Here is a 53,960-nt window from a genome sequence, read left to right on the forward strand (position 1 = left end):
ACATCTACGTGGTGGGCGACAGCCAGGTGCTGGGTCAGGGCACGCCGGCCGAACTGCGTGACTCGGACAATCCGCGGGTGCGTCAATTCATGCAGGGAACGCCAGACGGCCCGGTTCCCTTCCATTTCCAAGCGCCGAATTACCACGACGATCTACTGGGAGGGCGCTGATGCGCAGGACATCTTCACTCGAGCGCGTTCGCCTGTTCGGGCGGGCGGGTATCGATGTGGTCGCCGCGCTGGGGCGTTCGACGATCTTTCTGCTGCGCGCGCTGTTCGGCCGCGGCACGTCGGGCAATGGCCTGCAGCTGCTGATCAAGCAGCTTTATTCGGTGGGCGTGCTGTCCCTGGCGATCATCGTGGTATCCGGCGTGTTCATCGGCATGGTGCTGTCGCTGCAGGGCTTCAGCATTCTCGCCAAATACGGCTCCGAACAGGCGGTGGGGCAGATGGTCGCCCTGACGTTGCTGCGTGAGCTGGGGCCAGTGGTGACTGCGTTGTTGTTCGCCGGGCGTGCCGGCTCGGCGCTGACCGCCGAAATCGGCAACATGAAATCCACCGAGCAGCTGTCGAGCCTGGCGATGATCGGTGTCGATCCGCTCAAGCACATCGTCGCGCCCCGTCTGTGGGCCGGTTTCATTTCCATGCCGCTGCTGGCGATGATCTTCAGCGTGGTCGGCATCTGGGGCGGCGCGATGGTCGCCGTCGATTGGCTGGGCGTCTACGAAGGCTCGTTCTGGGCCAACATGCAAAACAGTGTTTCGTTTCGCGAAGACGTGCTCAACGGTGTGGTCAAGAGCCTGGTCTTCGCCTTCGTGGTGACCTGGATCGCCGTGTTCCAGGGCTATGACTGCGAACCCACTTCCGAAGGCATCAGCCGAGCGACTACCCGCACGGTGGTGTATGCCTCGCTGGCCGTACTGGGGCTGGACTTCATTCTGACCGCTTTGATGTTTGGAGATTTCTGATGCAAAACCGCACGATGGAAATCGGTGTCGGCCTGTTCCTGCTCGCCGGCCTGCTGGCCCTGTTGCTGCTGGCGCTGCGCGTCAGCGGTCTGGCGCCGGGTGGCAGTGCCGATACCTACAGGGTGTACGCCCATTTCGACAACATTGCCGGCCTTACCGTGCGTGCCAAGGTGACCATGGCGGGCGTGAATATCGGCCGCGTCACCGCGATCGACCTGGACCGCGACAGCTACACCGGTCGCGTAACGATGGAACTCGATGGCGCTGTCGACAATCTTCCGGTGGACTCCACCGCGTCGATCCTGACCGCTGGTCTGCTCGGCGAAAAGTACGTGGGTATCAGCGTTGGCGGTGACGAAGAACTGCTGGCCGATGGCGGAACCATCCACGACACCCAATCTTCCCTGGTGCTGGAAGACCTGATTGGCAAGTTCTTGCTCAATTCGGTGAACAGAGACCAGGAAAGCCAATGAGGTACCCGATGATGATCAAGACCCTGCGCAATAGCCTTGTCGCTCTGCTGGCCGCTCTGCCCTTGCTGGCCGTGGCCGCCCCCGCTGCCCATGAAGTGGTGCAGAAAACCACCGATACCCTGCTGGCTGATCTGAAGGCCAACAAGGATGAGTACCGCAGGAACCCCGAGGCCTTCTACAACTCGCTCAACGAGATTCTCGGCCCCGTGGTGGACGTCGACGGCGTTTCGCGCAGCGTGATGACCGTGCGTTATTCCCGCGAAGCCACGCCGCAGCAGATGGCGCGCTTCCAGGAGAACTTCAAGCGCAGCCTGATGCAGTTCTATGGCAACGCACTGCTGGAATACAACAACCAGGACATCCGCGTGATTCCGGCTTCCGGCAAGCAGGATGCGCAGCGCACCTCGGTGAACATGGAAATCCGCGACGGCAAGGGCACCGTGTACCCGCTCTCCTACACCATGGTCGCCATGGACGGGACCTGGAAGCTGCGTAACGTGGTGATCAACGGCATCAACGTCGGCAAACTGTTCCGCGACCAGTTCGCCCAGGCGATGCAGAACAACCGCAACGACCTGGACAAGGTCATCGACAGCTGGGCCGATACCGTCGCCAGGGCGCGCCAGGCCCGGGGGACGTCGTGAGTCCGGCGGCCATCGTCGAACAGGCGCCGGGTGTGCTCGCACTCTCCGGCGTGCTCGATTACCAGAGCGGTCCGGCCTTGCGTGAGCAGGGCGGGCGGCTGATTCGCGCCACCCAGGCAGAAGCCTGCGTGATCGACTGCTCGGCCGTCGAGAAGTCCAGCAGCGTCGGCCTGTCGCTGCTGCTGTGCTATATGCGCGATGCGCGCGCGGTCGGCAAGCCGCTGAGCATACGCGGGCTGCCGCAGGACATGGGCGGAATCGCCAAGGTGTGCGAGCTGCAGCATGTGCTGCCGGTACCGGCCTGACCGCTCGGCTGCACGCCGGGCTGGCGGCTGAACTGGGAAATCGCCGCTGGCGATTTTTTGGTATGATGCCGGCCCCATGTCTGCCGGTCGCCGCCGATGGACGCTTGCCAAGCGCGTCCCGCTGCCCGGGCATGGGCTGCTTTCATAGGCGTCGCCAGGCGACGTTCACGCACATTGAATACGTTGATCGAGGTTGAGCATGCAGGCCCTTGAGGTAAAAAGTTTCTTGGAGACCAAACTGCCGGATGTTCAGGTAGAGGTCGACGGCGAAGGCTGCAACTTCCAGCTCAACCTGATCAGCGACGAATTGGCCGCCCTCAGCCCGGTCAAACGCCAGCAACAAATCTACGCTCACCTCAATCCCTGGATCGCCGATGGCAGCATCCACGCCGTGAGCATGAAATTCTTCAGCCGTGCCGACTGGGCCGCGCGCTCCTGAGACGACGAATTAGCTATGGATAAATTGAGCATTACGGGCGGCGTGCGTCTCGACGGCGAAATCCGCATTTCCGGTGCGAAGAACTCCGCACTGCCGATCCTTGCCGCCACCCTGCTGGGCGACGCGCCGGTGACTATCTGCAACCTGCCGCACCTGCACGACATCACCACGATGATCGAGCTGTTCGGCCGCATGGGTATCGAGCCGATCATCGACGAGAAGCTCAGCGTCGAGGTCGACGCGCGCACCATGAAGACCCTGGTCGCGCCCTATGAGCTGGTGAAGACCATGCGCGCCTCGATCCTGGTGCTCGGCCCCATGGTCGCCCGTTTCGGGGAAGCCGAAGTGGCGCTGCCGGGCGGTTGCGCCATCGGTTCGCGTCCGGTCGACTTGCACATCCGTGGCCTAGAGGCCATGGGCGCGATCATCGATGTCGAAGGCGGCTACATCAAGGCCAAGGCGCCGGAAGGCGGTTTGCGCGGTGCGCATTTCTTCTTCGACATGGTCAGCGTGACCGGCACCGAAAACATCCTGATGGCCGCTACCCTGGCCAAGGGGCGCACGGTTCTGGAAAACGCCGCTCGCGAACCGGAGGTGGTGGACCTGGCCAACTGCCTGATCGCCATGGGCGCGAAGATTCAGGGCGCTGGCACCGATACCATCACCATCGACGGCGTCGAGCGCCTGCACGGTGCGCGTTTCAACGTGATGCCCGACCGTATCGAGACCGGCACCTACCTGGTTGCCGCGGCGGCCACCGGGGGCCGCGTCAAGGTCAAGGACGCCGACCCGAGCACCCTGGAAGCGGTGCTGGCCAAACTGCAGGAAGCGGGTGCCGAGATCACCACCGGCCCCGACTGGATCGAGCTGGACATGAAAGGCAAGCGCCCGAAGGCGGTAAGCCTGCGTACCGCGCCGTACCCGGCTTTCCCCACCGACATGCAAGCGCAGTTCATCGCCCTCAATGCCATCGCCGAAGGCACCGGTACGGTGATCGAGACGATCTTCGAAAACCGCTTCATGCATGTATACGAAATGAGCCGCATGGGCGCGCAGATCCAGGTCGAGGGCAACACTGCCATCGTCACTGGCGCGGCGCAGCTCAATGGCGCCCCGGTGATGGCCACCGACCTGCGCGCCTCGGCGAGCCTGGTGATCGCCGCGCTGGTTGCCCAGGGCGACACCCTGATCGATCGCATCTACCACATCGACCGTGGTTACGAATGCATCGAGGAAAAACTGCAATTGCTGGGGGCGAAGATTCGCCGCGTGCCGGGCTGACCAGATGCTGACCATTGCCCTGTCCAAAGGCCGTATTCTCGACGACACCCTGCCGCTGCTCGCGGCGGCAGGCATCGTGCCAACCGAGAATCCGGACAAGAGCCGCAAGCTGATCATCCCCACCACCCAGGACGATGTGCGCCTGCTGATCGTACGCGCCACCGATGTGCCGACCTATGTCGAACACGGCGCCGCCGACCTTGGCGTGGCCGGCAAGGACGTGCTGCTCGAGTACGGCGGCCAGGGACTCTACGAGCCCCTGGATCTGCGTATCGCCCGCTGCAAGCTGATGACCGCCGGTGCGGTGGGTGCGCCCGAGCCGAAAGGCCGGCTGCGCGTGGCCACCAAGTTCGTCAATGTCGCCAAGCGCTACTACGCCGAGCAGGGCCGTCAGGTCGATATCATCAAGCTGTACGGCTCCATGGAGCTGGCACCGCTGGTGGGCCTGGCCGACAAGATCATCGACGTGGTCGACACCGGCAACACCCTCAAGGCCAATGGCCTGGAAGCCCAGGAACTGATCGCCCACATCAGCTCGCGGCTGATCGTCAACAAGGCGTCCATGAAGATGCAGCACGGCCGTCTGCAGGCACTGATCGACACTTTGCGTGAAGCGGTCGAGAGCCACCATCCGCATTGATCCTCTCCTGCTAATCGCCGCGCAACGCCTATCCGTGCTATAGCCAAATTCTCAGGTGCCCGCACGGTGGCTTGCTACTCTAGCGGCGCCTGAGAATACCGCCATCCAGATGAGGCTTCAGCTATGACCGCTCCAGTTGCCATTCGCCGACTCAACGCTGCCGACGCGGATTTCGCCCAGCATCTGGATCATCTGCTGAGCTGGGAAAGCGTCTCCGACGACGGCGTCAATCAGCGCGTGCTGGATATCATCAAGGCGGTGCGCGAGCGCGGTGATGCGGCCCTGGTCGAGTTCACCCAGCGTTTCGACGCGCTGGACGTGGCCTCCATGGCCGACCTGATCCTGCCGCGCGAGCGCCTGGAACTGGCGCTCACCCGTATCACCGCCGAGCAGCGCCAGGCGCTGGAAACCGCCGCCGCCCGGGTGCGCAGCTACCACGAAAAGCAGAAGCAGGACTCCTGGAGCTACACCGAAGCCGACGGCACCGTGCTGGGCCAGAAGGTCACGCCGCTCGACCGCGCCGGCCTGTACGTGCCCGGCGGCAAGGCTTCGTACCCCTCTTCGGTGTTGATGAACGCCATTCCGGCCAAGGTCGCCGGCGTACCCGAAGTGGTCATGGTGGTGCCCACGCCGCGTGGCGAGATCAACGAGATCGTCCTGGCTGCCGCCGCCATTGCCGGTGTCGACCGGGTATTCACCATCGGTGGCGCCCAGGCCGTCGCGGCGCTGGCCTACGGTACCGAGAGCGTACCGCCGGTGGACAAGATCGTCGGGCCGGGCAATATCTATGTGGCCACCGCCAAGCGCCACGTGTTCGGCAAGGTCGGCATCGACATGATCGCCGGGCCATCGGAGATCCTTGTGGTGTGCGACGGCCAGACCGATCCGGACTGGATCGCCATGGACCTGTTCTCCCAGGCCGAGCACGACGAGGACGCCCAGTCGATCCTCGTCAGTCCGGACGCTGCGTTCCTCGACAAGGTGGCCGAGAGCATCGCCAGGCTGCTGCCGAGCCTGGAGCGCGAGGCCATTGCCCGTACCTCCATCGAAGGCCGCGGTGCGCTGATTCAGGTGGCGGACATGGCCCAGGCCATCGACGTGGCCAACCGCATCGCCCCCGAGCACCTGGAGCTGTCGGTCGAGAACCCCGAGCAGTACCTGGCGCAGATCCGCCATGCCGGTGCGATCTTCATGGGCCGGTACACCGCCGAGGCGCTGGGCGATTACTGCGCGGGGCCCAACCATGTGCTGCCGACCTCGGGCACCGCGCGCTTCTCGTCGCCGCTGGGCGTCTACGACTTCCAGAAGCGCTCGTCGATCATCCACTGCTCGGCCGACGGTGCCTCCGAGCTGGGCAAGGTCGCCTCGGTGCTCGCCCGCGGCGAATCGCTGACTGCCCATGCGCGCAGCGCCGAATACCGCATCAAGAACTGATAGCTGATCGTAGGGTGGACGAGGCTTTTCTCGTCCACCCTTTCTTCTGAACAATTTCTAGGAGAGAAGGGCGGATGAGCAAATTCTGGAGCCCCTTCGTCAAGGACCTGGTGCCCTACGTGCCGGGCGAACAGCCGAAGCTGACCAAGCTGGTCAAGCTCAATACCAACGAGAACCCCTACGGTCCCTCGCCGAAGGCCATTGCCGCCATGCAGGCGGAGCTGAACGACGACCTGCGTCTGTACCCGGATCCCAATGGCGATCGCCTCAAGCAGGCCGTCGCCGCCCACTACGGCGTGCCGGCCAGCCAGGTGTTCGTCGGCAACGGCTCGGACGAAGTCCTGGCCCATGCCTTCCACGGCCTGTTCCAGCATGGCAAGCCGCTGCTGTTCCCCGATATCAGCTACAGCTTCTACCCGGTCTACTGCGGGCTGTACGGCATCCAGGCCGAGCCGATCGCCCTGGACGAGCAGTTCCAGATCCGCATCGAGGACTATGCGCGGCCCAACGGCGGAATCATTTTCCCCAACCCGAACGCGCCGACCGGCTGCCTGCTGGCGCTGGAGGCCGTGGAGCGGCTGCTGCAGGCCAACCCGGACAGCGTGGTGCTGGTGGACGAGGCCTATATCGATTTCGGCGGCGAATCGGCGATCAGCCTGGTGTGCAAGTACCCCAACCTGCTGGTTACCCAGACCCTGTCCAAGTCGCGCTCGCTGGCGGGCCTGCGCGTCGGCCTGGCGGTGGGTCATGAAGACCTGATCGAGGCGCTGGAACGGATCAAGAACAGCTTCAACTCCTACCCGCTGGATCGTATCGCCATCGCCGGCGCGGCGGCCGCGTTCGAGGATCGTGCCTATTTCGAGCAGACCTGCGCCGCGGTGATCAACAGCCGCGAGAAGGTCGTTGCCGGCTTGCAGGCGCTGGGCTTCGAGGTACTGCCGTCAGCCGCCAACTTCATCTTCGCTCGCCATCCGCAGCGTGACGCGGCCGGCATCGCCGCCGCGCTGCGTGAGCAAGGGGTGATCGTGCGCCACTTCAAGCAAGCGCGCATCGCCCAGTTCCTGCGTATCAGCATCGGCTCGCCGGAGCAGAACCAGGCCCTGCTCGACGCACTCGCCGCGCTCTGATCGATAACCGCCAAGAAAAAGCCAGGGCCTAGGCCCTGGCTTTTTCGTCTCCGCGGCAACTGAGGGTATCAGTTGCTGGTGGCCACCGGCGGGCGGATGCCGATCTCGGCCTTGAGCTCCATCGGCTTGCCGTTGCGCATCACTTCGATGCGGATGGTCTCACCTGGCTTGGCGCGGGCGACCTGGTTCATCGAGCGGCGGGCGTCACCTGCCGGTTCGCCGTCGATCTTGAGGATCAGGTCGTTGGGTTGCAGGCCGGCCTTCTGTGCCGGGCCGTTGCGGTAGATGCCGGCGACGATGATGCCCTGGCGGCCTTCCAGGCCGAAGGACTCGGCCAGTTCCGGGGTCAGCGGTTGTACTTCGAGGCCCAGCCAGCCACGGATCACCTTGCCGTGCTCGATGATCGCCTGCATCACCTCCGTCGCCAGCTTCACCGGGATGGCGAAGCCGATGCCCTGGGAGCCGCCGGATTTGGAAAAGATCGCCGTGTTGATACCAACCAGGTTGCCGTAGGCATCGACTAGCGCACCGCCGGAGTTGCCCGGGTTGATCGCCGCGTCGGTCTGGATGAAGTCTTCGTAGGTGTTGAGGCCCAGCTGGTTGCGGCCGGTGGCACTGATGATGCCCATGGTCACGGTCTGGCCGACCCCGAACGGGTTGCCGATGGCCAGGGTGACGTCGCCGATGCGGATGTTGTCGGAGCGCCCGAGGGTCATCGCCGGCAGATCCTTGAGGTCGATCTTCAGCACCGCCAGGTCGGTTTCCGGGTCGCTGCCGATCACCCGGGCCAGGGTCTCGCGGCCATCCTTGAGGGCCACCACGATCTGGTCGGCATTGGCGGTCACGTGGTTGTTGGTCAGCAGGTAGCCTTCCGGGCTCATGATCACCGCCGAGCCGAGGCTGGACTCCATGCGCCGCTGGCCGGGCAGGTTCTCGCCGTAGAACTTGCGAAATTGCGGGTCATCGAGCAGCGGGTGATTGGACTTGCCCACGTACTTGGTGGTGTACAGGTTGGCCACCGCCGGCGAGGCGACGCTGACGGCCGTGGCATAGGAGGCCGGGCCCTCCTGGGAGCGCGCATAGATCGGCGCCTGGCGCAGCTGCACGTCATGCATGGGTAGACCGACCAGCTGCGGGTACTGCTGCATGATCAGCAGCGACACCAGAACGCCAACCAGTAGTGGCCAGCCGAAGAAACGCAGGGCCTTGAGCATCGATCCAATCCTGAGGGTTGCGAGGCCCCTATCGGGCCCTTAAGGTGCGCCATTATAGAGAACCGTGCCAAGAAAGCAGCGGTTCGCCACCCTTCGTGAGGAATTCTGTATGGCCATTGCCCTGACCACTCTCGTGGAGGACGTCGAGCGCTACCTGGGCGCCTCGCGCATCAGCGATTACTGCCCCAACGGCCTGCAGGTCGAGGGGCGGCCGCAGGTGCAGCGCATCGTCAGTGGCGTAACCGCCAGCCTGGCGATGATCGAGGCGGCCGTCGAGGCCCGCGCGGACGTCCTGCTGGTGCACCACGGCTACTTCTGGAAGGGCGAGAACCCCTGCCTGACCGGCATGAAGCAGCGTCGTCTGAAGACCCTGCTGGCCAACGACATCAGCCTGCTGGCCTACCACCTGCCGCTGGACCTGCACCCGGAAGTGGGCAACAACGTGCAGCTGGCGCGCCAGCTCGATATCACCGTCGAGGGGCCCCTGGAGCCGGACAACCCGCGTACCGTCGGGCTGATCGGTTCCCTCGCACAGCCACTGAGCGCCCGTGACTTCGCCCGCCGCGTGCATGAAGTGCTGGGCCGCGAGCCGTTGCTGGTGGAGGAAGACAGACCGGTCAGCCGCGTCGGCTGGTGCACGGGGGGCGGACAGGGCTATATCGACCAGGCCATCGCCGCCGGTGTCGACCTGTACCTGACGGGGGAGGCCTCCGAGCAGACCTACCACAGCGCACGGGAAAACGGCGTCAGCTTTATCGCCGCCGGCCACCATGCCACAGAGCGTTATGGCGTGCAGGCATTGGGCGAATACCTGAGCCGACGCTTTGCCATCGAGCATCTGTTCATCGATTGCCCGAATCCGATTTGAGCGCAAAGCGCCCGAATTGCCAGGAATAAAGCTAGATCGTTTCGATCTAAGTGCTGCCCTGATTAGAAGCAGGCGCTGTGCTAGAGTGCGCGTTCGTCCAAGGCCCGTTCTGGCCTGAATAAAATACCGTGACCCCGTGAGTAGCCATGCTCGACAAACTGACGCACTTGAAACAGCTCGAGGCGGAAAGTATCCACATCATTCGTGAAGTGGCCGCCGAATTCGATAACCCGGTGATGCTCTATTCCATCGGCAAGGATTCTGCCGTGATGCTGCATCTCGCGCGCAAGGCGTTCTTTCCCGGCAAGCTGCCGTTTCCGGTGATGCACGTCGACACGCGCTGGAAATTCCAGGAGATGTACCGCTTTCGCGACAAGATGGTCAGCGAGATGGGCCTGGAGCTGATCACCCATATCAACCCCGATGGTGTGGCGCAGGACATGAACCCCTTCACCTACGGCAGTGCCAAGCACACCGACGTGATGAAGACCGAGGGCCTCAAGCAGGCGCTGGACAAGTATGGTTTCGATGCCGCCTTCGGTGGCGCGCGCCGCGACGAGGAGAAGTCCCGTGCCAAGGAGCGCGTCTACTCGTTCCGCGACAGCAAGCACCGCTGGGACCCGAAGAATCAGCGCCCCGAGCTGTGGAACGTGTACAACGGCAACGTCAAGAAGGGCGAGTCGATCCGCGTGTTCCCGCTCTCCAACTGGACCGAGCTGGATATCTGGCAGTACATCTATCTGGAGCAGATTCCGATCGTACCGCTGTACTTCGCCGCCGAGCGCGAAGTGATCGAGAAGAACGGCACGCTGATCATGATCGATGACGAGCGCATCCTCGAACACCTCAGCGACGAGGAAAAGGCGCGCATCCAGAAGAAGAAGGTGCGCTTCCGCACCCTCGGTTGCTACCCGCTGACCGGCGCGGTGGAGTCCGAGGCGGAAAGCCTGACCGACATCATCCAGGAAATGCTCCTGACCCGGACTTCCGAACGCCAGGGCCGCGTGATCGATCACGACGCCGCCGGCTCGATGGAAGAAAAGAAACGTCAGGGATACTTCTAAGCCACAAGCTGCAAGCGACAAGCTTCAAGTGGAATGGAGCAAGGCGCCATGGATTTCGAGAAACTGGAGGTCTGGCGAAGGTCGAAGTCTCTGGCCGTGCAGATCTTTCGAGGGCTTCAGGATTGCCGGGATTATGGTTTTCGCGATCAGCTAGGGCGTTCGGCGCTGTCCATTCCCAGCAATATCGCCGAGGGAATGGAGCGAGGCAGCAGCAAGGAAAAGTGCCACTACCTGCGCATTGCCAAGGGCTCTTGCGGGGAGTTGCGCACCCAGCTACTGATCGGCAGTGAAATAGGCTACATCTCCGATGCGCTTGCGGCACAGTGGATACAGGAAACCCGAGAGCTTTCCCGAATGCTCAGCGGGTTAATCAACAGAATTTCAGGTTAGCCGCCGCTTTGGCTTGCCGCTTGAAGCTTGCAGCTTGGAGCTAAGAAAGATGTCTCACCAATCCGATTTGATCAGCCAGGACATTCACGCCTACCTGGCTCAGCACGAGCGCAAGGAACTGCTGCGCTTCCTTACCTGCGGCAACGTCGATGACGGCAAGAGCACCCTGATCGGGCGCCTGCTGCACGACTCCAAGATGATCTACGAAGACCATCTGGAAGCCATCACCCGCGATTCGAAGAAGAGCGGCACCACCGGTGAGGAGGTCGATCTGGCATTGCTGGTCGACGGCCTGCAGGCCGAGCGCGAGCAGGGCATCACCATCGATGTCGCCTACCGCTATTTCTCCACCGCCAAGCGCAAGTTCATCATCGCCGACACCCCCGGCCATGAGCAGTACACGCGCAACATGGCCACCGGCGCCTCGACCTGCGACCTGGCGATCATCCTGATCGACGCCCGCTATGGCGTGCAGACTCAGACCAGGCGGCACAGCTTCATCGCCTCCCTGCTGGGCATCAAGCACATCGTCGTGGCCATCAACAAGATGGACCTCAAGGACTTCGACCAGGGCGTGTTCGAGCAGATCAAGGCCGACTACCTGGCCTTCGCCGAGAAGATCGACCTGCGCCCGAGCACCCTGGAGTTCGTGCCTATGTCGGCGCTCAAGGGCGACAACGTGGTCAACAGGTCCGAGCGCTCGCCCTGGTACAGCGGCCAGTCGCTGATGGAAATTCTCGAGAGCGTGGAAGTGGCGGGCGACCGCAACTTCGACGACCTGCGCTTCCCGGTACAGTACGTCAACCGTCCGAACCTCAACTTCCGCGGTTTCGCCGGCACCCTGGCCAGCGGCATCGTACGCAAGGGCGACGAAGTCATCGCGCTGCCGTCGGGCAAGGGCAGCAAGGTCAAATCCATCGTCACCTACGAAGGTGAGCTGGAGCAGGCCGGCCCAGGCCAGGCCATCACCCTGACCCTGGAAGACGAGATCGACGTGTCGCGCGGCGACATGCTGGTGCACGCCGACAACCGTCCGCAGGTGGTCGACAGCTTCGACGCCATGCTGGTGTGGATGGCCGAAGAACCGATGCTGCCGGGCAAGAAGTACGACATCAAACGCGCCACCAGCTATGTTCCCGGCTCGATCGCCAGCATCACCCACCGGGTCGATGTGAACACCCTGGAACAGGGCGCGGCCAGCAGCCTGCAGCTCAACGAGATCGGCAAGGTCAAGGTGGCCCTGGATGCGCCCATCGCCCTGGACGGCTACGAGCACAACCGCACCACCGGCGCGTTCATCGTCATCGACCGGCTGACCAATGGCACCGTAGGCGCCGGCATGATCATCGCCGATGCGCTGGGTAGCGGTGCCGGGCATCACAGCGAAAGCGGCCATGTGTCCACCGCAGAACGCGCCACGCGTTTCGGCCAGCAGCCGGCCACCGTGCTGTTCAGCGGCTTGTCCGGCGCCGGCAAGAGCACCCTGGCTTATGCCGTGGAGCGCAAGCTGTTCGACATGGGCCGTGCGGTTTACGTGCTCGATGGCCAGAACCTGCGCCATGACCTGAACAAGGGCTTGCCGCAGGATCGTGCCGGGCGTACCGAGAACTGGCGCCGTGCCGCACACGTGGCGCGTCAGTTCAACGAGGCGGGCCTGCTGACTTTGGCGGCTTTCGTGGCGCCCGATACTGAGGGTCGCGAGCAGGCCAAGGCGCTGATCGGTGCCGAGCGGCTGATCACCGTCTACGTGCAGGCTTCGCCGCAGGTATGTGCCGAGCGTGACCCGCAAGGGCTGTACGCGGCTGCTGGCGACAACATCCCGGGCGAGTCCTTCCCGTACGATGTGCCGCTGGATGCCGACTTGGTCATCGATACCCAGAGCGTGTCGGTGGAAGAAGGCGTCAAGCAGGTGCTGGCCGTCCTACGCACTCGCGGGGCCATCTAAAAACCTGCTTGTGACCAGCTGCGCTTCGGCGCTACTGCGTTGAAAACAGGCTCGGAAAGCCGCTTGCGGCTAACGCACTTCAGTGCGGCTCCAAAGGAGCGAGCGAAGCGAGTAATGTGAGTGGGCTACAGCACAGTCGTCGGCGACCCCGGCGGCTTCCTCGCCTGCTTTTGCCTTGTATCGCTCTAGCTCGCAAGGTCGTAAGCAGGTTTTGGTGAATATAAAAATGCCCGCTCTCCTGGGAGGCGGGCATTTTTTATTTCAGGCTGGCGGCAATCAGATGCCGTTGCCACGGGCGCGTTCGCGCTCGTTGATCTCCGTCTGCTCGCAGGTCAGGAAGCCTTTGCTTTCCACGCGGTCAGCGGAGTTGAAGGCGACGTAGTAGGGCTGCTCCTTGCCATCCTTGTTGAGGATGTAGTTGTTGCAGGTACCCGGGGCGATGGTGCGGTTGATTTGCGACGAGGGTGGGCCGCCCAGCTCCAGCACGGTGGACTTGCTCATGTCCTTCTCGACCTGCTTGACCAGCGGCTCGTTACGGAAGGTGATGTGGTCGACCGGATTCTCGGGCTTGCCGGCACAGCCGGTCAGAACGGCCAGTACACAGGCAGCGCCCAGGCTTTGCTTGAACATGGTTAATTTCCCTTGTGATGAACCAGACCATTTTTCTGAGCCTGGGGCGGGGAATTAAGTTCGGCTTAAATCACAGGCGCGTCTGCAGGTCCTCGGTGATGGGCCTGCTGGCCGAGAGCCTTATTGCTCGCTGGCGGACTGCTGCTGGCTGCTGTCGACGGCTTCGCCGAGGATGGGCGCCGGGTGCCGGCTGGGCAGTGCCAGCGCTTGTGCACTGAGCAGGCTCAGCAGCACGGTGATGGTCAGGGCTTTCATGGTGGTGTACCTCGTTTCGCATTCGGTGTTTCACGGAACCATGCTAGGGGCGAGGCAGTCAGGGAAGAAGTCGAACGGCTCGATAGTGGCCATCGACCGTCATGATGCGTGTTGCGCGTGACCACCGACTTGGAAGATAACGCCCCAATGGAGACTGAAATGGGTCATCGTGCAGTTCCCCGTTATCCACTGGTGCTGGTGCCTGGCATGCTGGGTTTCGTCAGCCTGTTCGGTTTCGAATACTGGTATGGCATCACCACCGCGCTTCGTAACCAGGGCGTGGACGTGTACCCGGCGCGCCTGTCGCCGGTACACGCCACCGAACTGCGCGGCGAGCAGTTGGTGCTGCAGATTGCCGATGCGCGTCGGCGCAGCGGGGCGGAAAAGGTGCACCTGATCGGCCATAGCCAGGGTGCGCTGGTATGTCGTTATGCCGCCGCGCACCGACCGGAATGGGTCGCTTCGGTCACTTCCGTGGCGGGTCCCAATCAGGGCTCGGAACTGGCCGATCACCTGGAGCGCAAGTACGCCGCGAATGGCTTGGGCAGCCTACTGCTGCGCATGGGCACCCATATGCTGGCGCGGCTGTTTACCCTGCTGGACAGCGGCGCGCGCGGTGCGACTATGCCGATCAATGCCGTCGCCGCCCACCGCTCGCTGACCACCGAGGGCGTGGGCATCTTCAACCACCAGTACCCGCAGGGCTTGCCCTCGACCTGGGGTGAAGACGGGCCGGAGGAGGTCAATGGCGTGCGCTATTACTCCTGGTCCGGCACCCTGCAGCCGGGCATCACCGATCAGGGCGGCAACCGCCGTGACCCGTCTAACTGGTTCTGTCGGCGCTTCGCCCGCAGCTTCGTGCGTGAGGCGGGTCAGTGCGATGGTATGGTCGGGCGGGTCAGTTCGCATCTGGGCAAGGTGATCCGTGACGACTACCCGCTGGATCACCTGGATATCGTCAATCAGCATTTTGGCCGGGTCGGCGAGGGCATCGATCCGGTCGCCCTGTATATCGAGCACCTGCGCCGGTTGCACAAAGCCGGCCTGTAACTCCGCTGCAAGTCGGTAGCCTGGGTTGGGCGACGCGATACCCAGGTTGATGGTGTTACTCGGCCTGTGCTGCCTTCAGCGCTTCGTACGCCGGCGCCGCGTAGATACCGATCTCGACCGCCAACTCCAACACCCGTGGCAGCTCGCTGGTGTACACCAGCACGGCCTGCAGCTCGTCATCCAGTGGTTCGCTGAAGTCGACCAGCGTGTAGCCCTGGGTGTCCCTGGACAGGCTGCCAAGCTGCACCTGGATGCGATTCAGCGCCTTGAGCGGCTCGACCTTCTTCAACTGCTTGGCAGTCAGCACGAAGCTCACCTCGGGGCCGAACGACTCGGTGATCTGGGCGAACAGCTCTTCATAGCTGTCGGCCTGGAACAGCACGGTGTCCGGCAGGTTGCCGACCACCATCCATTCGCCCAGGGGAATGGGGAAGCTGTCGTCGTAATTGATGTCCGGGTTGGCGGCCAGAAAGGCGGCGGGGTCGGCATAGGCCTGGGCCGCTTCGTCGGCGATACGGGCAATTTCATCCTGCGGCAGGCAGCCCGAGCTGATTTTGCCGATGAGTTCTTCGAGCTGGGCGCGCATGGCGGGTTCCTGATGGTGAGGGTGGGGGCGCAAGGCTGCCTGTTGGCGGCGCTCAGCGCAACTGGCTTTCCGCCAGGTTGCGGGCACGCGGGATAAGGTCTGCATCCCAGCGCAGGGCACTCCAGCGCAACAGCTCTTCGGCGCTGGCGTCGGCCAGCTCGCTCGGTGCGGGCTGCCCCAGGGCGCGCAGGGCGCGGATCAGCAACGCCGTGGCCTGGTCACCGGGCAGTGGCGGCGAGCGATAGGATTTGCCCAGCTTGTGGCCGTCGGGCTGGATGATCAGCGGCACATGCAGGTAACGCGGCTGCGAGAAACCGAGCAGCTCCTGCAGGTAGAGCTGGCGCGGTGTGGAGTCGAGCAGATCGGCGCCGCGTACCACGTTGTTGATGCCCTGCCAGGCATCGTCCAGCACCACGGCGAGCTGGTAGGCGTACAGGCCATCGCGGCGCCGGATCACGAAGTCGCCGACCTCGCGGCCCAGGTGCTGGCTGTATTGGACCTGCACCCGATCGCTGAAACGGTAGGTCAGTTCGGGCACGCGCAGGCGGATGGCGGCGTCGTGGCGGGCGTGCCCGGCATTGCGGCAATGGCCCGGGTAAACGCCGCCACAGCCTTCCAGCTGTTTGCGCGAGCAGGTGCAGGCGTAGGCCAGGCCCTGGTCGAACAGGCGCTGCACCAGCGCTTCGTATTCGCCATGACGGTCACTCTGGCGCACCAGCTCGCCGTCCCAGTGCAGGCCATAGCGTTCCAGAGTCTGCAGGATGGCGGCCTGGGCGCCGGGGACCTCCCGGGGCGGGTCGAGATCTTCCATGCGCAGCAGCCAGCGACCGCCAACGGAACGGGCATCGAGGTAGGAGGCGAGGGCAGCCACCAGCGAGCCGAAGTGCAGGTAGCCACTGGGCGTGGGGGCAAAGCGACCGATATAGGCGGAGTTCTGCATGGCGGGCGTTGCTACGGGTGAAACGAAACGGGGCGCCTGAGCGCCCCGTCTGTGGATCGCCTCAGGAGCCGACCTGTTTTTCCTTGATTTCCGCCAGGGTCTTGCAATCGATGCACAGGGTGGCGGTGGGGCGCGCTTCCAGGCGACGGATGCCGATCTCGACACCGCAGGAGTCGCACCAGCCGTATTCTTCGTCTTCGATCAGCTGCAGCGTCTCGTCGATCTTCTTGATCAGCTTGCGCTCGCGATCACGGGCACGCAGTTCCAGGCTGAACTCTTCTTCCTGGCTGGCACGGTCGGCTGGATCGGGGAAGTTGGCCGCTTCGTCCTGCATGTGATGCACGGTACGGTCGACTTCCTGCATCAGTTCCAGCTTCCATTTGTTCAGGATACTGGTGAAGTGGGCGCGCATCGCCTCGCTCATGTACTCCTCGCCCTTGGTTTCCTTGTAGGGTTCGAAGCCACGAATCAATTGGCCGTTTGTTGCTTTTGCTTTGGTGGGCATGGATGACCGCCTCTCACTCTCTCTAATCCACTGCGCAGGGAATGTGTCCGTTGCCGTTTACAATAACGGCCCTGCGACTGCAAGCCGGCGAACTTACCAGATCGCCTCAAGCCGCGCCACTCCCGGATGTCGCGGTTGTGCGTCGGCTTTCGAGCCGGCCGCGCCAGGGCTTCCTGGTGGGCCCAAGGAACCACCCCATGCCTGGCGCCGGGTGCCTGCAATCGCAATGTAAACACGTATTTCAGTGGTGCGTTGGCACGGTATGACAGGGCGCCGCTGATACAATTCCACCTTTATCGCTTTCCGGGGCAGACCCATGGCACAGCCTTACAGCGCCCGCAGCCGCGCGATCGAACCCTTTCACGTCATGGCCCTGCTGGCCCGCGCCAACCAGCTGCAGGCCGAGGGCCATGACGTCATTCACCTGGAGATCGGCGAGCCCGACTTCACCACCGCCGCGCCCATCGTGGCCGCCGGCCAGGCCGCGCTGGCAGCCGGCCATACCCGCTACACCGCGGCGCGTGGCTTGCCGGCCCTGCGCGAGGCAATTGCCGGCTTCTACGCGCAGCGCTACCGGCTGAGCATAGACCCCCAGCGCATTCTCATCACTCCAGGTGGCTCCGGTGCGCTGCTGCTGGCGGCCAGCCTGCTGGTCGACCCTGGCAAGCACTGGCTGCTGGCCGACCCGGGCTACCCCTGCAATCGCCACTTTCTGCGTCTAGTCGAAGGTGCGGCGCAGCTGGTTCCGGTCGGCCCCAGGCAGCGTTACCAGCTCACCCCCGACAGCGTGGCCGAGCATTGGAATGGCGACAGCGTCGGCGCCTTGCTCGCCTCGCCGGCCAACCCGACCGGCACGCTGTTGAGTGCTGCCGAGCTGGCTGCCCTGTCCCAGGCGCTCAAAGCCCGTGGCGGGCATATGGTGGTCGACGAGATCTACCATGGCCTGACCTACGGCGTGGACGCCAGCAGCGTGCTGGAGGTGGATGACGAGGCCTTCGTGCTCAACAGCTTCTCCAAGTACTTCGGCATGACCGGCTGGCGCCTGGGCTGGCTGGTGGCGCCCGAGGCGGCGGTGGCGGACCTGGAGAAACTGGCGCAGAACCTCTACATCAGTGCGCCGAGCATGGCCCAGCATGCGGCACTGGCCTGCTTTCAGCCGGAGTCGATGGCCATTTTCGAGGAGCGCCGCGCCGCCTTTGCCGAGCGCCGCGACTTTCTGCTGCCGGCATTGCGCGAGCTCGGTTTTGGCATTGCCGTCGAGCCCGAAGGTGCCTTCTATCTGTATGCCGATGTAAGCGCCTTTGGTGGCGATGCCTATGCCTTCTGCCAGCACTTCCTGGAAACCGAGCATGTGGCCTTCACCCCAGGGCTGGACTTCGGTCGCCATCAGGCTGGCCACCACGTGCGCTTTGCCTACACCCAGAGCCTGCCGCGTCTCGAAGAAGCCGTCACGCGCATCGCCCGTGGCCTGAAAAGCTGGCAAGCCCATGCAGTTTGAGCCGCCCCTCGAAGAAGCCCGCCTGCTACGCCGCTACAAGCGCTTTCTCGCCGATATCGAAACGCCGGGTGGCGAGTTGCTGACCATCCATTGCCCGAACACCGGCTCGATGCTCAATTGCATGAGCGAGGGTTGCCGGGTCTGGTTCAGCCGCTCCACTGATCCCAAGCGCAAGCTGCCCGGCACCTGGGAGGTCGGGGAGACGCCCCATGGCCGCCTGGCCTGCATCAATACGGCGCGGGCCAACGGTCTGGTCGAAGAAGCGCTATGTGCCGGGCGGATCGCCGAGCTGGCAGGCTTTAGCGCCTTGCGCCGCGAAGTACCCTATGGGGTGGAGCGCAGCCGGGTGGACTTCTGTCTGGAGTACCCGGATGGCGTGGCCTTCGTCGAAGTGAAGAGCGTGACCCTGGGCTTTGCCGACAGCGCCGTGGCAGCCTTTCCCGACGCCCGCACCGAGCGCGGCGCCAAGCACCTGCGCGAGCTGGCGGCCCTGGCGCGTAGCGGCATTCGCGCCGTGCAGCTGTATTGCGTGAACCTGTCGGGTGTCGAGGCCGTGCGGCCTGCCAAGGAGATCGACCCGGCCTACGCGGCGGCTCTGACTGAAGCGGTGAGCGCGGGCGTCGAGGTGCTGGCCTATGGGGTGGCTATATCGCCCCAGGGGATCGAGGTAGTACGGCGTCTTGAGGTGCTGCAGACTTGAGAACGCTCCCGGGTGTCGCTGCGCTCGACCCGGGCTACGGGGTGGCGTCGCTCTTGTAGCCTGGCGTTGAGCGCAGCGATACCCAGGTTATTGCGTTACAGATCGACATCGACCCAGATCCCCTCGCCATCCTCGCGGCAGTCGAGTGCCCGCAGCGTGTCTCCTTCGCAGGGCCCCGCCACGCACTCGCCGGACTCGATCAGAAACAGCGCGCCATGCCGGGCGCACTGGATCAGGCTGGCGCTGGGGTCGAGAAACTGGTCGGCCTGCCATTCCAGCGGCACCCCGCGGTGGGGACAGCGGTTGCGGTACATGAACACTTCGCCGCCCTTGCGCACGGCGAACAGCTGCATGTCTTCGATACAAAAGCCCCGGCTCTGCGCTTCCGGCAGCTCATCGGAGGCGCATAGACGGATCATCGAACTCTCCAGGCCTGAGCGGGGGATTATCCCCCATCGGCCTGGTGATGGAAGGGGCGCGTCCGTTCAGATTTCCCAGACCACATTGAAGGCCGCGTGGCGACCCGGCTGGGCATAGCGGCCAAGACTCGGGCTGTTCTCGGTGAGGCTGCGGACATCGCCCCATTGCCAGTATTGCTTGTCCGTCAGGTTGAACAGGCCGGCATTGACCGAGACGCCGGAGCCGATATTCCAGTAGGCGCTGAGATCCAGCGTGCCGTAGCCCGAGGGCTCGAACTGGTTGGCGATCTGCGTTTGATCGACGCGGCGCTTGGCGGCTGCCAGGGTCCAGCTCAGCTCGCCGCCAAACTGCCCGCTTGGCGCATCGTAACCAAGGCCCAGCACGGCCTTGAGCGGGTCGATGCTGTTGATCGGTTGGCCGGTCGCTTCGTCCTTGCCGCGGGCATAGGCGATGGCGCTGCGCAGGTGGCTGCCAGCCGGCAGGCCAAGGCTGTCCAGCAACAGTTCGCCACGGGCTTCCACGCCGCGAATGGTGACCCGATCGAGGTTCTGGTACTGGAAGGTCATGCGCCCGGCACCGGTGGGATCATTCGCCAGGGTCACCTGCTCGATGAAGTCGTCGTAGCGGTTGTAGAACAGAGCGATACCAAAGGTGCCGGTTCGGTACTGGCCGCGCAGGCCGACTTCATAACTGTCGCTGGTCTCGGGCTTGAGGCCGGGGTTGGCGATGGTCTGGTAATTACGAGCGAAGTTGATGAACTCACCAAAGATATCCACCGGGTTCGGCGCCCGGAAGCCCGCGGCATATTGGCCATACAGGCTATGGGCCACGTCGATCCGGTAGGTGATGCCGAGCTTGGGCGACAGCGCCTCGTCGCGGTAATCGGCCGGGTTGCGGTTGATCGGCTGGCTGTTCAGATAGTGCTGCGTGACCGCCGGCTTCATCTCGTAGTGGTCGTAGCGCAGGCCGGGCAGCAGCGTCCAGCGGCCGATGTCGATGCTGTCCTGCACGAAGAACGCGTATTCGGTCGAGGTCGGATCCGGGAAGTCGCTGAGCGGGAAGGCTTCATCGCCAGGGATTGCCGGCACGGGCAGGCCGCTGCTGGCGAACACTTCGCGGCCCTTGCGCAGGTCGCTGCTTTCCAGGCGCTTGACGTCGAGGCCGTAGATCAGCAGGTGGCTGGCCGGGCCGGTATCGAAGGCCTTGTCGAGCTTGGCATTGAACGCCCACAGATCTTCCCGATAGGTCGAGTCACGGCTGCGCTCACGCAAGGCGCCGCCGCTGAAACGCTGCTGGTAGGTGCGCTGGCGAATCTGGCTTTCCTGATAGCTCAGCTGCCAATCGGCGCCGTCGGCGATGGCGTTGTCCAGAGCGAAGCTGTGCTGCAGGCTGAGGCGCTGGCGATCGGTGTTATCGGTGGCCTCGGAGGTGCGCACGGCGGCCGTGGTGCTGTATTCGCTGAGCACGCGAGTATCGGCATCGTCCCTGTAGCGCTCGTAGGTCAGTTGCAACCGGTCGTTGTCGAGGTAGTTCCAGCCGAGCTTGGCGAGCAGGTTGTCGGCGCTGTAGTCCTGAGGGTTGGCTTCTTCCCGCGCCGCGCCGATGCCGCCGCGGCCACCAAAGGTGTCGAGCGCCTGACCATCACGCCGCCCCATGTGCAGCAGGCCGTCGACCTGACCCCGGCGGGCGGCAAAGGTGGCACTGCGCGACCTGCTGTCGTCGCCGCCGTCGTAACCGGTCTTGAACCGGGCGTAGGCGTCATCGCCGCCATCCAGATAGTCGGCGGCATCCTTGGTCAGGAAACTGACCGCCCCACCAATGGCATCGCTGCCATACAGCGAACTGGCCGGACCGCGGATGATCTCCACGCGCTTGAGGCTGTCCGGGTCGACGTAGTTGCGCCGCGCGTCGAGGAAGGGCCCGAAGGCGAACGCGTCCGGCACGGGCACGCCGTCCACCTGGGTGAGGATGCGATTGCCGCCGATGCCACGGATGGTGAAGCCCGCCAGGCCGAAGCGGCTGCCCGTTCCGCTGACCGATACCCCCGGCTCGTAGCGCACCAGATCGCCGATGTTCTTCACGTTCTGGCGGTCGATGTCCTGCTCGGTCAGCACCGTCACCGTGCTGGGGACGACATCCACAGGCTGTTCCGTGCGGGTGGCGCTGATCGTGGTGCGTTCCAGCTGTAAAGGCTGGGCGCTGGCGAGGGTCGGGCCAAGCAGCAAGATGCTCAGGCAGGCGCGAAGCGGGTAGGGCGGGCGACTCGACATGGGGTTCTCCTTGATCATGTCGGAATACGGGTTGGCGTAGCGTTCGATTAGATATTAATGATTCTTATTTGTAGAAGAGATTATCTGTCAATTAAGATTCGCCAGCTCTTGGCGCTCCCCGTACAAGGCGTTTACCCTCTTCAATTCACGGCGCCCCGTCTGTCGATGGGCCCACAAGGAGTTGGTGTGATGAGTGATCTACCCCTAGCCAGCGATGGCCTGTATGCCGCCTGGCAGAACCTGCGTGCCGAGCAGCCGCACCTGCGGGCCCGGGACGCTGCGGCACAGTTGGGCGTCAGCGAGGGTGAGCTGACGGCCAGTCGCCTGGGTGTGGATGCAGTGCGCCTGCGTCCTGACTGGGCGGCTCTACTGCCGGCCCTCGGCGAGCTTGGCCCGGTGATGGCGCTGACCCGCAACGAGTCCTGCGTGCACGAGCGCAAGGGCGTCTACCGCGAGGTGACGATTGCCGGTAATGGTCAGATGGGCCTGGTGGTGTCGCCGGATATCGACCTGCGGCTGTTCCTCGGCGGCTGGGCCAGTGCGTTCGTCGTGGCCGAACAGACGCCGCGCGGCGTGCTGCGCAGCGTTCAGGTGTTCGATCATCAGGGCGCCGCGGTGCACAAGGTCTACCTCACCGACCACAGCGAGCAGGCCGCCTGGGAGCCGCTGGTCGCGCGCTTTCGCGATGCGCAGCAAAGCCCCGAACTGGCCCTCAAGCCCATGCCGGAGCCAGCAGCCGTCACGCCGGACGAAGCCATCGACGGCGAATCCCTGCGCGCCGGCTGGGCCGCGCTGAAGGACACCCATCATTTCTTCGCCCTGCTGAAAAACCACGGCGCAACCCGCACCCAGGCGTTGCGCCTGGCCGGGCGCGAGTGGGCCGAGCCGCTGGCGCCCGATGCCTTGCCAGGGCTGTTCGAGCGCGCCGCGGCGGCCGAGGTGCCGATCATGGTGTTCGTCGGCAACCGCCACTGCATCCAGATCCACACCGGACCGGTCAGCAACCTGAAGTGGATGGACACCTGGTTCAACGTGCTGGATCCGCAGTTCAACCTGCACCTCAAGGCCAATGACGTTCACACCCTGTGGCGGGTGCGCAAGCCGAGCACCGATGGGGTGATCACCAGCTGGGAAGCGTTCGACGCCAAGGGTGAGCTGATCCTGCAGCTGTTCGGTGCGCGCAAGCCCGGCGTGCCCGAGCGTGATGACTGGCGGCGCCTGGCCGAGCAAACCCCGGCCCTGCCAGCCTGACGCTACACTGCCCGCCCTGGCCGCTTGCGCATTTCGGGCGGCCCGATACGAACCTTGCTTCCGGAGCTGCTCCATGACCCGCCCCATCGCTGCATTCGCCCTGTTCGCCAGCCTGCTGTCGCCGCTGGCGGCGAGCGCCGACAACCTGCCGCAACGCTGGGTCAGCGCCGGGGGCTCATTGAGCGAATGGGTGGTCGAACTCGGCGGCGAAGGCAAGCTGGTCGGCGTCGACACCACTAGCCAGCATCCGGCCTCGCTGCAGAAACTGCCCAGTGTCGGTTACCAGCGCCAGCTGGCCGCCGAAGGCATTCTGGCCCTGCGCCCCGAGGTGCTGCTCGGCACCGAGGAGATGGGCCCGCCACCGGTGCTGGCCCAACTCGCGGCGGCTGGAGTGAAGGTCGAGGCGCTGCCGGCCGATGCCGATTTGCAGGTGCTGCACGGCAACCTCAAGCGCATCGGTGCCTTGCTCGGCGACGAAGCCCGTGCCGAGCGCGTGTTCGCGGCCTATCAGGCGCGCCTGAAGGAGCAGGCCGGCTGGGTGGCGCAGGCCCAGGCCGAAACCCGGGCGCCGACCGTTCTGCTGTTGCTCGGCCATGCCGGCAGCAGCCCCATGGCGGGCGGCAAGGATACTGCCGCTGCCTGGCTGATCGAGCGGGCGGGTGGCCAGAACCTGACCACTCACGAGGGCTACAAGGCGTTGTCCACCGAGGCGCTGCTGGCGCTGGATCCTGACGTGGTGATCTTCGCCGACCGCCGCCTCGGCGGTGATGAGGCCAGGCAGGCGCTGTTGCAGCAGAACCCGGCCCTGGCCTCGACCAGGGCCGGTAAGGAAGGGCGCCTGGTGGCCATCGATCCGACCCTGCTGGTCGGCGGCCTCGGCCCGCGTATTCCGGCTGGGCTTGCCGAGCTTTCCGCCGCCTTCTACCCGGGCCGCACGCCGCTCGAACCCGCTACGCCATGAAAGCCGTCATCAGCCCGCGCTCACTGTTTACCGCACTGGGCCTGCTGCTGGCGCTCGCCTTGTGGCTGTCGCTGGCGCTCGGCCCCGTCAGCCTGCCGCTGGGGGACACCTTGCAAGCCGCCCTGCGCCTGGCGGGTGTGCCGTTGCCGGCCGATGGGCTGCAGCAGGCGGAGCTGATCCTTGGGCAGATTCGTATGCCGCGCACCCTGCTGGGCCTTGCCGTCGGCGCGGTGCTGGCCTTGTGCGGCGTGGCGATGCAGGGGCTGTTTCGCAACCCGCTGGCCGACCCCGGGCTGATCGGCGTGGCCAGTGGCGCGGCGCTTGGCGCGGCCATCGCCATCGTCGGCGGGGCGGCCCTGGGCGGGCTGCCGGAGCTGTTCGCGCCTTATCTGCTGTCGCTGTGCGCCTTTCTCGGCGGCCTGGTGGTCACCGCGCTGGTCTATCGCCTGGGGCGTCGTCACGGACAGACCAGCGTGACCACCATGCTGCTCGCCGGCATCGCCCTCAACGCGTTGGCGTTCGCCTGCATCGGCCTGTTCACCTACCTGGCCGACGATGCCACCCTGCGCACCCTGACCTTCTGGAACCTCGGCAGCCTCAATGGCGCCAGCTATGCACGGCTATGGCCGTTGCTGCTGGTGACGCTCGGCGTGGCGCTGTGGCTGCCGCGCCGCGCCCAGGCGTTGAATGCATTGCTGCTCGGTGAATCCGAGGCACGCCACCTGGGCGTGGCTGTCGAGCGCCTCAAGCGCGAGCTGGTGTTCTGCACTGCACTGGGCGTCGGCGCCGCCGTTGCAGCCGCCGGGATGATCGGCTTTATCGGCCTGGTCGTGCCCCATCTGGTGCGTCTGCTGGTCGGGCCCGACCACCGCGTGTTGCTGCCGGCGTCGGCGCTGGCCGGCGCCAGCCTGTTGCTGTTGGCTGACCTGTTCGCCCGGCTGATTCTGTCGCCGGCCGAGCTGCCCATCGGCATCGTTACCGCCTTGATCGGCGCACCGTTCTTTCTCTACCTGCTGCTGCGGGGGCGCACCTGATGCTATCTGCACGCAAGCTGTCGATCCTGCGTGGCGACAAAAGGGTGCTGGTCGATATCGATCTCGACCTGCAGCCTGGCGAAGTGCTCGGCGTGCTCGGTCCCAATGGCGCCGGCAAGAGCACCCTGCTTGGCGCCCTTTGCGGCGAACTGAGCCCGGCTACGGGCGAGGTCACCCTGGACGGTCGCCCGTTGTCGGGCTTGCCGGGCACGGCGCGTGCGCGGCGGCTGGCGGTGTTGCCGCAGAGTTCATCGCTGAGCTTCGGCTTTGCCGTCGGCGATGTGGTGATGATGGGCCGCATGCCCCACGACACCGGCCGCGAGCGTGACGCGCAGATCGTCCGCGAGGCGCTGCAGGCCGCCGATGCCGAACACCTGGCCGAGCGCAGCTACCTGGAGCTGTCCGGTGGCGAGCGCCAGCGCGTGCACCTGGCGCGGGTGCTGGCGCAGTTGTGGCCGGGCGGAGCCGAACGGACGCTGTTGCTCGACGAGCCCACTTCCATGCTCGACCCGCTGCACCAGCACACCACCCTGCAGGCCGTGCGCCGCTTCGCCGAACAGGGCGCCGCAGTGATGGTCATTCTCCATGACCTGAATCTGGCGGCGCGCTACTGCGACCGCCTGCTGTTGCTCGACGAGGGTCGCGCCCACGCCGTCGGCCTGCCTGCCGAGGTGCTGCGTGCCGAACCGCTGCAGGCGGTGTTCGGTCTCGAGGTGCTGGTGCAGCAGCACCCCGAGCGTGGGCATCCGCTGATCGTCGCCCGCTGAAGGAAACCCCATGCGTACGCTGCTGTTATCCCTGCTGTTGTTGCTCACCGCCTGCCAGAGCCGGGCTGTCCTGGCGCCCGTGCCCGAGTGGCAGAGCCCGCAGGGGCGTGGGCATGCCGACCTGGGGCAGATCCTCGACCTGCGCAGCGGCGCGCACCTGACGCCCGAGCAGCTTGTCGCACGGCTGGCCGGGGCGCCGCGGGTGCTGGTTGGCGAGCAGCATGACAACCCCGATCACCACGCCCTGCAGCTCTGGCTGCTGCGTGCCCTGGAGGCGCGGCGGCCTCAAGGCAGCCTGTTGCTGGAAATGCTCGCCGCCAGCCAGCAGCCCCAGGTCGACGACGTGAAGCAGCAGTTGCGCGAAGGCCTGCAGATCGCCGATCTGCCCAAGGCGCTGGAATGGAGTAACGGATGGCCATGGGCGCTCTATGGCCCCCTTGTGCACCACGCTCTGGCTCAGGATTACTCCCTGCGTGCAGCGAACCTGGACCGCGCCGAGATCATGGCCATCTACCGTCAGCAGCCGATGCTGCAGGGCAAGGCCTCGACCGCGGCGGCCGTGCAGGAGCCGCTGTTGGCGCAGATTCGCGAGTCCCACTGCGACAAGCTGCCGATCAGCCAGCTACCGGCAATGCTGGCGGTGCAGCAGCAACGGGATCGGCGCATGGCCGAGCAACTGTCGAGAGCGCCGCAGCCGGCGATATTGTTCGCTGGTGCCTTTCACGTGCGCCGCGATCTGGGTGTGCCGCTGCACCTGAGCGACCTGGGTGAGCCGGCTGGCGCCCAGGTGCTGATTTTCTCGGAGGTCGGCAAAGCGCTGACGGCCGAGCAGGCGGACTATGTGTGGTACACCGCCGCGCTGCCGCCCGAGGATCATTGCGCGCAGTTTCGTTAGGGCGGCGTCCGAACGTTAAGCGAGAGCAGCCTGGGTTCCTTGTGGGAGCGGGGGGCGCCTAGTCCAGGCCCGCGATAAGCAGTCGCGCGCATGGCGCGCTCCCACCGAGTCGCTTTTATCGACGAAGGCTGTTTAAAACCCTTCCAGCACGATCTTGCCCTTGGCCTTGCCGCTTTCCAGCAGCCCATGGGCGCGGCGCAGGTTGTCGGCGTTGATGGTGCCGAAGTGCTCGCCCAGGGTGGTTTTCAGGGTGCCGGCGTCGACCAGATCGGCAACGCGGTTGAGCAGGCGGTGCTGCTCGATCATGTCGGCGGTTTCGAACAGCGAGCGGGTGAACATCAGTTCCCAGTGCAGGGAGATGCTCTTGCGCTTGAGCTTCATCACGTCCAGCGGCTGCAGCGGGTCATCGATCAGGGCCAGGCGGCCTTGCGGGGCCAGGGCTTCGACGATGGCGTCGTAGTGCTGGTCGGTCTGGGTCAGGCTGGCCACGTGGGTGACCTGGGGGATGCCGATACGCACCAGCTCTTCGTTCAGCGGCTTGCTGTGGTCGATCACGTGATGGGCGCCCAGTTCGCGAACCCAGGCCTGGGTTTGCGGGCGTGAAGCGGTGCCGATCACGGTCAGCCCGGTGAGCTGGCGGGCCAGTTGCACGAGGATCGAACCCACACCTCCGGCGGCGCCGATGATCAGCAGGCTCTGGCCCTGGTCGGCGGTGCCGTCGGCGACCTGCAGGCGCTCGAACAGCAGCTCCCAGGCGGTGATGGCGGTCAGTGGCAGGGCGGCGGCTTCGGCGAACGGCAGGCTGGCAGGCTTGCGACCGACGATGCGCTCGTCGACCACATGCAGCTCGCTATTGGCGCCGGCGCGGTTGATGGCGCCGGCATAGGCCACCTGGTCGCCGACCTTGAATAGCGTCACCTCACTGCCGACCGCCTTGACCACGCCAGTGGCATCCCAACCCAATACCTTGGGCTGGCCGCCTTCCGGCGCCACGTTGCGGCGAATCTTGGTGTCCACCGGGTTGACGGAGATGGCCTTCACCTCCACCAGCAGGTCCCGCGGGCCGGGTGTGGGCGCGTCGAGCTGCAGATCCTGCAGCGCTTGCGGATTATCGATGGGCAATGACTGGTGGTAGGCGACGGCTTTCATGGGTTTCCTCGCAATCAGGCGATACGGTTCAGGGGTTGCAGGGCGACACCTTGCAGCGCTTCGCCGCAGGTGGCCTTGAAGTGGCGGTAATGGTCGGTGGCCTGATGAAAGGCGAGGGCGGCGCTGTCCTGCCACTGTTCGATCATCACGAATACATGGGCATCGTCCTGATGGCGGTGCAGGTCGTACTGCAGGCAGCCGGCTTCGGCGCGGCTGGCGTCGACCAGCTGACGCAGCCCGGCTTCGACGATGTCGGTCTGGCCGTTTCGGGCGGTGATGGTGGCAACCAATGTCAGGATCATGGTGGGGCTCCGCGAAAAAGGTAGAGCCATGCTCGTTTATTTGCGTGACAAGAAAAACAGCGTGCAAGTAGAGTCTCTTTCAATTTTTTTTTGAAAGTGAGCCGTCGTGTTACGTCTGGATGACCTGCAGATGTTCGTGCGTACTGCCGAAGTTGGCAGCCTTTCGGCGGCCGCGCGCCTGCTCGATACCTCGCCTGCGGTGGCCAGTGCGGCGCTGAAACGCCTGGAGTTCGCGCTGCAGGTACGCCTGTTCGCCCGTTCGACCCGCAGCCTGCGCCTGACCGCCGAGGGCGAGGCTTTTCTGCTGCATGCCCGGCAGGCGCTGCAGAGTCTCGAAGCGGGGCGTCAGCAGCTTGCCGGCAGCAAATCGGCGATCAGCGGGCCGCTGCAGCTCGCGGTGCCGTCGGACTTCGGTCGCAATACGCTGCTGCCCTGGCTCGATACCTTCATGCAGACGCACCCCCAGGTGCAGCTGCGCCTGCTGCTCGGCGACCGGGTCACCGACCTGTTTCGCGAGCCCGTCGACATCGCCCTGCGCTATGGCGAGCCGGAGGACTCGAGCCTGGTGGCGCTGCCGGTGGCGGTGGGCAACCGGCGCGTGCTGTGCGCCGCACCGGCCTATCTGCAGCGCCATGGCGAGCCGCGGCAGATCAGCGACCTGCGCCAGCACAACTGCCTGATCTACATGCTGGGCGGCCGCGCCTACGAGCGCTGGCGCTTTCACGAGGACGACCGCGCCCATGGCCTGCAGGTCGCCGGTGATCGGCTCAGCGACGATGCCGATGTGGTGCGCCGCTGGGCGGTGGCGGGCGCGGGCGTGGTCTACAAGTCCTGGCTGGACGTGGCCGGCGACGTGCGCGCCGGGCGCCTGCAGGTGCTGCTGCCGGAGGTGCTTGGCGAGCCGACGCCACTCAACCTGATCTGCACCCACCGCGAGCAGTTGAGCAAGCCGGTGCACCTGCTGCGCGAGTTCGTGCAGGCGCGCTGTGCCGAGTTGCTGGCGCAGGCGCCGTGGCACCGTTAAGCTGCTGCGGCAATCCACCACAGCCCGATTACTGCCACTGCCCCTAAAATCGCCAGCCATGAACCTGTCCCGCTCTGATCGCTCGTTGCTCGCCTGGGTGCTGTATTTCAGCGTCCTGTTCAGCGCGCTCGCATGTGCAGTCAGCCATGGGCAGATGACCGGCCTGCAGCTCAGCGGCATGGACGGTGGCTATTGCGGCCTGGATGCCAGCGCAGGCGGTGGCGCTGCCATGGACATGGGCGGTGCGGACGCAAACATGCCGATGCCGCTCATGGGCAGCGGTTGTTCGCTGTGCTCCACCTTCCTGGCGCTGGCCCTGGCGGCGTTCTTCGGCCTGCTCGGCCTGCTGCCCCGGCGACGCCTGGCCCCCCCACGCCCCTGCGTCGAGCCCGGCGGGGCGGTGCGTTACCTCTGGCCCTCGGCCAACCCGCGTGCCTCACCCCCGATCGCCTGATTCGCTTCCTTGTCGTTGTCTGCAGCGCGCCTGGCGTTGCTGGCAATTCGCTTATGCACAGGATCGGGCTTCCCATGAAAAACGCGACACCCACGTTCTATAACCTCGCCTGGCGCTGGCACTTCTATGCCGGCCTGTTCGTCATTCCCTTCATGATCATGCTGTCACTGACCGGCATCATCTACCTGTTCAAGCCGCAGCTCGACCAACTGATGTATGCCGACCTGCTGCAGGTCGAGGCGAGCCCCCAGCAACTGACCGCCGACGAGATGCTCGGCCGGGTTCGGGCGGTTTATCCCCAGGGCAGCATCGGCAAGTACCTGCCGCCGGTGGACGCCAACAGCAGCGCCCAGTTCGTGGTGAAGGTCGGCGAGCGCACCCGCAATGTGTTCGTCGACCCTTACCAGGGCGCCATTCTCGGTACCCAGGATGCCCATGACAACCTGCAGGCCCTGGTCCGGGCGGTGCACGCCGATCTGTTGATCGGCACGCCGGGGGACCGGCTGATCGAACTGGCCGCCGGCTGGGGCGTGGTGCTGGTGGTGTCCGGGCTGTACCTGTGGTGGCCGCGCGGCCGCGGCGCTGGGGCTGGCGTGCTGTGGCCGCGGCTGTCGGCCCGTGGCCGGTCGCTGTGGCGCGACCTGCATGCGGTCACCGGTTTCTGGGGCGCCTTGCTGCTGCTGTTCATGCTGCTCACCGGCATGACCTGGACGGGCTTCTGGGGCAAGCAGTTCGCCGGCGCCTGGAACCAGTTTCCGGCAGCCATGTGGGATCAGGTGCCGACCTCCGATCGCCAGGCCGGCGAGCTCAACCAGAGCCACAAGCAGACCGTACCCTGGGCGCTGGAGAACACCCCGCTACCCGAGTCCGACCCCCATGCGGCGCACAACGGCGGGGCAGCGCCGGTGTCCACCGCCAACCCCACCGTGGGCCTGCAGCAGGTAGTGGATATCGCCAGCGAGCGTGGCGTGCACCCGGGCTACAGCATCAGCTTCCCGACCACGCCGACCGGCGTTTACACCATCTCGGTGTTCGCCGACGACCCGCGCAACGACGCCACCCTGCATGTCGACCAGTACAGCGGCGCGGTGCTGGCGGACGTGCGCTGGGCCGACTACGGCCTGGCGGCGCGCGCCGTCGAGAGCGGCGTGATGCTGCACCAGGGCAAGCTCTACGGCCTGCCGCATCAGCTGTTTATCTTCGCCGTGTGCCTGATGATTCTGCTCAGCTCGGTCAGCGGCCTGATCATGTGGTGGAAGCGCCGGCCCAGTGGTGGCCTGGGCGTGCCGCCGCTGCGCCATGACCTGCCGCGCTGGAAGGTCGGCGTGGCGATCATGATCGGTCTGGGCGTGCTGTTCCCCCTGGTCGGCGCCTCGCTGCTGGCGATCTGGGCGCTGGATTTTCTGCTCCTGTCACGCCTCGGCGCCCGCCGCCTGGTCTGACGTAAGCGGCCGCACCCGAGGCGGCCGAGACAACCGAATTCGATTGAAGGAGATGCACCATGACACTGAAGAAACTGGCGCTGACCGCGGCACTGCTGGCCACCAGTCTGCTGGCCAATGCCCACGAGTACGAGGTCGGTCAACTGCATATCGACCATCCCTGGTCGCGGGAAATGCCGCCGGTGGCGCCGACTGCCGCCGCCTACTTCGTGGTGCACAACAAGGGCGATGCCGATGACCGCCTGCTCAGCGTCGAAACGACGGTGGCCGGCAAGGCGGAGATCCACGAGCATGCCCACGTAGGCGGCATGATGAAGATGCAGCAGGTGCAAAACGTGCTGATTCCCGCTGGCGGCGAAGTGAAGTTCGCGCCCATGGGCTACCACGTGATGCTGTTCGACCTGAAGCAGCAGGCCCAGGCGGGCGACCGCTTCCCCATGACCCTGACCTTCGAAAAGGCTGGGCCCGTGACGGTAGACGTGGCGGTGCAGAAGGATGAGCCGGCGGCGGAAGGCGGGCATGACCACAAGGGTCATTGATGAAAGCGTGCAACCCGTAGCCTGCGGTTGAGCGAAGCGATACCCAGGAATCACCCACCCCGGGTATCGCTCCACTCAACGCCAGGCTACTGGCGGTTCACACCAGCCTGGCATCCAGGCTGTTCTGCGCCAGGCGCTTGGCCTGCTCTTCGTTCATGCCCAGGCCTTCGTGCAGGGCCATGAAGTTTTCGGTGACGTAGCCGCCGAAGTAGGCCGGGTCGTCGGAGTTGACCGTGACCTTCACGCCGCGCTCGAGCATGTCGAGAATGTTGTGCTGGCCCATGTGCTCGAATACGCAGAGTTTGGTGTTCGACAGCGGGCAGACGGTGAGCGGAATCTGTTCGTCGATGATGCGCTGCATCAGGCGCTCGTCTTCGCTGGCGCGCACGCCATGGTCGATACGTACGATCTTAAGCAGGTCGAGGGCTTCCCATATGTACTCGGGTGGGCCTTCCTCACCGGCATGGGCCACCGCATGCAGGCCTTCGCTGCGGGCCTTGGCGAACACCCGCTCGAACAGGCGCGGCGGAAAGCCCTTCTCCGAGCTGTCCAGCCCGACGCCGATAAAGGCATCGCGAAACGGCATGGCCTGTTCCAGGGTCTGGAAGGCCTGCTCTTCGGGCAGGTGGCGCAGGAAGGCGAGGATCAGGCCATGGCTGATGCCCAGCTGCTTCTCGCCCTCGACCAGTGCCCCCTTGATGCCGCGCATCACCACTTCGAAGGGAATGCCGCGGTCGGTGTGGGTCTGGGGGTCGAAGAACGGCTCGACGTGTATCACGTTCTGCGCCTTGCACTTGAGCAGGTAGGCCCAGGTCAGGTCGTAGAAATCCTGCTCGGTGCGCAGTACGTCGGCGCCGCGGTAATACAGGTCGAGGAATTCCTGCAGATTGTTGAAGGCATAAGCCGCGCGTAGCGCCTCGACATCGTTCCAGGGCAGGGCGATGCGGTTGCGCTCGGCCAGGGCGAACAGCAGTTCGGGCTCCAGGGAGCCTTCGAGGTGCAGGTGCAGTTCGGCCTTGGGCAGGGCATTGAGCCAGTCGTACATGGGTAAATCTCGTTCAGTCAAAGCGTGGTCGCGAAGTTTACCTGCATGGCGCGAGGCGTGCGGCATCGCCTTGCCGAGCGGTACTCGGGTTGAATCATTTACAGGATGTTGCAGTCGGAGCAGGATCGATCCAACCGCCTTGAAAGGAATCGCCCATGTTCAACGCCATCAAGCAGGAATACTGGCTGCTGCTGGCCGTGCTTGCCGCCCTGGTCGCCCTGCCCATGGAGCATGCCTTGCTCGGCCATGGCCAGGGCATCGCCCTGGCCGGCGCCCTGGCGCTGATCGCCGCCATCGTCTGCGCCTCGCTGCGTGTCGCCCACCATGCCGAGCAACTGGCCGAACGGGTCGGTGATCCCTATGGCACCATGATCCTTACCCTGTCAGCGGTGCTGGTCGAGGTGGTGATACTGGCGATCATGATGAGCAACCAGGCGTCGCCGACCCTGGTGCGCGACACCATCTATTCGGCGGTGATGCTCGATATCAATGGCATCCTCGGCTTGGCCGCGCTGATGGGCGGCCTCAAGCACGGCGAGCAGTCCTACAACGACGACTCGGCGCGCAGCTACAGCGTGATGATCCTCACCGCCATGGGCATTTCCATGGTGGTGCCCGAGTTCATTCCCGAGGCGGACTGGAAGGCGTATTCGATGTTCACCATCGGCGCCATGCTGGTGCTCTATGCAGTGTTCCTGCGCATGCAGGTCGGCCCGCACAGCTATTTCTTCAGCTACAGCTACCCGGAGAAGAAGCAGCGCGGCGGTGAAGGGCATGGCACCGACACGTCACAGGTCAACGTGGCCTGGTCGATCGGCGTGCTGGTGTTCGGGGTGATCGTCATCGGCGTGTTGGCCGAGGTGATGTCCCAGGCGCTGGATGTCGGCCTGGAAGGGAGCGGTGCGCCACCGGTCCTGACCGCCATCGTGGTGGCCGGCATTTCCGCGGCGCCGGAGATCCTTACCGCGCTAAGGGCGGCGCTGGCCAACCGCATGCAGTCGGTGGTCAATATCGCCCTGGGCGCGTCGTTGTCGACGGTGATCCTGACCGTGCCGGTGATGGAGGCCATGGCGCTGTATAGCGGCCAGCCGTTCCAGATGGCCATGACCCCGGTGCAGACGGTGATGGTGTTCATCACCCTGATCGTCTGCGCCATCAACCTCAATGACGGTGAGACCAACGCCATCGAGGGCATGACCCACTTCGTGCTGTTCGCCACCTTTATCATGTTGGCGATGTTGGGGCTCTAGGATTGGCATCTTTGCCTTGGTATTGATGGGCGCCTACGCGGGGTTTCGAGGCCAACCTCATATCCAGTGGGAGCGCGCCATGCGCGCGAAAGATTCGCGGGCGTGGCCCGCTCCCATATACTGCTACGCGGATTCGTAGGATGGGGCGGGCCATAGGCGCCAGCCCATCAACCCAGAGCTCTTACCAATCGATCTTCTGGCCCTGATAGTCGACGAAGTGATGGCCGCCCTGGCCGGCGAAGCGTTCGACCTGAGCGATCAGGCCGCGGCAGCTGTCGGCCACTTCGACCATGGCATTTTCGCCGCCCATGTCGGTCTTCACCCAACCCGGGTGCAGCGACAGCACGGTCGGGCGCGGTTCCGGCAGTTCCCAGACGAAGCTGTTGGTGAGCGAGTTGAGCGCCGCCTTGCTGGCCTTGTACAACGCCAGGTTGTTGCCTTCCGGGTTGGCCACGCTGCCCAGCCCCGAACTCATGAACGCCAGCACGCCGGTCCGTGGGCGCAGCTGACCGACCAGGCGTTCGGCCAGGCGGATCGGCGCGGTGACGTTGGTCATGAACAGCTGACCGAGCTCCTCCTGGGAGGCCTGCGCAGCCGACTGATGGCTGGGGCCAATGATGCCGGCGTTGACGAACAGCAGGTCGAAGGTCTGGCCCTGCAGCCGCTGTGCCAGCGCATCCAACGCGGCGCTGTCGTCGATATCCAGTGATTCGATCTGCACGCCGTTCAAGGCCTGCAGCTCGCTGGCGCGGGCCGGGGTGCGCACCGTGGCGGTCACCTGCCAGCCATCGCCATGCAGCTGGCGCACCAGGCCCAGGCCAATGCCCCGTGACGCACCGATGATCAAGGCAGTTCTGTTCGAAGGCATGGCGAAACTCCACTAGTGGCAAGGCCATCAGCTTAGCAAGGCAGTGCAACTGTTACCTCGCATTACTACATATTCGCTGACAAATCATGGATTTAGCATCCTGGGCCATAAAGGTTTGTGAAAGGTTTCTGGTCTAGAGTCCGCGCCTCGTGTCCGTGTCCGCACCGACTTGAACAAGAAAAAGAGGAGAACCCGGTTTGTTGACCTTGATTGGCTTGTTGACCATTTTCTGTCTGGTGGTGCTGTTGCTCAGTGGGCGCATGTCACCTGTATTGCCACTGATCGTGGTGCCCTTGTTGGGTGCGCTGTGTGCGGGTTTCGGCACGGAAGAGATCTCCGGATTCTTCACCGATGGCGTTGGCAAGGTGATGGCCATCGCCACCATGTTCATTTTTGCCATCACCTTCTTCGGCGTGCTGCAGGACACCGGGCTGTTCCGCCCGATCATCGGCTTTCTGGTCAAGCTGACCCGCGGCAACGTCATTGCCGTCGCGGTGGCCACGGCGATCATCGGCATGCTCGCCCACCTCGATGGCGCCGGTGCCACCACCTTCTTGCTGACCATTCCCGCCCTGTTGCCGCTGTACAAGAAGCTGCGCATGAGCCCCTACCTGATGTTGATGTTGCTGGCTACCGGTGCCGGCATCCTCAACATGGTGCCGTGGGCGGGGCCGCTGGGCCGTTCGGCAGCCGTCACTGGCCTGGACGTCACCGAGCTGTGGCGGCCACTGCTGGTCATCCAGGGTACCGGCGTGGTCCTGCTGGTGGCGCTGGCAGCGTTTCTCGGCTGGCGCGAGCAGCGGCGTATCGCGGCGACCGATGGCACCCTGATGGACGATGGCTCCGTGGGCCGCGTCGGCGCTCCCGGCGAGATCAGCGACGAAGAGCGCGCACTCGAGCGTCCGGGCCGTATGTGGATCAACTTCAGCCTGTTCGTACTGGTATTGGCGGCCCTGTTCACTGGCGTGCTGCCGGCCGGTTACGTGTTCATGATCGGCCTGAGCCTGGCGCTGCTGATCAACTACCCCAACGGCAAACTGCAGATGCAGCGCATCGCCGCGCATTCCTCCGCTGCGCTGGGGATGGGCATGATCATTCTCGCGGCTGGTTCGATGCTGGGCATTCTGTCCGGCACCGGCATGCTGACCTCGATCGCCCAGGACCTGATCAAGGTGCTGCCGGCCGGCATGGTCGGCCAGTTGCACATCATCCTCGGCGTGTTCGGTTTCCCCATGGAATTTTTGCTCAACACCGACGCCTATTACTTCGGGCTCCTGCCGGTGGTGATGGAGGTCGTAGAGAACCATGGTGTCGCTGCACCGAGCGTGGTTTACGCGCTGATGATCGGCAATATCATCGGCACCTTTATCAGCCCCTTCTCGCCGGCGCTATGGCTGGCGCTGGGCCTTGCCCGTTTGGAGATGGGCAAGCACATCCGCTACTCGTTCTGGTGGATGTGGGGCTTCTCGCTGGCGCTGTTCGCCACGGCGTGGGCGCTCGGCCTGTTCTGATCGCCATGGGCCGGGGTGACTCGGCCCTTCGCTCGGGCGTACTCAGCGCCCGAGACGGTGCAACTCGTCGGACTCGACGATGCGCAGCCCTTCGCCTTCCTCCAGTGCCAGGCGCCACAGCGCACGTGCCAGGGCCGTTACATCGATGGCGCGGTGCTTGCCCGGTAGCCAGCGCAGGAAGGGTGCGGCCAGCCGTTCACCGAGGCGAAACTCGTTGCGCGGGCCGAGCAGCAGGGAAGGGCGGGCAATGGTCAGTTGCGGCCAGCCCTGGGCCTTGAGCGCTTCCTCGGTCTGCCCCTTGGTGCGGTTGTAGAAGACCGAAGAATTCGCGTCGGCACCGATGGCGCTGACCACCAGCAGGTGCCGCGCCCCCAGCTCCCGGGCACGGGCGGCGAAGGCCAGTACCAGGTCGTGGTCGACGGCGCGAAAGGCGTCCTGGGAGCCGGCCTGCTTGATGGTGCTGCCCAGGCAGCAGAACGCGGTGTGCACCGGGCCACCCAGGGCGGGCAGCAGGTCGAGCATTTCGCCGACCGGGTTTTCCAGGTTGGGGTGTTCGGCCAGTGGCTTGCGACTCGGGGCCAGCACGCGCTCGACGGTGGGTTCGTTGAGCAGGCGATCCAGTAGGTGCTCACCGGTCATGCCCGTAGCGCCTGCCAGAAGAATGTGCTGGGGAGTCAGATACATGGTCGATCCTCGACTGCTATTCACTGTGAAGTTTAGAGGGCAATCGCCAATTTATCGTTCAAGGCGCTTCGCTGTGCGCCTGGCGTAGCGCATTCCAGTGCTCGAGTACCGCGGCAGGCGCCCAGATTTGCGGTTCGGACGGCTCGAAGCCATCGGCCTGCTCGCGCTCGGCCACCGCCGCGCGGGCCAGTTCGAAGGCCTTTTGCAGATCACCGGTCTGCTGCAGCGCTTCGGCGAACAGGGCGCGGCCGAAGTAGGTGAAGTCGGCCTCCTCGGAGCAGCCGAATGACACCCGGTCGGCGCGGGCGGCGGTCATCAGCAGGGTCTTGTCGTCCTTCAGGGCGGGAATGAAGCCGCCCGAATAGCAGGCGGAAATCACCACCACCTTGTGGCGGTCGGTCAGGGGCTCGAGCAGATCGGCCAGATCACTGGCGGGCAGGTCGGCGAGCTGCAGGCGCGGCTGATCCAGGTTCAGCTCGTGGCTGCGCGAGCCGTGGCTGGTCAGGTAGATGAACACCAGGTCTTCCGGCCCGCTGCGTTCGGCAATGGCGCGCACCGCACGGCGCAGGTTCTCGCCGGTCGCCAGGGGGCGATCGGCCAGGTGATCGCGGTGGTTGGCCAGGGTGATGCGACCGTGGGCGGCGAACCGTTCGCTGAGCAGATCGGCCACGTAGTCGGCTTCGCGCAGGAACACGCTCTGCTTGCCGTCGCCGGCCAGGGTCAGGGCATAGAGTTCGCGGCGTGGGGTGGAGGCCGGCAGCGCGGCGATGGCCCGGTCGAGCAGCTCGCCCTGTTTCAGCAGGCCGATTTCGAGGAGGTCGGGCAGCGCCTGGCCGTTTTCGTCGCGCACCCGCAGGCCACGGCGCCAAGTGCCTTGCTGCCTGGTGCCGTCGGCGCTGACCAGGGTGCCTTGCCCCTGGAACTGACCCTTGGCGAACTGGCCGTCATAGCGGCTGCCGTCGGCCTGTTGCAGGTGGCCGTCACCCTGGTAGCGCCAGTCGCGGAATTGCCCCCTATAGCGGCTGCCATCGGTGCCGCGGTATTCACCTTTACCGGTAAGGGCGCCCGCGACGAAGGTGCCGCTCCAGGCCTCGCCGCTGGCGCTCTGGTAACGGCCCTTGCCGTGGAACAGGCTGTCCTTGAGTTCGCCGTCGTAGCTGTCGCCCTCGCTGCCCCGGTAGCTGCCGGCGCCCTTGAGCTGGCCGCCTGCGAAGTGCCCGGAAAGCTGGTTGCCCAGTTCGTCTTCGCGCACGCCCTGGCCGTCTGGCAGGCCCTTGGCGAACACGCCCTGGAAGCGGCTGCCGTCGGCCTGCTCGAGAACACCGAAGCCGTGAAAGCGGCCCGCGCGAAACTGCCCGCGGTAGGTCTGCCCGGCTTCCTCCAGGACGCCCTCACCGCTGAACCGGCCCTGGCGGAAGCCGCCGCTGTAGCTGCTGCCATCGGCCTTGTTCAGGGTGCCTTGGCCGTCGTAGCGGCCGGCGGCGAACTCACCGACATAATGCTCGCCATCGGCGCTTTGCCACTCCCCGATGCCATGGCGCTGCCCATCGACGAAGTGACCGACGTAGCGGCTGCCATCGGGATAGTCGAGGCGGCCTTCGCCCTGCAACAGGCCTTCGACCACCTCACCGTGGTAGCGCGAACCGTCGGGCAGGATGGCGTCAGGCGCCAGCAGCTGGGGGCTCTGGCCGCAGGCCGTGAGGGCGAGGATAAGGGCCAAAGGCGCGAGGCGAAGCATGCAGGACGTCCCTGTCAGGTAAGCGGTGCCGGCAGTATGCCGTAAACCGCCTGGCGGCGCTGCCAGGCTGACAGGGTCTGCGGAGCGGGATCTGGCCCTGTTAAGCGGCCGGCATCTGCGGCCTATAATGGCCGCCTTGTTGACGGGCGCGCCTGTCGAGTTTGCGGGGGGACAATCATGCTGCTTCGTGGCCTGTTCTGGCTGGTGCTGTGCCAACTGCTCGGCACGGCGATCAATGCGCTGTTGCTGCCGATGCTGCCGGGACCGATTCTCGGCATGCTGCTGCTGGTGGTGTTTCTGCTCTGCCGGGGGCAGGTCGACGAACCGATTCAGCAGGCCGCCAGCGGCCTGCTCAAGTACCTGCCGCTGCTGCTGGTGCCGCCGGCAGTCGGGGTGATGGCCTACGCCGAGGCGATCGCCGCCGACTTCTGGGCGGTGATCGGCGCCCTGGTGCTGTCGCTGATCCTCTCGCTGGTGTTCGCCGGCTGGATGATGCAGAAGCTGGTCGAGCGCCAGGCGCGCCGCCGGGAGCAGCCATGATGCTCGACTGGCACGGCGCCTGGATGGCGGTCACCCATCATCCGCTGTTTGCCGCGGGCGTCACCCTGGGCGCCTATCAATTGGCGATTGCCCTCTACGAAAGGACCCGCCTGGTATTCCTGCAGCCGGTGCTGGTGTCGACCATGCTGGTGATCGCCATCCTGCTGCTGTGCGGGCTGACCTTCACCGAGTACAAGACCAGCGCCGAGGCCCTGACCATTTTCCTCGGCCCGGCCACCGTCGCCCTGGCGGTGCCCCTGTACCTGAACCTGCGGCGTATCCGCCAGGTGTTCTGGCCCACGGTGCTGACCCTGCTGGTCGCCGGCGTGGTGGCCACCGTGCTGGGTGTCGCCCTGGCCTGGCTGCTGGGCGCCGAGCACAACATGCTGATGAGCATGGCGCCCAAGTCCGTCACCTCGCCGATCGCCATGCTGGTGGCCAGCCAGATCGGTGGCCTGGCGGCACTGGCCGCGGTGTTCGTGATGATCACCGGGGTGCTGGGGGCGATCATCGGGCCGTCGTTGCTGCGCCTGTGCGGAGTGCGCAATCATGCCGCCATGGGCATGGCGCTGGGCATGACCGCCCACGCGGTCGGTACCTCCCGAGCCATGCAGGAGAGCGAGGAGTGCGGCGCCTTCGCGGCCCTGGCCATGAGCCTGATGGGCGTGTTCACGGCGATCCTGTTGCCCCTGGCCATCGTCTTGCTGAGTTGAGAGTCCTATGACCCTACCGCTATTTCCGCTGCACACCGTGCTGTTTCCCGGCTGCCAGCTGGACCTGCAGATATTCGAAGCGCGCTATCTGGACATGATCAGCCGCTGCATGAAGCAGGGCGAAGGCTTTGGCGTGGTATGCATCGTCGAAGGCGCCGAGGTCGGCGAGGCAGCCGAGCGCGTCGCGCAGATCGGTTGTGAAGCACGGATCACCGATTTTCAGCAGCGCCCCAATGGGCTGCTGGGCATTCGTGTAGAGGGCGGCCGGCGCTTTCGGGTCAAGCAGGCCCGGGTGCTGCCGGACAAGCTGACCCTGGCCCAGGTCGAGTGGCTGGAGGCGCAGCCCGAGCTGCCACTGGGCGAGGAGCATGCCGACCTGCTGGCACTGCTCGGCGCCCTGGCCGAACACCCGATGGTTGCCAGCCTGGACATGGAGGGCGGTGCCGACAGCCAGGCGGAGCTGGCCGACAAGCTCGGCTACCTGTTGCCGTTCAGCGCCGAGCAGAAGATCGCCTTGCTGGCCGAGCCCGATGCCGCCCAGCGCCTGGACATGCTGCAGGCGTGGGTGGAGGCGCTGCAGGGCGACGGTGCCGCTCAGTAGCGATAGATTTCCACGCCTTCGCTCATGCGCAGCAGCGCCATGCCCGTCAGCAGCAGTGCGCAGCCCGGCACGATCAGCCACCAGACCCTGGCCGGCAGTGGCGGCAGCGAGGCGAAGCGCTGCATCAGCGCCAGGCTCAGCGCACACAGGCTGCTGGCCAGCAGGGCGCCGGCGATGATGTCGCTCGGCCAGTGCACGCCCAGGTAGACGCGCGACAGGGCGATGAACAGGGCTGGCAGGCAGGCCAGCAATATCCAGGTCAGACGCAGGCGGGCCGGTTGGCCGCGGCCGGCCAGGATGGCAACGGTGAGAAAGAAGGCAAAGGCGGCCGAGCTGTGCCCGCTGGGGAAGCTGTAGGTATGCAGCGGCTCGAGCAGCACATCGGGGCGCGCCCGCTCGAACAGGTTCTTGAGCATGCCGTTGGCCAGCGCGGTACTGAGCATGGCGCCGCCAGCGAACAACAGCGCCTGCCATTTGCGGGTGAGCAGCAGCAGGATGCACAGCAGCGCAGCAACCGCCAGTTGCACGTCGAAGTCGCCGAAGTGGGTGATCATCACCGCCACATGATCGAAGCGCGGATTACGGCTTTCCTGGATCAGGGTCATCAGGCCCTGGTCGAGCTGGATCAGGTGCGGCCAGCCGATGAACAGGGCGACCAGCAGGATGGTGCCCAGCCCGGCGGCGATCAGGCTGGCCTGGCGCTGTTCGCGCAGGCTGCTCTGAATGGTCAGCACCAGCAACAGCGCCAGGCCGCCGGCGACCACGGCAGCCTGTGGCCAGAAACCGTCGGGCAACGGCAGGCGAAAGGCCGCGCCGGCAGCCCAGCCGGGCAGCAGGTAGGCGACCGACCAACCGGCGGCGGCCAGCATGCTGACGGCGATGAAGCGCCCAAGCGGCATGCTCAGCATGCCCGCCACCATCGGCAGCATGGGGCGCAGCGGGCCGATGTAGCGGCCCAGCAGCAGGCTGGCCACGCCATAGCGCTCGAAGTAGCTTTGCGCACCGCTCAGCCACTGCGGGTGGCTGCGCAGGCCCGGCAGGCGACGGATGTCCTGGTGGAAATAACGCCCCAGGGCGTAGGAGATGGCATCGCCCAGCAGGCCGCCGAAGTAGGCCAGCGCCAGGGTTTCCCACAGGCTTAGGGCACCATTGCCGGCCATCACGCCGACGGCGAACAGCAGCACGGTACCGGGAACGATGATGCCGGCGATGGCCAGGCATTCGATGCAGGCGATCAGGAAGATCGCCAGGCCCAGCCATTGCGGGTTGGCCGCCAGCCAGGTAGTCAGACTATCGAGCCATTGGCCCATGGATGGACACCTTATAGAGAGAAATCGAGCCTTCGACCTGCCCACCTGAAAAGCGGTTCCTTTGCCGGGCGTGCGCTGTCAGGCGGCGACAGCGGCCGATCATAGCAACGCGCCGGGCGATTGAAAGGGCGTTCAAACGCCCGGTTACAAGCCATTGACGACCATCTGCCAGGCGCCGCTGTGCGCGGGGCGGCATGGCCGCTATAATCAGCAACTTTTTCCAACTGCCGACCTGAGTTGCCATGACCGAGTCCGTGCTTGACTACATGACCCGCCTGGGCCGCGCGGCCCGCCAGGCTTCGCGCGTGCTCGCGCGGGCCAGCACCGCGCAGAAGAACCAGGCCCTGCAGGCTGCGGCTGCCGCTCTCGATGCGGCGCGTGACGAGCTGACTGCCGCCAACGAACGGGACCTGGCTGCCGCCCGCGCCAGTGGCCTGGAGCCGGCCATGGTCGACCGCCTGGCGCTGACCCCGAAGGTCATCGACAGCATGATCGAAGGCCTGCGTCAGGTCGCCACGCTGCCGGACCCGATCGGCGAGATCCAGGGCATGCGCTACCTGCCGTCCGGCATTCAGGTCGGCAAGATGCGCGTCCCCCTGGGCGTGATCGGCATCATCTACGAATCGCGCCCCAACGTGACCATCGACGCCGCCAGCCTGTGCCTGAAGTCCGGCAACGCCACCATCCTGCGCGGCGGCTCCGAAGCCATTCATTCCAACCAGGCCATCGCCCGCTGCATTCAGGCCGGCCTGGCCGAGGCCGGCCTGCCGTCCAGCGCCGTGCAAGTGGTGGAAACCACCGATCGAGCTGCCGTCGGCGCGCTGATCACCATGCCCGAGTTCGTCGATGTCATCGTGCCCCGGGGCGGCAAGGGCCTGATCGAACGCATCAGCCGCGACGCCAAGGTGCCGGTGATCAAGCACCTGGATGGCGTGTGCCACGTTTACGTGGATATCGCCGCCGATCTCGACAAGGCCATCCGCGTCTGCGACAACGCGAAGACCCAGCGCTACTCGCCGTGCAACGCCATGGAGACCCTGCTGGTGCATGCCGATATCGCCGCCCGCGTATTGCCGCCGCTGGCCGCCATCTACCGGGACAAGGGCGTCGAACTGCGTGGCGATGCCCAGACCCGTGCGCTGCTGGGTAGCGACGTGCTCGAAGCCAGCGAAGACGACTGGTGCGCCGAGTACAACGCACCGATCCTGGCGATCCGCATGGTCGACTCGCTGGATACGGCCATCGAGCACATCAACACCTACGGTTCGCAGCACACCGACGCGATCATCACCGAGAACTTCGGCGATGCGCGGCGTTTCCTCACCGAAGTGGATTCTGCCTCGGTGATGGTCAATGCATCGACCCGTTTTGCCGATGGCTTCGAGTACGGCCTGGGCGCGGAGATCGGTATTTCCACGGACAAGCTGCACGCCCGTGGCCCGGTCGGCCTGGAGGGGCTGACCAGCGAAAAGTACGTGGTATTCGGCGACGGGCACGTGCGCACCTGATGGCGGATCCCAGGCGCATCGGGCTGCTCGGCGGTACGTTCGACCCGGTGCATATCGGCCACTTGCGTGGTGCGCTGGAGGTGGCCGAGTTCATGGCGCTGGACGAGTTGCGATTGATCCCCAGTGCGCGGCCGCCACACCGTGAAACCCCGCAGGTCGGGGCGCAGGATCGCCTGGCGATGGTCGAACAGGCGGTGGCGGGGCTCTCGCCGCTGCGGGTGGATGACCGCGAGCTCAGGCGCGACAAGCCGTCGTACAGCATCGACACCCTGGAGTCGTTGCGTGGTGAGCTGGCCGCGAATGACCAGCTGTTTCTGATTCTGGGCTGGGATGCCTTTTGCGGCTTGCCGGCCTGGCAGCGTTGGACCGAGCTGCTGCAGCACTGCCACATTCTGGTACTGCAGCGCCCGGATGCCGACAGCGAGGCCAGCGAGCCGCTGCGTGACCTGGTGGCCGCGCGCAACGTGGCAGACCCGCTGGCGCTGAAAGGCCCGGCAGGACAGATTTCCTTCATCTGGCAGACGCCCCTGGCGGTGTCTGCCACCCAGATCCGTTCGCTGCTGGCGAGCGGCCGCTCGGTGCGCTTTCTGGTGCCCGATGCGGTTCTGGCTTATATCAACGCCCATGGACTGTACCGTGGGTGAATCGAACGCGAGGCAAACGAGCACGTTATGACAGACAAAACCATGCACAGTGAAGACCTGGTCAAAGTGGCCATCGCAGCACTGGAAGAAATCAAGGCCCAGGACATCACCACCATCGACGTGCGTGAGAAGACCAGCATCACCGACTACATGGTGATCGCCAGCGGTACCTCCAGCCGTCACGTCAAGTCGCTGGTCGACAACGTGCTGGAAAAGACCAAGGAGCAGGGCGTGCGCCCGATCGGCAGCGAAGGCCTGGACAGCGGCGAGTGGGCCCTGCTCGACCTGGGCGACATCGTGGTTCACGTGATGCTGCCGACCACCCGCCAGTTCTACGACCTGGAGCGTCTGTGGCAGGGCGCCGAGCAGAGCCGTGCCCAACAGGGCGGCGAGCGCGAGTAAGGGCTTTCCGTGCGCATCAAACTGATCGCGGTCGGCTCGCGCATGCCGCGCTGGGTCGGGGATGGCTGGCAGGAATATGCCAAGCGCATGCCGTCCGAGCTGTCCCTGGAACTGGTGGAGATTCCCCTGACCACCCGCGGCAAGAATGCCGACGTGGCGCGGATGATCCGCCAGGAAGGCGAGGCCATGCTGGCCAAGGTGCAGCCCGGGGAACGCATCGTCACCCTGGAAGTCGAAGGGCGACCCTGGAGCACCGAGCAACTGGCGGTCGAGCTGGACAAGTGGCGGCTGGATGCGCGCACGGTCAACCTGATGGTCGGCGGCCCCGAAGGGCTGGCGCCGGAAGTTCAGGCGCGTAGCGAGCAGCGCTGGTCGCTGTCGCCACTGACCCTGCCCCACCCGCTGGTACGGATACTGGTCGGCGAACAGATCTATCGTGCCTGGACGGTGTTGTCCGGTCACCCTTATCACAAGTAGTCAGCGGTCCCGATGCCCCAGCCGATCCGTCTAAAAGATCACGAGAAGGACGCGCGCCTGATTCGCAAGCGCGCGCTGGTCGGTGGCTCGGTATTCCTGGTGCTGACCCTGGTGCTGATCGCCCGCATGTACTACCTGCAGGTGATCCAGTACGAGTACCACTCCACCCTGGCGGAAAACAACCGTATCCATGTGCAGCCGATCCCGCCCAACCGCGGGCTGATCTACGACCGCAACGGGGTGATCATCGCCGACAACCGGCCCAGCTTCAGCCTGACCCTGACCCGCGAGCGCGCTGGCGACTGGAAGCAGGTGCTGGACGTGATCGTCGAGGTGCTGGAGCTCACGCCTGATGATCGCGAGCTGTTCGAACGCCGGGTGAAACAGGGGCGGCGGCCGTTCGAACCGGTGCCGGTGCTGTTCGAGCTCAGCGAGGAACAGATCGCCCGGCTGGCGGTGAACCAGTTCCGCCTGCCCGGCGTCGAGGTGGTGGCGCAACTGGTGCGGCACTATCCGCAGCGCGAGCACTTCGCCCACTCGGTCGGCTACGTGGGGCGTATCAACGAGCGAGAGCTCAAGGAGCTCGATCCGGTGGAGTACAGCGGTACCCACCATATCGGCAAGACCGGTATCGAGCGCTTCTACGAGGATGAGCTGCACGGCAAGGTCGGCTATGAAGAGGTCGAGACCAATGCTCGCGGCCGCGTACTGCGCGTGCTCAACCGTACCGACCCATTGCCCGGCCGGGACGTGGTGCTGACCCTCGACGTGCACCTGCAGGAAGTCGCCGAGAACGCCCTGGGCGGTCGCCGCGGCGCGGTGGTGGCGATCCAGCCGCAGACCGGCGAGGTGCTGGCGATGGTCAGCCAGCCGAGCTTCGACCCCAACCCCTTCGTCACCGGCATCAGCTTCAAGGCCTACGCCGAGCTGCGCGATTCCATCGACCGGCCGCTCTACAACCGCGTGCTGCGCGGCCTCTATCCGCCGGGCTCGACCATCAAGCCGATGGTCGCGGTCGCCGGTCTCGATGCCGGGGTGGTGACGCCAACCTCACGGGTGTTCGACCCCGGCTTCTATCAGTTGCCTAACAACAGCCACAAATACCGCAACTGGAACCGCAGTGGCGATGGCTGGGTGGACCTGAACACGGCGATCATGCGTTCCAACGATACCTACTTCTACGATCTGGCCCACAAGATGGGCATCGATCGCCTGCACGACTACATGACCCGTTTCGGTATCGGTCAGCGCGTGTCCCTGGACATGTTCGAGGAAACCGCCGGCCTGATGCCGTCGCGGGACTGGAAACGGGCCCGCTATCGCCAGCCCTGGTACCCGGGCGAGACGCTGATCCTCGGCATCGGTCAGGGCTACATGCAGGCCACGCCGCTGCAACTGGCCCAGGCCACCGCACTGGTGGCCACCCGGGGCAAGTGGATCCGCCCGCACCTGGCGCGCACCATCGACGGCAGCCTGCCCCATGACCCGAATCCGATGCCGGATATCGTGCTGCGCGACCCCAAGTATTGGGATTATGCCCGGCAGGGCATGGAATCGGTGATGCACGGCGCCCGCGGTACCGCGCGCAAGGTGGGTGATGCCGCCGCCTACCGGATTGCCGGCAAGAGCGGCACGGCCCAGGTGGTGGCGATCAAGCAGGGCGAGAAGTACGACCGCAGCAAGGTCCAGGAGCGCCACCGTGACCACGCGCTGTTCGTGGGTTTCGCGCCGGCGGACAACCCGCAGATCGCGGTCGCGGTGATGGTCGAAAACGGTGAGTCCGGCTCCGGGGTCGGTGCACCGGTGGTCAAGCAGGTGATGGATGCCTGGTTGCTCGACGAGAACGGCCAGCTCAAGGCCGAATACGCCAAGCCCGGTGCTGCGGCGCCGCTCAATGCAGAGGTGAAGCAACCATGAGCCTGACCGGCAGCTTCGACCGCACGCTGTCCAGCGACGACGTCCTGCGTCGCCGCTCCAGCCTGCTGCAGCGCCTGCATATCGACGGCATTCTGCTGCTGCTGTTGCTGCTGCTCGCCACCGGCAGCCTGTTCGTACTCTATTCGGCCAGCGGCAAGAACCTCGACCTGCTGATGAAGCAGGCCAGCTCCTTCGGCATCGGCCTGGTGGCCATGGTGGTCATCGCCCAGTTCGAGCCACGCTTCATGGCCCGTTGGGTGCCCCTGGGCTACCTGTGCGGGGTCGGCCTGCTGGTGGTGGTGGACGTCATGGGCCACAACGCCATGGGCGCTACACGCTGGATCAACATTCCCGGGGTGATCCGTTTCCAGCCTTCGGAATTCATGAAGATCCTGATGCCGGCCACCATGGCCTGGTACCTGTCCAAGCGCACGCTGCCGCCGAGCCTCAAGCACGTGTCGGTGAGCCTGGGGCTGATCGTCACGCCGTTCGTGCTGATCCTGCTGCAGCCAGACCTGGGTACCTCGCTGCTGATTCTCGCTTCCGGTGCCTTCGTGCTGTTCATGGCCGGCCTGCAGTGGCGCTGGATCGCCGGCGCCGTGGCGGCGGTGGCGCCGATCGCCGTGGCGATGTGGTTCTTCGTGATGCACGACTACCAGAAACGCCGGGTGCTGACCTTCATCAACCCGGAGAGCGATCCGCTGGGCGCCGGCTGGAACATCATCCAGTCCAAGGCTGCGATCGGCTCCGGCGGGGTGTTCGGCAAGGGCTGGCTGCTCGGCACCCAGTCGCACCTGGACTTTTTGCCGGAAAGCCACACGGACTTTATCATTGCCGTTCTGGCCGAAGAATTCGGCCTGATTGGTGTCTGTCTGTTGCTGCTCTTGTACATTCTGTTGATTGCACGCGGTCTGGTGATTACCGTGCAAGCGCAGACGCTGTTCGGTAAGCTGCTTGCCGGCGGTCTGACCATGACCTTCTTCGTTTATGTGTTCATCAATATCGGCATGGTCAGTGGGTTGTTGCCGGTAGTGGGAGTGCCGCTGCCGTTCATCAGTTATGGCGGCACGTCATTGATTACGTTGTTGTCGAGTTTCGGAATCCTGATGTCCATCCACACGCACCGCAAGTGGATCGCTCAGGCTTGATTGGGGTTATGAATTCAATGCAGATTCTGCGTGGCTGGGCCGCACGACATGCACACTGGCTGGCGGTCGCCGGCCTGCTCGGGGCGCCTCAGGCGATGGCTGCCAACGAATACGCGAACTCGCCACTGGTCGGCGAGTTCATCACCGAAATGACCCGCGACTACGGCTTTGCCAGCGAGCAGCTGAGCACCCTGTTCGCCGACGTGGAGCGCAAACAGGCCATCCTCGACGCCATCTCGCGACCGGCCGAGCGGGTCAAACCCTGGAAGGAATACCGTCCGATCTTCATCACCGACGCGCGCATCAACAAGGGCGTGGCGTTCTGGAACGAGCACGCCGAAGCCCTGGCGCGTGCCGAAAAGGATTACGGCGTACCGGCCGAGATCATCGTCGCCATCATCGGCGTGGAAACCTCCTACGGTGGCAACACCGGCAACTACCGGGTAATCGACGCGCTGTCGACCCTGGCCTTCGATTACCCGCCGCGCGCGCCGTTCTTTCGCAAGGAGCTGCGTGAGTTCCTCATGCTGACCCGCGAAGAACAGGTCGACCCGGCCAGCCTGAAGGGCTCCTACGCCGGCGCCATGGGCCTGCCGCAATTCATGCCGAGCAGCTTCCGCGCCTACGCCGTGGATTTCGACGGCGACGGTCACATCAATATCTGGAGCAACCCGACCGATGCCATCGGCAGCGTGGCCAGTTACTTCAAACGCCACAACTGGCAGCCCGGGCAGCCGGTGGCCAGCCTGGCCACGGTCAAGGGCGAGCAGGCCGATCAGGGCCTGAGCTCCGGCCTGGATCCCGAGAAGACCGTAGGCGAGCTGCGTGCCCTGGGCTGGTCGAGCAACGACGTGCTGGCCGACGACCTGCCGGTGACCGCGTTCCGCCTCGAGGGCGCCGAAGGCCCCGAGTACTGGATGGGGCAGCCGAATTTCTTCGTGATCACCCGCTACAACCGCAGCGTGATGTACGCCATGGCGGTCAATCAGTTGTCCGAGTTGCTGGTTCAGGCCCGAGGTGCCAATCAATGACACGCTTGCCGTTCAAGCTGGCCGTTTGCGGCGTCGCTGTTGTGCTGCTGGCCAGTTGTTCTTCCAGCCGCGCGCCGACCAGTTCGGCGCCAAGCCAGGCGGGCAGCTCGATGTCCGGTCCCAGTGATTTCAACCGTCCGCACAAGGACGGCGCGCCCTGGTGGGACGTGGATGTCTCGAAGATCCAGGACGCCATTCCCATGCCGCACTATGGCCCGGTCAAGGCCAGCCCTTACGTGGTCTTCGGCAAGCAGTACTACCCGATCGCCGATGCCCGCCGCTACGTGGCCACCGGCCCGGCGTCCTGGTACGGCACCAAGTTCCATGGCCAGGCTACCGCCAACGGTGAGGCCTATGACCTGTATGGCATGACCGCAGCGCACAAGACCCTGCCGCTGCCCAGCTATGTGCGGGTGACCAACCTGGAGAACGGCAAGAGCGCGATCCTGCGCGTCAACGACCGTGGCCCGTTCTATTCCGACCGCATCATCGATTTGTCCTTCGCCGCCGCCAAGAAGCTTGGCTACGCCGAAAAGGGCACCGCCCAGGTGCGTGTCGAAGGCATCGATCCCACCGAGTGGTGGGCCCAGCAGGGGCGTCCGGTGCCGATGATGATCAAGCAGCCGCAGATGGCCAAGGTGCAGCCCGCGCAGATGGAACAGCTGAAGCTGGCCAACGCGCCGGTGGAGAGCTATTCCCCGCCACCGCAGCAGCACGCTGCCGCCACCGTGCCGGTGCAGATCGACTCAAAAAAAAACGCTTCAGCCGCAGCGTCTGGCCTGTATCTCCAAGTGGGAGCCTTCGCCAATCCCGACGCTGCGGAGCTTCTCAAGTCCAAGTTGAGCGAGTCGGTGAGTGCGCCGGTCTTCATCAACTCAGTGGTGCGCAACCAGCAGATACTGCACCGCGTACGGCTGGGGCCGATCAACAGCCAGGGCGAGGCTGACCGGGTGCGCGACAGCATTCGTGTCGCCAACCTCGGGCAAGCAACCCTGGTCAAGGCGGACTAAGAACCTGCTCACGATCTGCTGCGCGTCGGCGCTACTGCGTTAAAAACAAGCTCGGAATGCTCATTTACCACTTGTAAACTCGTGTGCGAGCCCAATCCGTTCCTCGCTTGTTTTTGCTTGTATCGCTCTAGCTCGCGAGATCGTGAAAAGGTTCTAGGCCAGTTTCTGGCGAGCAACTAAATGCTTCGCCGCCTGACTAAGCAGTGGATCGCCGCGGTGCGGCGCCACGTTTACATGTGCCCGCAAGGGCCTGTTCCACCCTCCAGCGATCTAGAGAGACGGATGAAAATCACCAGCTTCGCGCAACGCATCTTCCTGTCACTTATGCTGCTCGGCACCTCCAGTGCCTGGGCCAACCAGGCGCCGCTGCCGGCTCCCCCGCAACTGGCAGCCAAATCCTATGTGCTGATGGATGGCGCCAGTGGCAACATCCTGGTCGAGAACAATGCCGATCAGCGCCTGCCGCCGGCGAGCCTGACCAAGCTGATGACCGCCTACATCGCCACGCTGGAGATTCGTAACGGCAAGATCGGCGAGCAGGACAAGGTCACCATCAGCGAACACGCCTGGCGTACCGGTGGCGCGGCCTCGGGTGGCTCGACCATGTTCCTGCCGGTCAATAGCCAGGCGACCGTCGACGAGTTGCTGCATGGCATCATCATCCAGTCCGGCAACGACGCCAGCATCGCCATCGCCGAGCACATCGCCGGCAGTGAAGACGCCTTCGCCGATATGATGAACGCCACTGCCGAGCGCCTGGGCATGAAGAACAGCCACTTCATGAACGCCACCGGCCTGCCGCACCCGGATCACTACTCCAGTGCCCACGACATGGCGATCCTGGCCCGTGCGATCATCAACGAGGATGCCGAGCACTACGCCATCTATTCGCAGAAAGAGTTCCTGTGGAACAATATCAAGCAGCCCAACCGCAACCTGCTGTTGTGGCGCGACCGTACCGTCGACGGCCTGAAGACCGGTCACACCAACGAAGCCGGGTTCTGTCTGGTCGCTTCGGCGGTGCGTGACGGCGCACGGATGATCACCTCGGTATTCGGCACCGACAGCGAAAGCGCCCGTGCCGCCGAAACCCAGAAGCTGCTGACCTACGGTTTCCGCTTCTTCGAAACCCGCACCTTCTACCAGAAGGGCGCCGAACTAGCGCAGGCGCCGGTCTGGAAAGGCCAGGCCAACCAGGTCAAGGCCGGCCTGGCTCAGGACCTGACCCTCACGCTGCCCAAGGGTCAGCTGGAGAAGCTGCAGGCGAGCATGACCCTCAACCAGCAGATCACCGCACCGATCGCCCAGGGTGACGTGATCGGCAAGGTGGAAGTGAAGATGGGTGACCAGGTGGTGCACAGCGCCGACCTGGTCGCGCTCGAGGCGGTTGAAGAGGGTGGTTTCTTCCGTCAGCTGTGGGATAGCATTCGGCTGTTCTTCTACGGGTTGTTTAACTGACAGCCAGCCCCCATGTTGCGATGAACGCCCTCGATCCGAGGGCGTTTCATTTGGTTCAGTGGACATCATGACCGATACCGACGTACAAGCTCCGAAAATCGAATTTCCCTGCAAGAACTACCCGATCAAGGTGATCGGCGAGGCCGGCGAGGGTTTCACCGACATGGTGATCGAGGTCATGCAGCGCCACGCGCCTGACTTCGATGCCGGAACCCTGGTGAGCCGCGACAGCAGCAAGGGGCGCTTTCTCTCCGTGCAGGTGCTGATCACCGCTACCGGCGTCGAGCAACTGCAGGCCATTCATGTCGACCTGCGTGCCACCGGCCGCGTGCACATGGTGCTGTAGTGGCTGCAGCCGACCTGATCGTGCGCCACCTTGGGCAGGTCGACTACCTGCCGACCCTCGAGGCGATGCGCAGGCTGACCGCCGAGCGCGACGAGGCCACGCCGGACGAGATCTGGCTGCTGCAGCACCCCCAGGTGTTTACCCAGGGCCAGGCGGGCAAGCCCGAACACCTGCTGGCGCCGGGCGACATCCCGGTGGTGCAGGTCGAGCGCGGTGGCCAGGTGACCTACCACGGCCCCGGCCAGCTGGTCGGTTACCTGATGCTCGATCTGCGCCGCCTGGACCTGGGCGTGCGCGAGCTGGTCACCATCATGGAGCAGGCGCTGGTCGAGGTGCTCGCCAGCTACGGCGTCGAAGCCGCACCCAAGGCCGATGCGCCGGGCGTCTACGTCAAGGGCGACAAGATCGCCTCGCTGGGCCTGCGGGTGCGCCGCGGCTGCTCGTTCCACGGCCTGGCGCTCAACGTCGACATGGACATGACGCCTTTCCAGCGCATCAACCCGTGCGGCTATGCCGGTTTGCAGATGACCCAGTTGAGGGATCTGGTAGCTGCGCCGCCTGCCTTCGACGAGGTCGCCAGGCGTCTGGAGCAGGCGCTACGCCACGGATTGGGCTACGCCTAGGGTTGCAAGCAACGAAAAGGGACGCCGAGGCGTCCCTTTTTCGTTTGTCCGGTTGGCCGAAGGCTCAACCAGAGCGTACTCAGTTGACGTTGAGCGTGGGGATCAGGCTGCTGTCGAGCTGCTGGCCCGGCACCGGCACCGGTGCGGCGAGGCCCAGGTTGTTCTTCTCGAACACCTTGTCGGCGCGATAGCTGGAGCGCACCAGCGGGCCGGCCGCCACTTCCATGAAGCCCATCTGCAGGCCGATGTCGCGGAAGCGATTGAATTCGTCCGGGCTTACCCAGCGCTTGACCGGCAGGTGGTTGCGGGTCGGCTGCAGATACTGGCCTAGGGTAAGGATATCCACGCCCACGGCGCGCATGTCCTGCATGGCCTCGAACACTTCGTCGTCGGTCTCGCCCAGGCCGAGCATCAGGCTGGTCTTGGTGAGCACGTCGGGGCGATGGTGCTTGGCATGGGCCAGCACGTCGAGGGTCTTGCGGTAGCCGGCGCGCGGGTCGCGTACTTCGCGGGTCAGGCGGTTGACCGTCTCGACGTTCTGGGCGAACACCTCGAGGCCGGAGTCCACCACGCGCTCGATGCATGCCAGGTCGCCGTCGAAGTCCGGCGTCAGGGCTTCGACCACCACCTGCGGGGTGTTGGCCTTGATCGCCTGAACGCAGGCGGCGTAGTGCGCGGCGCCACCGTCGGGCAGGTCATCGCGGTCCACCGAGGTCAACACGATGTAACGCAGGGCCATCAGCTCCACCGACTTGGCGGTGTTCTGCGGCTCTTCCTGGTCCAGCCAGCCGTTCGGGTTGCCGGTGTCCACCGCACAGAAGCGGCAGGCACGGGTGCACACCGAGCCCATCAGCATGATGGTGGCCGTGCCGTTGGACCAGCACTCGCCCATGTTCGGGCAGTGCGATTCCTGGCAGACGGTGCTCAGGCGGTGCTCACCGACGTTACGCTTGACCGCTTCGAAACGGCTGCCGCCCGGTGCCTTGACCCGCAACCAGCTCGGCTTGGGTTCGTACACCTTGGCTTCGGTCGAGGCGCGGCGCTTCTGGCCGTCCTTGATGGCGGTAATACCCTGCGCGGTACGGAATTTGTCGCCGCTGGCAACGGGCTTCTGGGGGGCAGTATCGGACATCGAAAATCTCGGCTCCGGTAGGGGCTGCGGTGGCGGGTGGGCAGCTTTTGGCCGCCGCGCAGTGTATCACACCGCTCCGCGGCAAGCGCCTGAGCGTGCGCCCCTGGCCGGACTGTTGCATCGGCACTCAGGCGGTGGGCAGCTTGGCGATCACCTTGATCTCGAACTGGAAACCGTACAGCCAGGTCACGCCCACGCAGGTGATGTTCGGAAAAGGCGCCTGGCCCCAATACTCGGGCACCACTTCCCAGATGGTCTCGAAGCGCTCTTCGGGGTTGACGATAAATACCGTCACGTCGACCACGTCGTCGAAGCTGCAGTCGGCGGCCGCGAGCACCGCATTGAGGTTCTCGAAGGCCAGGCGAACCTGGGCCTTGAGTTCCGGCTCGGGGGAGCCGTCCGGCCGGCTGCCCACCTGGCCGGATACGAACAGCAGGCCGTTGGAGCGCACCGCCGGTGAATAGCGATTGCGCTCGTAAAGGGCCTGGCGGCCGGCGGGGAAAACCACGTCGCGAGTTGTCATGTCGTCTCCTCTGGGCCT

General features: G+C 65.0%; 59 protein-coding genes (1 of these 59 only partly in view). 42 read left to right on the forward strand and 17 right to left on the reverse strand.

The genetic code is table 11. The features are described from left to right. The 10 genes from SA190iCDA_RS06635 to hisC all read left to right on the forward strand — a co-directional run. Positions 1-170 carry the end of an ABC transporter ATP-binding protein gene (locus SA190iCDA_RS06635; protein WP_070884332.1) on the forward strand. The gene continues 640 nt to the left of window position 1, outside the view, so only the last 170 of its 810 coding nucleotides appear in the window; its start codon lies off the left edge, out of view; it ends in the stop codon at positions 168-170. Further along, complete coding sequence (mlaE, locus tag SA190iCDA_RS06640; protein ID WP_070884331.1) at positions 170-967, forward strand: lipid asymmetry maintenance ABC transporter permease subunit MlaE; 798 nt, start codon at positions 170-172, stop codon at positions 965-967. The genes SA190iCDA_RS06635 and mlaE overlap by 1 nt, the downstream gene beginning before the upstream one ends. Beyond that, positions 967-1,440 (forward strand): outer membrane lipid asymmetry maintenance protein MlaD, encoded by a 474-nt coding sequence (gene mlaD / locus SA190iCDA_RS06645; protein ID WP_070884330.1) that lies wholly within the window; start codon positions 967-969, stop codon positions 1,438-1,440. Before mlaE ends, mlaD begins: the two co-directional genes overlap by 1 nt. An 11-nt stretch (positions 1,441-1,451) precedes the next feature. Then, positions 1,452-2,084, forward strand: coding sequence for an MlaC/ttg2D family ABC transporter substrate-binding protein (locus tag SA190iCDA_RS06650; protein ID WP_070884669.1), 633 nt, complete (start codon positions 1,452-1,454; stop codon positions 2,082-2,084). Then, positions 2,081-2,389 carry an STAS domain-containing protein gene (locus SA190iCDA_RS06655; RefSeq protein ID WP_070884329.1) on the forward strand — a complete coding sequence of 103 codons (309 nt, stop codon included), beginning with the start codon at positions 2,081-2,083 and terminating at the stop codon, positions 2,387-2,389. The genes SA190iCDA_RS06650 and SA190iCDA_RS06655 overlap by 4 nt, the downstream gene beginning before the upstream one ends. 199 nt (positions 2,390-2,588) lie before the next feature. Further along, a complete protein-coding gene (locus SA190iCDA_RS06660) occupies positions 2,589-2,828 on the forward strand; it encodes a BolA family protein (RefSeq protein ID WP_070884328.1) in 240 nt (79 codons plus the stop codon). 15 nt (positions 2,829-2,843) lie between these two features. Next, positions 2,844-4,109: a UDP-N-acetylglucosamine 1-carboxyvinyltransferase gene (gene murA, locus SA190iCDA_RS06665; protein WP_070884327.1), complete on the forward strand. Its 1,266-nt coding sequence runs from the start codon at positions 2,844-2,846 to the stop codon at positions 4,107-4,109. 4 nt (positions 4,110-4,113) lie between these two features. Continuing rightward, on the forward strand, positions 4,114-4,749 hold the full coding sequence (gene hisG / locus SA190iCDA_RS06670) for an ATP phosphoribosyltransferase (protein ID WP_013792746.1): 636 nt from the start codon (positions 4,114-4,116) through the stop codon (positions 4,747-4,749). Positions 4,750-4,872: 123 nt separating this feature from the next. Continuing rightward, a complete protein-coding gene (gene hisD, locus SA190iCDA_RS06675) occupies positions 4,873-6,183 on the forward strand; it encodes a histidinol dehydrogenase (protein ID WP_070884326.1) in 1,311 nt (436 codons plus the stop codon). Between the two features lie 74 nt (positions 6,184-6,257). Continuing rightward, on the forward strand, positions 6,258-7,310 hold the full coding sequence (hisC, locus tag SA190iCDA_RS06680) for a histidinol-phosphate transaminase (RefSeq protein WP_070884325.1): 1,053 nt from the start codon (positions 6,258-6,260) through the stop codon (positions 7,308-7,310). A 68-nt stretch (positions 7,311-7,378) separates the two neighbouring features. Here the strand turns inward: hisC and algW are convergent, their stop codons facing one another. Then, on the reverse strand, positions 7,379-8,524 hold the full coding sequence (gene algW / locus SA190iCDA_RS06685) for a Do family serine endopeptidase AlgW (protein WP_070884324.1): 1,146 nt from the start codon (positions 8,522-8,524) through the stop codon (positions 7,379-7,381). A gap of 109 nt (positions 8,525-8,633) precedes the next feature. On the opposite strand from algW, the gene SA190iCDA_RS06690 reads away from it, so the two are divergent. The 4 genes from SA190iCDA_RS06690 (at position 8,634) to cysN (ending at position 12,791) form a co-directional block, all read left to right on the forward strand. Next, entirely contained in the window at positions 8,634-9,392 is a 759-nt protein-coding gene (locus tag SA190iCDA_RS06690) for a Nif3-like dinuclear metal center hexameric protein (RefSeq protein WP_070884323.1), read from the forward strand. Between the two features lie 146 nt (positions 9,393-9,538). Continuing rightward, positions 9,539-10,456: a sulfate adenylyltransferase subunit CysD gene (gene cysD / locus SA190iCDA_RS06695; RefSeq protein ID WP_070884322.1), complete on the forward strand. Its 918-nt coding sequence runs from the start codon at positions 9,539-9,541 to the stop codon at positions 10,454-10,456. A 48-nt stretch (positions 10,457-10,504) separates the two neighbouring features. Further along, complete coding sequence (locus tag SA190iCDA_RS06700) at positions 10,505-10,846, forward strand: four helix bundle protein (protein WP_070884321.1); 342 nt, start codon at positions 10,505-10,507, stop codon at positions 10,844-10,846. A 49-nt stretch (positions 10,847-10,895) separates the two neighbouring features. After that, positions 10,896-12,791 carry a sulfate adenylyltransferase subunit CysN gene (cysN, locus tag SA190iCDA_RS06705; protein ID WP_070884320.1) on the forward strand — a complete coding sequence of 632 codons (1,896 nt, stop codon included), beginning with the start codon at positions 10,896-10,898 and terminating at the stop codon, positions 12,789-12,791. A gap of 276 nt (positions 12,792-13,067) precedes the next feature. Here cysN and osmE read toward each other — a convergent pair whose 3' ends face one another. Then, complete coding sequence (gene osmE / locus SA190iCDA_RS06710) at positions 13,068-13,421, reverse strand: osmotically-inducible lipoprotein OsmE (protein WP_070884319.1); 354 nt, start codon at positions 13,419-13,421, stop codon at positions 13,068-13,070. Between the two features lie 120 nt (positions 13,422-13,541). Then, positions 13,542-13,676 carry a hypothetical protein gene (locus tag SA190iCDA_RS23145; RefSeq protein WP_268963883.1) on the reverse strand — a complete coding sequence of 45 codons (135 nt, stop codon included), beginning with the start codon at positions 13,674-13,676 and terminating at the stop codon, positions 13,542-13,544. Between the two features lie 159 nt (positions 13,677-13,835). On the opposite strand from SA190iCDA_RS23145, the gene SA190iCDA_RS06715 reads away from it, so the two are divergent. Continuing rightward, the gene (locus SA190iCDA_RS06715) at positions 13,836-14,726 is read left to right on the forward strand and encodes a lipase family alpha/beta hydrolase (RefSeq protein ID WP_070884318.1); all 891 of its coding nucleotides are present in this window, start codon (positions 13,836-13,838) and stop codon (positions 14,724-14,726) included. Between the two features lie 55 nt (positions 14,727-14,781). Here SA190iCDA_RS06715 and SA190iCDA_RS06720 read toward each other — a convergent pair whose 3' ends face one another. The 3 genes from SA190iCDA_RS06720 to dksA form a co-directional block, all read right to left on the reverse strand. Next, positions 14,782-15,312 (reverse strand): hypothetical protein, encoded by a 531-nt coding sequence (locus tag SA190iCDA_RS06720; RefSeq protein WP_070884317.1) that lies wholly within the window; start codon positions 15,310-15,312, stop codon positions 14,782-14,784. A gap of 52 nt (positions 15,313-15,364) precedes the next feature. Further along, the gene (gene gluQRS / locus SA190iCDA_RS06725) at positions 15,365-16,252 is read right to left on the reverse strand and encodes a tRNA glutamyl-Q(34) synthetase GluQRS (RefSeq protein WP_070884316.1); all 888 of its coding nucleotides are present in this window, start codon (positions 16,250-16,252) and stop codon (positions 15,365-15,367) included. Positions 16,253-16,313: 61 nt separating this feature from the next. Beyond that, complete coding sequence (gene dksA, locus SA190iCDA_RS06730) at positions 16,314-16,757, reverse strand: RNA polymerase-binding protein DksA (RefSeq protein WP_070884315.1); 444 nt, start codon at positions 16,755-16,757, stop codon at positions 16,314-16,316. 316 nt (positions 16,758-17,073) lie between these two features. Between dksA and SA190iCDA_RS06735 the strand changes: the two genes are divergently transcribed. After that, the gene (locus SA190iCDA_RS06735) at positions 17,074-18,255 is read left to right on the forward strand and encodes a pyridoxal phosphate-dependent aminotransferase (protein ID WP_070884314.1); all 1,182 of its coding nucleotides are present in this window, start codon (positions 17,074-17,076) and stop codon (positions 18,253-18,255) included. Beyond that, on the forward strand, positions 18,245-18,955 hold the full coding sequence (gene sfsA, locus SA190iCDA_RS06740; protein ID WP_070884313.1) for a DNA/RNA nuclease SfsA: 711 nt from the start codon (positions 18,245-18,247) through the stop codon (positions 18,953-18,955). The genes SA190iCDA_RS06735 and sfsA overlap by 11 nt, the downstream gene beginning before the upstream one ends. 95 nt (positions 18,956-19,050) lie before the next feature. On the opposite strand, the gene SA190iCDA_RS06745 is transcribed toward sfsA, so the two are convergent. Beyond that, positions 19,051-19,374: a Rieske (2Fe-2S) protein gene (locus SA190iCDA_RS06745; protein WP_070884312.1), complete on the reverse strand. Its 324-nt coding sequence runs from the start codon at positions 19,372-19,374 to the stop codon at positions 19,051-19,053. Positions 19,375-19,440: 66 nt separating this feature from the next. Beyond that, complete coding sequence (locus tag SA190iCDA_RS06750; RefSeq protein ID WP_070884311.1) at positions 19,441-21,645, reverse strand: TonB-dependent hemoglobin/transferrin/lactoferrin family receptor; 2,205 nt, start codon at positions 21,643-21,645, stop codon at positions 19,441-19,443. A 189-nt stretch (positions 21,646-21,834) separates the two neighbouring features. Between SA190iCDA_RS06750 and SA190iCDA_RS06755 the strand changes: the two genes are divergently transcribed. The 5 genes from SA190iCDA_RS06755 to SA190iCDA_RS06775 all read left to right on the forward strand — a co-directional run bounded on the left by SA190iCDA_RS06755 (position 21,835) and on the right by SA190iCDA_RS06775 (position 26,553). Next, positions 21,835-22,896, forward strand: a complete 1,062-nt coding sequence (locus tag SA190iCDA_RS06755) for a hemin-degrading factor (RefSeq protein ID WP_070884310.1) — start codon at positions 21,835-21,837, stop codon at positions 22,894-22,896. Between the two features lie 73 nt (positions 22,897-22,969). After that, a complete protein-coding gene (locus tag SA190iCDA_RS06760) occupies positions 22,970-23,857 on the forward strand; it encodes a heme/hemin ABC transporter substrate-binding protein (RefSeq protein ID WP_070884309.1) in 888 nt (295 codons plus the stop codon). Then, positions 23,854-24,891 carry a FecCD family ABC transporter permease gene (locus tag SA190iCDA_RS06765; protein WP_070884308.1) on the forward strand — a complete coding sequence of 346 codons (1,038 nt, stop codon included), beginning with the start codon at positions 23,854-23,856 and terminating at the stop codon, positions 24,889-24,891. The genes SA190iCDA_RS06760 and SA190iCDA_RS06765 overlap by 4 nt, the downstream gene beginning before the upstream one ends. Beyond that, a complete protein-coding gene (locus SA190iCDA_RS06770; protein WP_070884307.1) occupies positions 24,891-25,658 on the forward strand; it encodes a heme ABC transporter ATP-binding protein in 768 nt (255 codons plus the stop codon). Before SA190iCDA_RS06765 ends, SA190iCDA_RS06770 begins: the two co-directional genes overlap by 1 nt. Positions 25,659-25,668: 10 nt before the next feature. Then, positions 25,669-26,553, forward strand: a complete 885-nt coding sequence (locus SA190iCDA_RS06775) for a ChaN family lipoprotein (protein WP_070884306.1) — start codon at positions 25,669-25,671, stop codon at positions 26,551-26,553. 132 nt (positions 26,554-26,685) lie between these two features. Here the strand turns inward: SA190iCDA_RS06775 and SA190iCDA_RS06780 are convergent, their stop codons facing one another. Both SA190iCDA_RS06780 and SA190iCDA_RS06785 read right to left on the reverse strand, forming a co-directional pair. Further along, positions 26,686-27,702 (reverse strand): zinc-binding alcohol dehydrogenase family protein, encoded by a 1,017-nt coding sequence (locus tag SA190iCDA_RS06780; protein ID WP_070884305.1) that lies wholly within the window; start codon positions 27,700-27,702, stop codon positions 26,686-26,688. Between the two features lie 14 nt (positions 27,703-27,716). Next, entirely contained in the window at positions 27,717-28,004 is a 288-nt protein-coding gene (locus tag SA190iCDA_RS06785; RefSeq protein ID WP_083329708.1) for a putative quinol monooxygenase, read from the reverse strand. 106 nt (positions 28,005-28,110) lie between these two features. Here SA190iCDA_RS06785 and SA190iCDA_RS06790 point away from each other — a divergent pair, with 106 nt between their 5' ends. The 4 genes from SA190iCDA_RS06790 to SA190iCDA_RS06805 all read left to right on the forward strand — a co-directional run bounded on the left by SA190iCDA_RS06790 (position 28,111) and on the right by SA190iCDA_RS06805 (position 31,463). Continuing rightward, on the forward strand, positions 28,111-29,028 hold the full coding sequence (locus SA190iCDA_RS06790) for a LysR family transcriptional regulator (protein ID WP_070884303.1): 918 nt from the start codon (positions 28,111-28,113) through the stop codon (positions 29,026-29,028). Between the two features lie 58 nt (positions 29,029-29,086). Further along, positions 29,087-29,482 (forward strand): DUF2946 family protein, encoded by a 396-nt coding sequence (locus SA190iCDA_RS06795; protein ID WP_070884302.1) that lies wholly within the window; start codon positions 29,087-29,089, stop codon positions 29,480-29,482. Between the two features lie 74 nt (positions 29,483-29,556). Continuing rightward, positions 29,557-30,924 carry a PepSY-associated TM helix domain-containing protein gene (locus SA190iCDA_RS06800; protein ID WP_070884301.1) on the forward strand — a complete coding sequence of 456 codons (1,368 nt, stop codon included), beginning with the start codon at positions 29,557-29,559 and terminating at the stop codon, positions 30,922-30,924. Between the two features lie 59 nt (positions 30,925-30,983). Further along, positions 30,984-31,463 (forward strand): copper chaperone PCu(A)C, encoded by a 480-nt coding sequence (locus SA190iCDA_RS06805; protein ID WP_070884300.1) that lies wholly within the window; start codon positions 30,984-30,986, stop codon positions 31,461-31,463. A 97-nt stretch (positions 31,464-31,560) separates the two neighbouring features. On the opposite strand, the gene SA190iCDA_RS06810 is transcribed toward SA190iCDA_RS06805, so the two are convergent. Then, complete coding sequence (locus tag SA190iCDA_RS06810) at positions 31,561-32,508, reverse strand: adenosine deaminase (protein ID WP_070884299.1); 948 nt, start codon at positions 32,506-32,508, stop codon at positions 31,561-31,563. Positions 32,509-32,663: 155 nt separating this feature from the next. On the opposite strand from SA190iCDA_RS06810, the gene SA190iCDA_RS06815 reads away from it, so the two are divergent. Then, positions 32,664-33,758: a calcium:proton antiporter gene (locus SA190iCDA_RS06815; RefSeq protein ID WP_070884298.1), complete on the forward strand. Its 1,095-nt coding sequence runs from the start codon at positions 32,664-32,666 to the stop codon at positions 33,756-33,758. Positions 33,759-33,939: 181 nt separating this feature from the next. On the opposite strand, the gene SA190iCDA_RS06820 is transcribed toward SA190iCDA_RS06815, so the two are convergent. After that, the gene (locus SA190iCDA_RS06820; protein ID WP_070884297.1) at positions 33,940-34,626 is read right to left on the reverse strand and encodes an SDR family oxidoreductase; all 687 of its coding nucleotides are present in this window, start codon (positions 34,624-34,626) and stop codon (positions 33,940-33,942) included. A gap of 197 nt (positions 34,627-34,823) precedes the next feature. Between SA190iCDA_RS06820 and SA190iCDA_RS06825 the strand changes: the two genes are divergently transcribed. After that, positions 34,824-36,137, forward strand: coding sequence for a CitMHS family transporter (locus SA190iCDA_RS06825; RefSeq protein WP_070884296.1), 1,314 nt, complete (start codon positions 34,824-34,826; stop codon positions 36,135-36,137). Positions 36,138-36,179: 42 nt separating this feature from the next. On the opposite strand, the gene SA190iCDA_RS06830 is transcribed toward SA190iCDA_RS06825, so the two are convergent. Together SA190iCDA_RS06830 and SA190iCDA_RS06835 are read right to left on the reverse strand one after the other, a co-directional pair. Further along, the gene (locus SA190iCDA_RS06830) at positions 36,180-36,821 is read right to left on the reverse strand and encodes an oxidoreductase (RefSeq protein ID WP_070884295.1); all 642 of its coding nucleotides are present in this window, start codon (positions 36,819-36,821) and stop codon (positions 36,180-36,182) included. A 58-nt stretch (positions 36,822-36,879) separates the two neighbouring features. Beyond that, complete coding sequence (locus tag SA190iCDA_RS06835) at positions 36,880-38,559, reverse strand: C13 family peptidase (RefSeq protein WP_070884294.1); 1,680 nt, start codon at positions 38,557-38,559, stop codon at positions 36,880-36,882. A gap of 177 nt (positions 38,560-38,736) precedes the next feature. On the opposite strand from SA190iCDA_RS06835, the gene SA190iCDA_RS06840 reads away from it, so the two are divergent. The 3 genes from SA190iCDA_RS06840 to SA190iCDA_RS06850 are packed head-to-tail and all read left to right on the forward strand — an operon-like array spanning position 38,737 to position 40,413. Further along, the gene (locus tag SA190iCDA_RS06840; RefSeq protein ID WP_070884293.1) at positions 38,737-39,099 is read left to right on the forward strand and encodes a CidA/LrgA family protein; all 363 of its coding nucleotides are present in this window, start codon (positions 38,737-38,739) and stop codon (positions 39,097-39,099) included. Next, positions 39,096-39,812: an LrgB family protein gene (locus SA190iCDA_RS06845; RefSeq protein ID WP_083329707.1), complete on the forward strand. Its 717-nt coding sequence runs from the start codon at positions 39,096-39,098 to the stop codon at positions 39,810-39,812. Before SA190iCDA_RS06840 ends, SA190iCDA_RS06845 begins: the two co-directional genes overlap by 4 nt. A gap of 7 nt (positions 39,813-39,819) precedes the next feature. After that, entirely contained in the window at positions 39,820-40,413 is a 594-nt protein-coding gene (locus SA190iCDA_RS06850) for an LON peptidase substrate-binding domain-containing protein (protein WP_070884292.1), read from the forward strand. Here the strand turns inward: SA190iCDA_RS06850 and SA190iCDA_RS06855 are convergent. Next, entirely contained in the window at positions 40,407-41,723 is a 1,317-nt protein-coding gene (locus SA190iCDA_RS06855; RefSeq protein WP_070884291.1) for a bifunctional DedA family/phosphatase PAP2 family protein, read from the reverse strand. The genes SA190iCDA_RS06850 and SA190iCDA_RS06855 overlap by 7 nt on opposite strands. A 242-nt stretch (positions 41,724-41,965) precedes the next feature. Here SA190iCDA_RS06855 and SA190iCDA_RS06860 point away from each other — a divergent pair, with 242 nt between their 5' ends. From SA190iCDA_RS06860 to lipB, 11 genes are all read left to right on the forward strand, one after another. Then, positions 41,966-43,231: a glutamate-5-semialdehyde dehydrogenase gene (locus tag SA190iCDA_RS06860; protein WP_070884290.1), complete on the forward strand. Its 1,266-nt coding sequence runs from the start codon at positions 41,966-41,968 to the stop codon at positions 43,229-43,231. Next, positions 43,231-43,875 (forward strand): nicotinate-nucleotide adenylyltransferase, encoded by a 645-nt coding sequence (nadD, locus tag SA190iCDA_RS06865; RefSeq protein ID WP_070884289.1) that lies wholly within the window; start codon positions 43,231-43,233, stop codon positions 43,873-43,875. Before SA190iCDA_RS06860 ends, nadD begins: the two co-directional genes overlap by 1 nt. A 42-nt stretch (positions 43,876-43,917) precedes the next feature. Next, positions 43,918-44,277: a ribosome silencing factor gene (gene rsfS, locus SA190iCDA_RS06870; protein ID WP_027903646.1), complete on the forward strand. Its 360-nt coding sequence runs from the start codon at positions 43,918-43,920 to the stop codon at positions 44,275-44,277. Positions 44,278-44,286: 9 nt separating this feature from the next. Then, a complete protein-coding gene (gene rlmH / locus SA190iCDA_RS06875; protein ID WP_070884288.1) occupies positions 44,287-44,754 on the forward strand; it encodes a 23S rRNA (pseudouridine(1915)-N(3))-methyltransferase RlmH in 468 nt (155 codons plus the stop codon). Between the two features lie 12 nt (positions 44,755-44,766). Then, positions 44,767-46,671 (forward strand): penicillin-binding protein 2, encoded by a 1,905-nt coding sequence (mrdA, locus tag SA190iCDA_RS06880; protein ID WP_070884287.1) that lies wholly within the window; start codon positions 44,767-44,769, stop codon positions 46,669-46,671. A gap of 44 nt (positions 46,672-46,715) precedes the next feature. Continuing rightward, entirely contained in the window at positions 46,716-47,819 is a 1,104-nt protein-coding gene (rodA, locus tag SA190iCDA_RS06885; RefSeq protein WP_170833915.1) for a rod shape-determining protein RodA, read from the forward strand. A gap of 17 nt (positions 47,820-47,836) precedes the next feature. Continuing rightward, entirely contained in the window at positions 47,837-48,850 is a 1,014-nt protein-coding gene (gene mltB / locus SA190iCDA_RS06890; RefSeq protein ID WP_070884285.1) for a lytic murein transglycosylase B, read from the forward strand. Beyond that, complete coding sequence (locus SA190iCDA_RS06895) at positions 48,847-49,860, forward strand: septal ring lytic transglycosylase RlpA family protein (protein WP_070884284.1); 1,014 nt, start codon at positions 48,847-48,849, stop codon at positions 49,858-49,860. Before mltB ends, SA190iCDA_RS06895 begins: the two co-directional genes overlap by 4 nt. Before the next feature lie 282 nt (positions 49,861-50,142). Next, the gene (locus tag SA190iCDA_RS06900) at positions 50,143-51,318 is read left to right on the forward strand and encodes a D-alanyl-D-alanine carboxypeptidase family protein (RefSeq protein ID WP_070884283.1); all 1,176 of its coding nucleotides are present in this window, start codon (positions 50,143-50,145) and stop codon (positions 51,316-51,318) included. 67 nt (positions 51,319-51,385) lie between these two features. Then, complete coding sequence (locus tag SA190iCDA_RS06905) at positions 51,386-51,664, forward strand: DUF493 domain-containing protein (protein WP_070884667.1); 279 nt, start codon at positions 51,386-51,388, stop codon at positions 51,662-51,664. Positions 51,665-51,729: 65 nt separating this feature from the next. Further along, positions 51,730-52,287, forward strand: a complete 558-nt coding sequence (gene lipB, locus SA190iCDA_RS06910) for a lipoyl(octanoyl) transferase LipB (protein WP_236101243.1) — start codon at positions 51,730-51,732, stop codon at positions 52,285-52,287. Positions 52,288-52,366: 79 nt separating this feature from the next. Here the strand turns inward: lipB and lipA are convergent, their stop codons facing one another. Together lipA and SA190iCDA_RS06920 are read right to left on the reverse strand one after the other, a co-directional pair. Then, positions 52,367-53,419, reverse strand: a complete 1,053-nt coding sequence (lipA, locus tag SA190iCDA_RS06915; RefSeq protein WP_070884281.1) for a lipoyl synthase — start codon at positions 53,417-53,419, stop codon at positions 52,367-52,369. 127 nt (positions 53,420-53,546) lie between these two features. Beyond that, positions 53,547-53,942: a RidA family protein gene (locus SA190iCDA_RS06920; protein ID WP_070884280.1), complete on the reverse strand. Its 396-nt coding sequence runs from the start codon at positions 53,940-53,942 to the stop codon at positions 53,547-53,549. Positions 53,943-53,960: the final 18 nt, after the last annotated feature.

Source organism: Pseudomonas argentinensis, from assembly GCF_001839655.2.
GTDB lineage: Bacteria > Pseudomonadota > Gammaproteobacteria > Pseudomonadales > Pseudomonadaceae > Aquipseudomonas > Aquipseudomonas argentinensis_B.

Coding starts and splice junctions, on each gene's coding strand:
- SA190iCDA_RS06745 (WP_070884312.1), bottom strand. CDS start 19,374: ATGATCCGTCTATGCGCCTCCGATGAGCTGCCGGAAGCGCAGAGCCGG.
- SA190iCDA_RS23145 (WP_268963883.1), bottom strand. CDS start 13,676: ATGAAAGCCCTGACCATCACCGTGCTGCTGAGCCTGCTCAGTGCACAA.
- mrdA (WP_070884287.1), top strand. CDS start 44,767: ATGCCCCAGCCGATCCGTCTAAAAGATCACGAGAAGGACGCGCGCCTG.
- dksA (WP_070884315.1), bottom strand. CDS start 16,757: ATGCCCACCAAAGCAAAAGCAACAAACGGCCAATTGATTCGTGGCTTC.
- SA190iCDA_RS06835 (WP_070884294.1), bottom strand. CDS start 38,559: ATGCTTCGCCTCGCGCCTTTGGCCCTTATCCTCGCCCTCACGGCCTGC.
- SA190iCDA_RS06850 (WP_070884292.1), top strand. CDS start 39,820: ATGACCCTACCGCTATTTCCGCTGCACACCGTGCTGTTTCCCGGCTGC.
- SA190iCDA_RS06840 (WP_070884293.1), top strand. CDS start 38,737: ATGCTGCTTCGTGGCCTGTTCTGGCTGGTGCTGTGCCAACTGCTCGGC.
- hisC (WP_070884325.1), top strand. CDS start 6,258: ATGAGCAAATTCTGGAGCCCCTTCGTCAAGGACCTGGTGCCCTACGTG.
- SA190iCDA_RS06775 (WP_070884306.1), top strand. CDS start 25,669: ATGCGTACGCTGCTGTTATCCCTGCTGTTGTTGCTCACCGCCTGCCAG.
- SA190iCDA_RS06750 (WP_070884311.1), bottom strand. CDS start 21,645: ATGTCGAGTCGCCCGCCCTACCCGCTTCGCGCCTGCCTGAGCATCTTG.
- SA190iCDA_RS06895 (WP_070884284.1), top strand. CDS start 48,847: ATGACACGCTTGCCGTTCAAGCTGGCCGTTTGCGGCGTCGCTGTTGTG.
- SA190iCDA_RS06845 (WP_083329707.1), top strand. CDS start 39,096: ATGATGCTCGACTGGCACGGCGCCTGGATGGCGGTCACCCATCATCCG.
- SA190iCDA_RS06800 (WP_070884301.1), top strand. CDS start 29,557: ATGAAAAACGCGACACCCACGTTCTATAACCTCGCCTGGCGCTGGCAC.
- SA190iCDA_RS06735 (WP_070884314.1), top strand. CDS start 17,074: ATGGCACAGCCTTACAGCGCCCGCAGCCGCGCGATCGAACCCTTTCAC.
- SA190iCDA_RS06815 (WP_070884298.1), top strand. CDS start 32,664: ATGTTCAACGCCATCAAGCAGGAATACTGGCTGCTGCTGGCCGTGCTT.
- rsfS (WP_027903646.1), top strand. CDS start 43,918: ATGCACAGTGAAGACCTGGTCAAAGTGGCCATCGCAGCACTGGAAGAA.
- SA190iCDA_RS06660 (WP_070884328.1), top strand. CDS start 2,589: ATGCAGGCCCTTGAGGTAAAAAGTTTCTTGGAGACCAAACTGCCGGAT.
- hisD (WP_070884326.1), top strand. CDS start 4,873: ATGACCGCTCCAGTTGCCATTCGCCGACTCAACGCTGCCGACGCGGAT.
- SA190iCDA_RS06830 (WP_070884295.1), bottom strand. CDS start 36,821: ATGTATCTGACTCCCCAGCACATTCTTCTGGCAGGCGCTACGGGCATG.
- SA190iCDA_RS06785 (WP_083329708.1), bottom strand. CDS start 28,004: ATGATCCTGACATTGGTTGCCACCATCACCGCCCGAAACGGCCAGACC.
- SA190iCDA_RS06650 (WP_070884669.1), top strand. CDS start 1,452: ATGATCAAGACCCTGCGCAATAGCCTTGTCGCTCTGCTGGCCGCTCTG.
- SA190iCDA_RS06690 (WP_070884323.1), top strand. CDS start 8,634: ATGGCCATTGCCCTGACCACTCTCGTGGAGGACGTCGAGCGCTACCTG.
- SA190iCDA_RS06715 (WP_070884318.1), top strand. CDS start 13,836: ATGGGTCATCGTGCAGTTCCCCGTTATCCACTGGTGCTGGTGCCTGGC.
- gluQRS (WP_070884316.1), bottom strand. CDS start 16,252: ATGCAGAACTCCGCCTATATCGGTCGCTTTGCCCCCACGCCCAGTGGC.
- hisG (WP_013792746.1), top strand. CDS start 4,114: ATGCTGACCATTGCCCTGTCCAAAGGCCGTATTCTCGACGACACCCTG.
- SA190iCDA_RS06805 (WP_070884300.1), top strand. CDS start 30,984: ATGACACTGAAGAAACTGGCGCTGACCGCGGCACTGCTGGCCACCAGT.
- SA190iCDA_RS06765 (WP_070884308.1), top strand. CDS start 23,854: ATGAAAGCCGTCATCAGCCCGCGCTCACTGTTTACCGCACTGGGCCTG.
- SA190iCDA_RS06920 (WP_070884280.1), bottom strand. CDS start 53,942: ATGACAACTCGCGACGTGGTTTTCCCCGCCGGCCGCCAGGCCCTTTAC.
- mlaD (WP_070884330.1), top strand. CDS start 967: ATGCAAAACCGCACGATGGAAATCGGTGTCGGCCTGTTCCTGCTCGCC.
- SA190iCDA_RS06755 (WP_070884310.1), top strand. CDS start 21,835: ATGAGTGATCTACCCCTAGCCAGCGATGGCCTGTATGCCGCCTGGCAG.
- SA190iCDA_RS06720 (WP_070884317.1), bottom strand. CDS start 15,312: ATGCGCGCCCAGCTCGAAGAACTCATCGGCAAAATCAGCTCGGGCTGC.
- SA190iCDA_RS06770 (WP_070884307.1), top strand. CDS start 24,891: ATGCTATCTGCACGCAAGCTGTCGATCCTGCGTGGCGACAAAAGGGTG.
- mlaE (WP_070884331.1), top strand. CDS start 170: ATGCGCAGGACATCTTCACTCGAGCGCGTTCGCCTGTTCGGGCGGGCG.
- mltB (WP_070884285.1), top strand. CDS start 47,837: ATGCAGATTCTGCGTGGCTGGGCCGCACGACATGCACACTGGCTGGCG.
- sfsA (WP_070884313.1), top strand. CDS start 18,245: ATGCAGTTTGAGCCGCCCCTCGAAGAAGCCCGCCTGCTACGCCGCTAC.
- SA190iCDA_RS06780 (WP_070884305.1), bottom strand. CDS start 27,702: ATGAAAGCCGTCGCCTACCACCAGTCATTGCCCATCGATAATCCGCAA.
- lipA (WP_070884281.1), bottom strand. CDS start 53,419: ATGTCCGATACTGCCCCCCAGAAGCCCGTTGCCAGCGGCGACAAATTC.
- SA190iCDA_RS06820 (WP_070884297.1), bottom strand. CDS start 34,626: ATGCCTTCGAACAGAACTGCCTTGATCATCGGTGCGTCACGGGGCATT.
- SA190iCDA_RS06900 (WP_070884283.1), top strand. CDS start 50,143: ATGAAAATCACCAGCTTCGCGCAACGCATCTTCCTGTCACTTATGCTG.
- cysN (WP_070884320.1), top strand. CDS start 10,896: ATGTCTCACCAATCCGATTTGATCAGCCAGGACATTCACGCCTACCTG.
- SA190iCDA_RS06760 (WP_070884309.1), top strand. CDS start 22,970: ATGACCCGCCCCATCGCTGCATTCGCCCTGTTCGCCAGCCTGCTGTCG.
- nadD (WP_070884289.1), top strand. CDS start 43,231: ATGGCGGATCCCAGGCGCATCGGGCTGCTCGGCGGTACGTTCGACCCG.
- SA190iCDA_RS06855 (WP_070884291.1), bottom strand. CDS start 41,723: ATGGGCCAATGGCTCGATAGTCTGACTACCTGGCTGGCGGCCAACCCG.
- SA190iCDA_RS06860 (WP_070884290.1), top strand. CDS start 41,966: ATGACCGAGTCCGTGCTTGACTACATGACCCGCCTGGGCCGCGCGGCC.
- osmE (WP_070884319.1), bottom strand. CDS start 13,421: ATGTTCAAGCAAAGCCTGGGCGCTGCCTGTGTACTGGCCGTTCTGACC.
- SA190iCDA_RS06810 (WP_070884299.1), bottom strand. CDS start 32,508: ATGTACGACTGGCTCAATGCCCTGCCCAAGGCCGAACTGCACCTGCAC.
- cysD (WP_070884322.1), top strand. CDS start 9,539: ATGCTCGACAAACTGACGCACTTGAAACAGCTCGAGGCGGAAAGTATC.
- murA (WP_070884327.1), top strand. CDS start 2,844: ATGGATAAATTGAGCATTACGGGCGGCGTGCGTCTCGACGGCGAAATC.
- SA190iCDA_RS06700 (WP_070884321.1), top strand. CDS start 10,505: ATGGATTTCGAGAAACTGGAGGTCTGGCGAAGGTCGAAGTCTCTGGCC.
- SA190iCDA_RS06795 (WP_070884302.1), top strand. CDS start 29,087: ATGAACCTGTCCCGCTCTGATCGCTCGTTGCTCGCCTGGGTGCTGTAT.
- lipB (WP_236101243.1), top strand. CDS start 51,730: ATGCGCAGGCTGACCGCCGAGCGCGACGAGGCCACGCCGGACGAGATC.
- algW (WP_070884324.1), bottom strand. CDS start 8,524: ATGCTCAAGGCCCTGCGTTTCTTCGGCTGGCCACTACTGGTTGGCGTT.
- SA190iCDA_RS06905 (WP_070884667.1), top strand. CDS start 51,386: ATGACCGATACCGACGTACAAGCTCCGAAAATCGAATTTCCCTGCAAG.